Source organism: Paenibacillus sp. JNUCC 35 (assembly GCF_058269095.1).
Map to the genome: position 1 here is coordinate 3,850,420 of NZ_CM177771.1, position 57,492 is coordinate 3,907,911.

A 57,492-nucleotide genomic window follows, 5' to 3' on the forward strand; every position below is an offset into this window, starting at 1 on the left:
CAGCTTCGCCCACGCTGCCGCCTCCGGATGTGCCGGGGCCGGCGCTGCGGGAGCGGCAGGCTCGCGGGCCGGGCCGGCAGCCGGGCCGGCCACTGCGCCGGCGGCGGACTTGCTCAGCGGACAGGCGGCCAGTCCGCCGCCTTCCGCCGCTCCCTGCTGCGCCCGTTCCGGCGTCAGCTCAGCCTGCCGCTGTTCCGCTCCCGCCTCCGGTGCGGCTGCGGCCTTGTCCGTCGGCTTGCCCGGCTTCAGATGCCGGGCAAGCCGGTCGCGCAGCCCGCTCATCGGGCTGCTCCCGGCGCTGCCCCGCCAAGGCCGTGCACCTGCTGTGCAGCGGGCGTGAAGAACCGTGCGAGTCCTCGTGCCTCGCGGGATTCACGGATCTCTTGTGAACCGCCGGACTCACAAGTTTCGATCGCCAAAGCTTCTTCTGCACCCACAGGCTTTTTAGTTTGGTGTTCAGTCTTTCTGTTTCGGTACCGGTACATGATGGGCATCCATCCTTACATGGGCATTTTCGGGTAACGCGTATTTAGCGTTCATCCGCTGATAACCTTGGACATACGTATATTGGTCGCTTCGAAACCGGCAGATCTATAGAGGTTCAGGGCGATTTCATTGTCTCCGAAGACGTGCAGGGAAATTTTTAGAGGAAAGCCCCTCTCTTTTATGAAAGTTTCCAGAGCCTGCAGCGTTTGCTTGCCAAACCCTTTCCCGCGAAAATCTTCACTCATGCGAATTCCGTAAATAAATACCTCCTGCTGTTCACTTCGGATTTTGATCCACAGCGTGCCGACATTTGGTTGCTCTCCTCGTCTGTCGCATTAAAAATATAACTGTCCGCCGTGTTTAATCCGTCCGGCAGCAGCTCTTTAAATTCACGGGCCGAACCCTCCAACGCTTTCTCAGCCGCCACGTTGCCGGCTTTTGTTTTACTTTCGGCGTATTCCTTTACGGAAAGCTGCAGCCACTCATTAAACTGCTCGGGTGACATCGGTACTAACGCGACCATACGGACACCTCCGTTTATTTCATAAATTTACCGCTTAGAAAACTCGCGGAGATTAAAACTGATCCAACAGCTGAAGGCTCGTTCGCTTCGCATGGATTCCTTCAATCTCGGACCCGATGCATGACGGGCAGCCGTCTTCACACGGGCATTTCTGAATGAGATTTTTCGCGGCCTTTCTGACTTCGTTGAAACGCGTATAGACTTCTTCGGCAAGGCCGATGCCGCCGGGATAATGATCGTAGAGGAAAATCGTCGGCAGTCCGGTATGGTTCGCTTTAATTTGGGAAACGACATGAACGTCGTTCCGGTCGCACATTACCAAAACAGGCACAATGTGCTTCATCACGTTTGCGATACCCCACAAAATTTGTTCCAGGGCTTTCGTGCCTACCTCCAAATTCGGTTCTTTCAGTTCTACCCATGCAGCGCTTGTGTGCAGTTCTTCTTCCGGCAGGTGAATAGGCCCCGATCCGATATTTTCTCCAGTCGTGAGTTTGATTTTCTTAAAAATAGTCGGAATGGCATTAATCGTGACATCCCCGAAGTTCAGGGAAGAGCGGTCCCGGTCCGACGTTTTGTCGATTTCCAATACTTTCAGCTGGATAGCCAGATTCGCATCGGTATAGTACTCCACATCGACTTCTCGCACGTAAGCTTTTTTGTGCTCCCAATCCAGCTTCTCGACCTGATATTGCACGCCTTCGTGCAAATAAATCGCTTCGTCGTGCAAAAGCGTCATGGCGCTGAACCGGTCCATCTCCCCGATAATCCGTACGTTCGCCACATCGGATTGATCGACGATGACGACGTTTTCCTGGGAAGCCGAGCGCAGGCTGATTTCATTGGCCGGAAACGACTGACTGGCCCAATAAAACGTATCCCCGTTATGATGCAAGACGCGTTCTTCCACTAAAAATTCCATAATCTCGGCAACTTCCAGGGGGCCGAATTCTTCCGTCTCTTTGAATGGCAGCTCGTATGCCGCACATTTTAGATGATCGACCAAAATAATTAAATTTTCCGGATTGATCCGGGCGGCTTCCGGCGTCCTGTCGAAAAAATAGTCCGGGTTCTGGACTACATATTGATCGATAGGGGCAGAACTGGCTACCATCACGATAAGCGCCTCTCCATGCCGGCGTCCGGCACGTCCCGCCTGCTGCCAAGTGCTCGCGATGCTTCCCGGATAACCGGTCATGATGCAAACCTGCAGCTGTCCGATGTCTACGCCAAGCTCCAGCGCGTTGGTGCTGACAACGCCCAAAATCTCCCCGGCCCGCAATCCTCTCTCGATTTCACGCCGCTGTTTCGGCAGATAACCGCCCCGGTACCCCCGGATTGATTTGGTCCCAAGCTCATTCTTAACGAGCTCCTGGATTCGGCTCAGAATAATTTCCACCCTGACCCGGCTTCTCGCGAAAACGATCGTCTGAATTTTATTTTTCAGAAATTGCTTGGCCAGGTTATTCACTTCTGCTGCGGCGCTTCTGCGGATATTAAGCGGCTTGTTCACAACGGGCGGGTTGTAAAACACGAAATGCTTCCGTCCTCTGGGCGCGCCGTTATCGTCGATGAGCCTCATCGGAGAGCCGGTCAGCTGCTCCGCAAGCTCTTTCGGGTTGGCAATGGTGGCGGAGGTGCAGATAAATACCGGATCGCTGCCGTAAAACTTGCAGATCCGTTTCAGGCGCCGGATAACGTTCGCGACATGGCTGCCGAATACGCCCCTGTACGTGTGCAGTTCGTCGATGACGATATATTTCAAATTCTCGAAAAGGCTGACCCATTTGGTATGATGCGGCAAAATGGCGGAATGAAGCATATCCGGATTCGTAATGACGATATGCCCCGCTTTCCGTACGATCTGCCGGATGGCCGGCGAAGTATCCCCGTCGTACGTGTAGCTTTTGATATCGATGCCCATTTCACCGATGATTTCGTTCAACTCGCTCTTCTGGTCCTGCGCCAGAGCTTTCGTCGGAAACAGATACAGCGCGCGGCTCGTATCGTCATCCGCAATGGCCTGAAGCACAGGCAGATTGTAGCAGAGCGTTTTGCCGGAAGCCGTCGGCGTTACCGCCACGATGTTCTGTCCGGTGTGCACCGCCTCATAAGCGGTGTGCTGATGGGTGTACAGCTCCGTGATCCCCCGCTTTGCCAAAGCGGACTTGATCCGGGTATCCACGCTCCCGGGAATGGCTTTCGTTTTCGCTTCCTGGGGTTCGATCTCGTGCCAGTTCACTATATTTTCATCGGTCCGGAGTTCCTGAATTAATTCGGTAAGTTGTTTCTTCCTCATGGTTCGCGTCCCTTCTTAACCTCAACTGCTTAGAACGGCTGTTCTCATTTATTATACGCTCCCCGGGCAAAAGAAAAAAAGCCCCAGTTTTTATACGGGGCTTTCGTTAAGCACAACACCGGCGCCGGATGCGGGGGCAAGATCGTCTCTGCCCATCGCCTCGTCAAGCAGCTTCGCTCCCTTCATCACGATCGGGATTCCCCCGCCGGGATGCACCCAGGCTCCGACGGCGTACAACCCGCGGATCGGATAAGGCCTGACCTGAGGCCGGAATACGCCGCTCTGAAGCAGGGTCGCAGGAACGACTTTTCCAGGAACGCGTCTTCTGTCCATGATGAACCGCTATGCGGCCTACGTCGGCTCCTCTCCTTACCCGACTCCGGCGACGCTGACGATGATCACTTACCTGCTGCTGTTAAAAGGGGTGTGCTGCGTTCAGGGCGGCAGCTACAAGCCCATCGAAGCGCCGGAAAGGCAGGCACGCAAAAAAGGAGTGGACATCAAGACGTCCATTCCGGTCGGCACATTTCTATACTCTTAGAGAGACAGCAGGGTCTGCGGGGCATGTCCGTGGACACGGAAGTGGAACGGATATTGCATCCGGGAGACATGGCCGAATTGAGCGGTTCCATGTACGGAGCCCTATACGGGCGGGCGTCCCACGGACTGAAACCGGCCTTCTTCCGGCCATCCATCGCGGACCGCCGGATTCAAGGCCTTTATTATGCGGGCGGAACCACACATCCCGGAGGAGGGACACCGATGGTCGCGCTCAGCGGTATGCAGGCGGCAGAAGCCGATCCCGCAGCTATCCGGTCCGTGACGTTTACACGAGATCCGACGAATCGTCATAATCATAGCGGATGCCATCCTGAACGGCGGTTGTGACGGCGCTCTGCTCCTGCAAAGCCTGCATCGAACTCAGCTGAAGCTTGTAAAGCACCTCGCGGTATTCCTCGGCTTTCGTCTCCTTCGTCTCGCTGCGGATGGCAAGCTGAAGGGCTCTTTCGATCACAATAATATCCTGGCTCGTAAAATTCATGTTCAGCACCCCCATTTTGTTAAAATGAAGCTGTACTAGCATGCCCTGTTTTTTCCTGGCACATACACTAGCTTGTTTAGGATTCGCCCCGGCAACTGCTCGCAGTGCCCGACGATTACGATATCCATGCCGTCGTCGCCATCGGGTATCACGGAGATGCGGAGTCGCTCTCCGAGCAGCACCTGCAGCGCGAACAGCCGTCGGGACGCCGCGAGCTCCAAGAGACTTTGTTCGCGGGAAGATTCGGGAACTCTTTCGAATAATCCGAACCGGTATAGCCGGGCCGGGAAGCCTAGGGTCCTCTCTTTTACACATAGGGAGGTTCCCAGGCTTTTTTTGTCCATCCCAACTGTTCGGACAGGACTTTCATTTCCCTATCCAGCGTCACATCGATGCCGAACGGCAGCTTGTGCCCGTGCCAGAATCTGACTTCGCGCCATTTCACCACATAGCCTTCCCCATGCGAATCCCAGCTTACATGACTGCTCTGCGCAAAATCCAGAAATGCCCGGACACCTTCGGCAGCCATCGCCGCCTCGACGACCGGATGCGGCCGGTCCTTGATGTAGGTATCTTTCAACACAATCTGCGCCCCCCTTATCGTTCCGCTGTGAAAGCTGACTTCCGTTTCCGCCGCAAACTGCCAGCTCCTCCAGGTCAAACCCGGAACCAGCTGCAGCGGACCGATTGCTCCGAACAAGTCTTTCGCATAACCGGTCAACCTGCGGAGAAGGATGCGCATATGAAGCCATCGCGCCATTACGTAAATAAAGCTGGCCGCATATACGGCAGCCATCCATATGCCCGGGTTTGCGGCTCCCGCCACCCACAGCAGAGCCCCGCATCCGTGCAGCGCCAAGAGAAAAGGATCGGTAAGAGGCAGAATATCGAGGTGGAGCCAGCGGGAGGAAAAGGGTCTTAAGCACTGCACGCCGTATGCATTCAGCAAATCCAGCCCGACGTGAAGCGTAACGGCCGCAGCCGTCCAGCCGAAGAGGAGAACGTAATGTTCCCATGCGCCGAAGACCGCTGCGGCCAAAGCGCTCAGCAAAGCGGGCCAAACCAGAAGGGCTGGCAGCGAATGCGTGATACCCCGGTGGTGCCTGAGATAGACGGCATACCCTTTCAGACGCGCGATCGTATCCAGATCCGGCGCATGCGAGCCCGCTACGGTTGCCGCCAGCACCGCTTGCAGAAGAAGCGGATCGTGCGCAACCTCCGGCTGCAGTGTGGCCAATCCCGCTAACGTGACTCCGAAAAGCAGATGACTACCCGTATCCATGCTTATTCCCTCCCTGGACTGCTGTTCCTTCGGGGCATTCCCGACTCCCCTGGGATCAGCCTAGCAAGCCTGCATCATTGGAGCGTTAGCAGAAGATGAAGATTTTATGAATACGGCGTGCGCCAAAAGCGAATCGTAGGAGAAGGAAAGGAGGGATACCGATGGCCAAGAAAGATAACCGCGGGGATAACGCCGTTCATTTGAAAAACAGCATCCGGAACACGGAAGCCCGCCTTCATGAATCTCAGGAATACCTGGACGAGCATGCGGACGAAATTTCCGCAACGGAACAAGCAACGCTGGAAGCCAAAAACGAACGCCGCCGTCAAAGCGTCCGCGGCTTCAAAAACGAGCTGCAGGATGAAGCCAAATTCGATACGACCGAGTGATTCCGGTATTCACCGGTGGAGCGGAAGTATACAGCGGCTCTTGAGCGGTTGTAACAGAAAAAAGTCCCGGCTGGATTTCGGCCGGGACTTTCTATATGCGTTTGTGCATTGCCGGTATCCGTCCTCCAGCGATTTCCGCAAACCGCTGCCGCAAGCTTCCGCTCACACCGGCTGACAGACAGGGGACTTCCCCGCGTCTGTCAGCCTTTCCGGCCTGCAACGCGCGGATTCCTCCGTTATTGCCGGGGAGCCGCCGCTGCCGCTGGCGGAAACTTTCACCGTCAGCAGAGGCTCCGCGCAGTGAATCCGCCTTAAAGGACCGAGACCAACCGGTCTGAACGGCCCTGCTCAGCTCTGCTTGCGCGGGACAGCGTGGCTGTAGAAGTCTTCGGCCAGCCACGAATCCGGGTGGACCGCTCTCGCTTCCTCGAGAAGGCGCTCGGCTCCCTCTCCTTGATAGCGCGAGGAGATGTGCGTCATGATCAGCGCGCCCACGCCGCCTTCCGCGGCTGTACGCGCCGCCTGTTCCGTCGTCGAATGATCGTACGCCGCGGCAAGATCTTCCCGTTCGGCTCCGAACGTCGCCTCGTGAACGAGCACGTCGGCGCCTTCCGCAAGCAGCGCCGAATTGCCGCACGGCTTCGTGTCGCCGAGGATCGCGACCGTCCGGCCCTTGATCGAAGGGCCGACGAAATCGCTTCCGCGCAGCTCTCGCCCGTCCTCCAGCTTAACCGTCTGGCCCTGCTTCAGACGGCCGTAAAGCGGTCCGGCGGTAATGCCCAGCTCGTGCAGCTTCTCCTGCTGGAGCTTCCCCGGAAGGTCTTTCTCGACGATCCGGTAGCCGAAACATTCGATCCGGTGCTCCAGCGGCGCGGCTTCGACCCGGAACGTTTCGTCATCGAAGACGACTCCGCCTTCGGACGGAATTTCCCGGATAACCAGCTCATAGTCGAGATGAACCTGGCTAAGCTGCAGGGACATGTCCACATACGCTTTAATGCCCTTGGGTCCGTAAATCGTAAAGGGCGTATCCCCGCCCTGATAAGAACGGCTGCTCAGAAGTCCCGGCAGGCCGAATATATGATCGCCGTGAAGATGCGTAACGAACAGCTTCTCTGACTTGCTCAGCTTGACCGGCGATCTCAAGATCTGATGCTGCGTCCCTTCCCCGCAGTCAAAAAACCAGATGCTCCCCCGCTCCGGCAGCAAATTCAGCACAATGGATGTCACATTACGGTGCCTGGCAGGCATGCCCGCTCCCGTTCCGAGAAAATACAATTCCACGACCCTGTTCCTCGTTTCTGCAGATGTCAGTTCCCCTGCTTTTTAACATGCTATAAAAATTCGTTCCGGAAGTCAAACCGCTCCGCATCCCGAGGGATGTTCCCGCAAAGTCCTGCGCAGCCCCGATCCTTCCCCCTCCGGAAGAGGGCAAAAAAGACGGCTCTCGGAAGAACCGTCCTGCCTTTCGCAGCCTGACGGCCGAACCTTGCTTCAGCCGTCTATTTACTCATACTCCTCTGCGGACGAGACGAAACGTTAAACTTTATCGACGTTGAAATATCTCGCCTGAGGATGGGCGAACACGATAGCCGATACGGACGCTTCCGGCTCCATCATGCAGCCTTCGGTCAGCTCGATCCCGATATCCTCCGGCTTCATCAGCTCGAACAACGGCTCCTGATCCTCCAGGTTCGGACAAGCCGGGTACCCGAACGAGAACCGCTGGCCGGTGTACTTCGCCCCGAAACGCTCCTGCATCGTCATTTCCGCAAAATCCGGAATGCCCCACACGTCGCGCATAATATGATGCACGCGCTCCGCAAAAGCTTCCGCGACTTCGAGAGCCGTCGACTGAAGCGCATGGGAGCGCAGATAATCGCCCTGCTCGCGCCATTCGCGCGCCAGCTCGCTGACGCCTTGCCCCGCCGTCACGACGAGGAAGCCGATGTAATCCATGACGCCGCTGTCTACCGGCTTCAGATAATCGGCCAGGCACAGGAACGGCTCGGTTCCCTGGCGCGGGAAGGTGAAGCGTTTGAGCACCTTCGACGTGTCTTCGGGATCGTACACGACGACATCGTTTCCGTCCCCTTGGGCCGGGAAGAACCGGTACATCCCCTGTGTACGGATGATGCCGTTCTTCTGCGCTTCGTACAGGATGGTATCCACAGTGTCCTTCAGCTGCAAGGCTTTCGGGTCCTGCTCGGCGATGAGCTTGTCGACCTTGCCCTTCAGGCCCAGGTGATGCCCGAGAAGCATCTGCATGTTCACGTACGGCATAAGATGGCCGATCGGGTAATCCCGCAGGACGTGGCGGTCCAGATCCGGCGGTACCGCCACCGGCAGGGTGCGGTCGACCGTGGACGAGAATACGCGCGTAAGGACCGGCATTTCGGTCCCTTCCTTGCGACCGGCTTCCATCACATCGGAATCCTTCGATTCCCGAAGCTCCTGGATAAGACGCTCCCGCTGCACAGGGTCGCTCAGCTTGTTCGCGATGTCCAGACCGTCCATCGCGTCTTTGGCGTACAGCACGAGGCCGTCATACTCCGGCGAGATGCGCGTCTTGGTGAATTTCCGCGTCAGAGCGGCTCCGCCCACCATGATCGGAACGTCGATTCCGGCGTTGCGCAAATCCTGCGCCGTGATGATCATCTGCTGCGCGGACTTCACGAGCAGACCCGACAGCCCGATCGCGTCCGGTTTTTCTTTGCGGAAGGCCTCGATCAGTTGTTCCGGCGGAACCTTGATGCCGAGGTTCACGATCTGGTAGCCGTTGTTCGATAATATAATCTCCACGAGGTTTTTGCCGATATCGTGGACGTCACCTTTTACAGTGGCCAGAATGATTTTCCCTTTCACCGCAGACTCGTTCTTCTCCATGAACTGCTCCAGATAAGCGACGGACGCCTTCATTACTTCGGCGCTTTGAAGCACTTCCGCTACGATCAGTTCGTTGTTGTTGAACAGGCGTCCGACTTCCGCCATCCCTTTCATCAGAGGACCGTTGATCACTTCCAGCGGCGAATATTTTTGAAGCGCCTGCTCCAGATCGGGAAGAAGCCCTTCCTTCGTTCCCTCGACCACGTAAGAGGCCAGCCGCTCTTCTAGCGTAAGGGTTGATATCTTTTCCTTCTTCTCAACCTTCTTTACCCGGAAATGAGCCACAAATTCGGCCAGAGTCTCGTCGTTCGTCTCGTAAATGAGCTTCTCGGCAAGCGTTCTTTCCTCTTCGGGAATGGACGCGTACCGCTCCAGCTTCTCCGTGTTCACGATGGCGTAATCGAGACCCGCTTTCGTGCAGTGGTACAAATAAACGGCATTCAGCACCTCGCGTCCGGCTTCGGGAAGACCGAACGAAACGTTGCTGAGACCGAGAATGGTTTTGGTTGCGGGCATCGCTTCTTTAATGAGACGGATGCCTTCGATCGTTTCCTTGGCGGAACCGATATACTGCTGGTCCCCGGTGCCGACCGGGAATACAAGCGGGTCGAAAATGATATCTTCGGCATTCATCCCGTACTTGTGGACGAGCAGATCGTGCGAACGTTGAGCGACCTCCAGCTTATCTTCGCGGGTAATCGCCTGGCCGCGCTCGTCGATCGTACCGACTACCGCCGCGGCTCCGTAACGGTGAATAAGCGGAAGCACCTTCTCGAACTTTTCTTCCCCGTCCTCGAGGTTAATGGAGTTGATGATCGCTTTGCCCTGCGAATGCTTCAGCCCCAGCTCAATGACACGCGTATCCGTCGAGTCGATCATGAGCGGAACTTTGATCTTTTTGACGACAAGCTCCAGGAACTTGATCATGTCTTCCGTTTCGTCGCGGTCCGGGTCCTGCAGACAGACGTCGATGACGTGAGCCCCGCCCTTAACCTGGGCACGGGCGACCTCGGATGCCTCTTCATACTTGCCTTCGGCAATCAGACGCTTGAACTTCCGGGAACCGAGCACGTTCGTCCGCTCGCCCACCATGTAGGGACGGTTCTCCGGCTCGATGTATACCGTCTCGATACCGGATACGGCCGACGGGTGCGTACCCAGTTCGGTACGCGGTTTGTAAGCGCTCAGCGTTTCGGCCAGCGCGCGGATATGAGCGGGAGTCGTGCCGCAGCAGCCGCCCGCGATGTTCAGCCAGCCCTGCTCGGCAAATGCGGCCATTTTCTTGGCCAGGGATTCGGGCGACTCATGATAATGTCCGTTCTCGTCAGGAAGACCCGCATTCGGATAACACGAAATATAAGTGCCTGCAAGCCCAGACAAGGTCCGGATATGATCCCGCATGAATTCGGGTCCCGTCGCGCAGTTCAGTCCGACCGAAATCGGATTGAGATGCTCCAGGGAGATATAGAAGGATTCGATATTTTGCCCGGCAAGCGTCGTGCCCATCGGTTCGATCGTGCCGGAAATCATAATCGGCAGCTCGATGCCCGTCGTCTTAAAAGCCCGCTGGATCGCGATCCCGCCCGCTTTTACGTTGAGCGTATCCTGGGAAGTCTCCAGCAGAATGGCATCGACGCCCGATTCGATCAAGGCGATCGTCTGCTCGTAGTAGCTCTCTTCAAGGTCCTCGAACGTAACGCCTCCGGTTACCGAAAGCGTCTTCGTCGTCGGCCCGAGTGCGCCGGCGACATAACGCGGCCATTCGGGAGTTGAATATTTCCGGGCGGCTTCGACGGCCAGTTTGGCTGCGACAAGGTTAATTTCGCGCGCTTTCTCCGGGATATCGTATTCGGCCAGTACGACGCTCGTTGCCCCGAACGTATTTGTTTCGACGATATCCGAACCGGCTTCGAAATATTTCTCATGGATGCGCTGAATGACATCCGGACGTGTAAGAACGAGCATTTCATTACAGCCGTCGAGTTCTTCTCCTCCGAAATCTTCGGCCGACAAATCTTCCTGCTGGATCATCGTGCCCATGGCACCGTCTAGAATGAGAATTTTTTTCTGTAGTTGTTCTTTCAAACTAGGTTTCATCGTCCACCCTACCCTTTCCACGAACCTCCTGCTAGAACGCGCCCTTTAACGTAAAAAAGCGCACAAGTTAAGAAATAGTTTAGCAGATACGTGGGGCGAAGAAAAGAAATTTGTCGTTTTTTCGCCATAAAACGCAACGGATTGCAAAAGCCTTCGAAACCGCAATTCGCGAACAAGAATATCTCCGGGACACGGACGCCAAACTATAGTCGGGAAACTTTTACTGAATCGAATCGAACGGAGGTGATTTGCATGAACAAACGGATGACAGTCTTGGTCGGCATCCTGCTCGTAACCGCTTCGCTGGCGGCCTGCGGCCAAAAGCAAACCGCGCCTACGCCTCAGCCGACGACTCCGGCATCAACGGCACCGCCCGCGGCGTCGCCGACCGCTTCCCCCGGAGCCGCTGCAAGCGGTAACGCGCCCGAAAGCCCAGGCAGCGGAAGCCAGACGGCCCAGGCCGAATCTCTTTACAAGGCCCAGTGTATCGCCTGCCATGGTGTCGATATGGGCGGCGGCGTAGGCCCGAACCTTCAAAAAGCGGGCAGCCGCCTCAGCGAGGCGGACGTCAAGAACATTCTTCTGAACGGAAGAGGCGGAATGCCTGCTTTCAAGGGCAACCTGAGCGATACGGATATTCAGGCGCTGGCCGCATGGCTCGCCGCCAAGAAATAACCGTTTCGACTCGCTGTAAAGCTTCAACAAATCATCTTAAACAAGCGCGAAACAAGCGCGCGAAACAGCTTTAGAAAACGGAATCTTCCGAAAGATTCCGTTTTTTCTTTTTTCTTACATACATATCGGCGAAAAGGTGATACTTGGATATAACCACCTATCTCGAATACCCCACTTCCCTTACAGGAGGAACACCATGTCAGAAAATCAGCAGACCAAACAGCCCCGGGACGAATCCCGGCGGAAGTTTCTGAAACTGTCCGGCGTAGCGCTCGGCGGAATTGTGGCAGGCGGAGTCGTCGGCGGTATTGTCGGCAATTCCATGGCCAAGAACAAGCAGGCCACTCCGGGCACCCCCCAGGGTCAAGGGCAGGCACAGGCAGGCAACACCAAGGACTACAACCAGGCTCCCATGTTTTTCAATCAGGAGCAGCTGCGTATAACCGAAGCGGCGACGGAGCGCATTTTTCCGAAAGACGAACTCGGCCCTGGAGCCAAGGAGCTTGGTGCCGCTTACTATATCGACCATCAGCTTGCCGGCCAGTGGGGGATGAACGCCCGCGATTATATGATGGGTCCCTTTTATAAAGCCGAGGCGACTCAGGGCTATCAGGCAAGCTACAAGCGGCATGAGCTGTTTGTTATGGGCCTTACGGTCATGAACGACCACAGCAGGCAAAAGTATCAGAAAGGCTTCGCGGACCTGGCCGAGAACGAGCAGGACGAAGTGCTGAAAGCGTTCGAAAGCGGCAAAGACGTGCAGCTGAACGGCATACCGAGCCAGACTTTTTTCGAAATGCTGCGCAGTTTGACCATCGAAGGCGCGTATGCGGACCCGCTTTACGGCGGCAACAAAAACATGGCGGGCTGGAGGATGCGCAAATACCCCGGTGACCAGATGAGCTATACGGCGATCATTGACAAAAAAGAGTTTGCCGTCATGGAACCGCTCAGCTTGCACGACCACACGAATCATTCCTGACAAGGAGGAGCAACGAAGAATGGCAACCAAACTTCCCAAAGTACCTATCCTGATCGTCGGAATGGGCTGGTCCGGCGGTATTCTGGCCGCGGAGTTAACGAAGGCCGGGCATAAAGTCGTCGCGCTTGAACGCGGCAAAAGCCGCAAAACCGAAGACTATTTCATGGCCCACGACGAACTCCGCTATTCCCAGCGCTACGAGCTGATGCAGGACTTGTCTAAGGAGACGGTGACGTTCCGCAGCAGCGAGAAAGTACGCGCCCTTCCGATGCGTTCCTTCGGTTCCTTCCTGATGGGAGACGGTGTCGGCGGAGCCGGCGTGCACTGGAACGGGCAGAACTACCGTTTTCTGCCCTACGATTTCGAAATCCGCACCAAAACGATCGAACGCTACGGCAAAAACAAAATTCCGCAGGGCATGATGCTGCAGGACTGGGGCATCACCTACGACCAGTTGGAACCGTACTTCGACAAGTACGAGAAAATGGCCGGAATCTCCGGCGAAAAGGAGCAAAACGAAATGGTCGGCAAGCGTTCCGCCGCCTTTCCGACCGGCCCGATGAAAAAAACGCCGGGGATGGTCCTTTTCGAGGACGCCGCCAAAAAGCTCGGCTATCACCCCTATGTCATCCCGTCCGCCAACTTGTCGGAGAACTACACGAATCCCGACGGAATCGCCCGGGCGGCCTGCCAGTACTGCGCGTTCTGCGAACGGTACGGGTGCGAGTACGGGGCGAAAGCCGATCCTGTCGTCACTGTTATCCCCGTTGCCGAGAAGAGCGGTAATCTCGAAATCCGCACCAACTCGAACGTCATCAAGCTTTTGCACACCGGCGGCAAAGTGTCGGGCGTCGTGTATGTCAATACGCCTACCGGCGAAGAATTCGAGCAGCCTGCGGACCTTGTCATTCTGGCTAGTTATGTGTTCAACAACGTCCGGCTTCTGCTCACGTCCAATCTGGGCAAGCCTTACGATCCGAAAAACGGCACGGGCGTCATCGGCAAAAACTACGCCTATCAGATTACGGGCGGGGGCGCAGCCGGTTTTTACGACGACCAGGAGTTTAACATCTTCGCGGGGGCGGGGGCGCTGGGGAGCTGCTTCGACGATTTTAACGGCGACAACTTCGACCACAGCTCCCTTAATTTTCTGCACGGGGCGAACATCCGCTTTACCCAGGCCGGACTGCGTCCGATCGCCCACAACCCGGCGCCCCAAGGCACCCCGAGGTGGGGCAAAGATTTTAAGCAGACCACGATCAAATACGCCAACCGGTTCCTGAACGTCAGCACGCAGGGCGCCAACATGCCTTGGCAGCATCACTATCTGGATCTCGATCCGACCTACAAGGATATTTACGGGCTTCCCTTGCTCCGTCTGACCTACGATTTCGAAGACCAGGACAAGGAAATGGTCAAATACCTCGCCGAGAAAACGACGGCCGTGATGAAGGAAATGAAACCGACCAAGGTCGAGACGTCCAACACGATCAGCACCTATAACATCGTGCCCTATCAGTCCACCCATAACACGGGAGGCGTCATCATGGGGACCGACCCTTCAACCTCCGCCGTCAACAGCTACATGCAGATGTGGGATGTCGAAAATCTGTTTGTCGTCGGCGCTTCCGCTTTCCCTCACAACAGCGGGTATAATCCGACCGGAACACTGGGGGCACTCGCTTACCGCGCCGCCGAGGGAATTTTGACTTATTTGAAAAAAAGCGGCCCGCTGGTCTGAACCGTCAGGGCCCCGGGCATGGAAATGAGGTGACTGCTTATGGACCGTCCATCCGAAATGATCGGTCATCTGGAGGAGCTGCGCAAACGGCTGATTCTGGTGGCGGCCTGGTTTTTGCTGGCTCTGATCGGAGGGCTTTACGTCTCCCCCGTTATTCTGAACGCGGTAAAAGATTCTCCGGCGGCGCTTTCGTTTCACTGGAACGTGTTCGCCCTTCCGGACGGCTTGGCCATTTACATGAAATGCGCCGTTTTGTTCGCCGTCCTGCTCACGCTGCCGTTGCTCTTATACCAGCTGTGGGCGTTTGTCAGGCCGGGCCTGAGCGAGCAGGAGGCCAAAGGGACACTGATCTATGTCCCCGCTTCCTTCGCGCTTTTCCTGTCGGGCGCCGCTTTCGGCTACACGGTCGTGCTTCCGATGATGATCCGGTTTATGCAGGCCATCAACCGCAGCATCGGGGCCGCCGAGACCTACGGCATCGACCGTTTTTTCGGCCTCGTCTTCAACGTCGTGTTCCCGCTCGGGATCGCGTTCGAGCTGCCGCTTCTCGTGCTGTTTCTGACAAGGCTCGGTCTGCTGACGCCCGAAAACTTGCGTAAAACGCGCAAATATACCTACATCGGACTGGCCATCGTCGGGGCTTCGATCTCGCCTCCCGACTTCTTCTCCCACATTGCCGTCACGATTCCGCTGATCGCGCTGTTTGAATGCAGCATTCTTCTGTCCGCCCGCTATGTCCGCAGGATGAACCTGTCCGCCGGAACAAGTTAAGTCCAATTCGGACACCTGAATCAACCGTGAAAGGAGGCATACCCATGCTCAACAATATCGGCATATCGGGACTGCTCATCATCTTGATGCTGGCCCTCATTTTGTTCGGCCCGTCCAAGCTGCCGCAGCTTGGCCGCGCTTTCGGGGATACGCTGCGCGAATTCCGTACATCGACCAAAGAAATGGTGGACGATGTGGAAAAAAGCATCGAAACGACAGACCGGGATAAACAATCCTGACAGCTTAGAGGATACAACGGGAAACGGCGCACCCACCCGTCACACCAAGAAAGCGTATTACATCCCCCTTCGCCAACTCGGCTTGTCCTTGATCGGACCTCTATATCGGCAAAAAAAGCGAGCGTCTCTCCATCCGGAGGGACGTTCTTTTCAAATCCCATCGGAAAAGTTGTATTTTTTACCGGGAATGATCGACAGCCGGGAGTTTATCCTCTATAATCAGGTATAAACCTATTCCGACCTACGGGCGGCTATTATTTCCGAGAAAGAAAGAGGGATGAGAAATGGCTGAAATTCATATTCGCAACACGGGTGAACGCATTTCCGGAGAGGAGAATGTCCGGGCGTTTCTGGACCGCCAGGAAGTTTTGTACGAGCACTGGAACCCGGCTAAGCTACCTGCCGACATTCAGGAGAAATTTATTTTGTCCGACGAGGAGAAAGCTCAAATTCTGAGCACCTACGACGAGGAAATCCGCGATCTCGCCAAACGCCGCGGTTACCAGACTTGGGACATCATCGCACTTTCCGACGCGACTCCGAACCTGGACGAGCTTCTTAAAAAATTCGAACAAGTGCATACGCACACCGAGGACGAGGTCCGTGCCATCACGGCCGGTAAAGGAATCTTTATCATCAAAGGTTCCGACGATGTCGGTTATTTCAACGTAGAGCTGGAAGCGGGCGATGTCATTTCCGTACCCGAGCACAAGCCGCACTTCTTCACTCTGATGGACAATCGTCAAATCGTTGCCGTCCGCCTCTTTATCGAAACCGAAGGCTGGATTGCCCATCCGTTCGAGGATCCGACTTTTCAAAAAGCATAAGACGCCTCAAGCCGGATAACGGCGCTTACTCATTTGTACTTATAAAAGAAAAAACCCGCCGCTCGTTTTTAAACGAGCGGCGGGTTTTTTCTTTTATCCCGATATTTGAACTTCCCGCTCCGCTTCCAGAATGCCCTGGATGTCGCGAAGAGAGGTAATTTCAAACGTTGGCTTGGCTTCTCCGTTAAAGAGCATGCCATGCCGGTTAATCCACATGTTCTTCATCCCGCAGCGGAAGGACCCGAGAATATCGGTCGTCAACTTGTCGCCTACCATCACACATTCCCCGGCCTGTAGACCGAGAAGCTCCATGGCGTGATTGAAAATCGTGACGGCCGGCTTACCGTCGCCGAAATCGCCGGAGATCACGATGTGATCGAAGTAAGGAGCCAGCTCCGGGACTCCCGCCAGTTTTTCGCGCTGCAGATCAGGGGATCCGTTCGTCAGCAGGAGCAATTGGTAAGACTTCTTAAGCTCGGCGAGCACTTCGAACGTCTCTTCGTAAACGATGGGACGAGATCTCCGTTCGGCAGGAAACTGCTCGGCGAGCCGCGCTCCCAGCTCCGGATCGTTAACGCCGAGAGCAGCGAGTCCGCGGGTCCACGCTTCTTTGCGGTAACCGGGTGCCAGAGCCTGCAGCTTGCGGAACTCTTCTTGCTTTCCTTCCGTAAAGTTGGCCCACAGCCCTTCAAACGGGTTGATTCCGATGTGCTGGGTGAAAGGAAACGTTTCGTAGGCTTCATACAAAGCGCGTGCTTCCTTGCGCACGGAAGCTTCCAACTCCGCGGGATTCACATCCGCATGGCGGGCCGCTTCCTCACAGGTAGCCTGAAACGCCTCCTTCACACTCCGGTCATCCCAGAGCAGAGTGTCGTCCAAGTCGAACAAAATTGCTTTTACCGTCATCTTATAGATCCCCTTTACTGCCTCAGGCGGCCGATGATTTATTGTTCATCCGTATAATGGATGGAATCCAGCTGACCTCTTAGCTGTGTTTTCATAGCTGCAATATATTCTTTACGCAGTTCGTTGCGCTCCTCAAGCTCAGCCTCCGATAATCCGACGCTTTTTGCTTTCCGGGCCAACTCATTAATGCGCTGTACTTTAAGTTGGAAACTGTCACTCATACGTAAACCTCCTATTCAGCCGTTCAATATCTTATACTTTGCCATTCGCTATGGGGATTGTCAAGAAGCCGCCTGACTTAAACAGACACGATAAACGATAAAAAGACATATCCTGTCAGGACATGTCTTTCGATTATCCGGTATTTTCATTTCGGTCCGTTAACGGCCTGCGAACAGGGCATGCAGATACTTGCAGATAAACCTTCTAATAGAAGAAAGACTTACGGCAGCTTGATGACATCCCCTGCTTTAAGGACGTCTCCCGTGGATAACTGATTGACCTTGCGCAGCTTGTAAATATACGCCCGCACATCAGAACCTTCCGGAGCTTGAGTCGCAGCGATACTCCACAGCGTGTCCCCTCTTTGTACGATGACGGATGGCTCTGCGCTCTCCTGCTTGTTAAAAGCCACAGCCTGACGTTGTCCGTCGGCCGGGCTGTTCTCGCCGCTCGCGAACGCTTGAACCATAATGCCGCAGCTGAAGGCGATCAGCAGCACAATCGCGATTACGGCCGTGCGGAAGATATTGCGATTAGAGTTTTTCACACATCGAACATTCGTTCTCTCCCCTGCTTTAAGGGCACCCTGTTCGTCCTTGAAATCGGAAACACGCGACGTAAAACGGCTGCTGTTCTCCCGATGATCGTTCGATTTATTAACCGCCGTTGGATGCGGTGAAGCCTTGTCAGTCGCGGGTTGATCCCCGCTTCTTGTATGTAAGGAAAGTTCCGGATTGGCAAAGTATGCATTCATCAATAACGCCCCCAAACATTTGTTCTGTTTTGAATTTAACACGAACGAATGTTTGTGTCAACGCATTTTTTCGAACTTATGTTTGTACGAACTCCGGTTCTGTGCTATACTTTAGGTAATTTATACATACTGGAGTGATACGTAATGGGCAAGGTCTCGCAGCGCCAACTGGCCATCCTTGAATTTATCAAGAATGAAGTGAAAGATAAAGGCTATCCGCCATCCGTCAGAGAAATCGGGGAAGCCGTAGGTCTGGCATCCAGCTCGACGGTGCACGGGCATCTCGAACGTCTGGAGAAGAAGGGGCTGATCCGCCGGGATCCGACGAAACCGAGAGCCATCGAGATTACGGACGGGGATTCCGATTTCGCGCTTTCCGTCGCACAAGTCCCTCTCATCGGCAAAGTAACCGCAGGTATGCCGATTACGGCTACCGAGAACATCGAAGACTACTTCCCTCTTCCGATGCACCTCGTAAGCGATTATAACGTCTTTATGCTTAATGTCGTGGGCGAGAGCATGATCGAAGCCGGCATTCACAACGGAGACATGGTGATCGTCCGTCAGCAGCAAACGGCGAACAACGGAGACATCGTCGTCGCCATGACCGATGAAGACGAAGCGACGGTGAAGCGTTTCTACAAAGAACGCGATCATATCCGTCTGCAGCCCGAGAATTCCACCATGGATCCGATTTTGCTCAATAATGTGACGATTCTGGGCAAAGTGATTGGTCTGTTCCGAAATATCCATTAATCCGGCCTTGGCAATGGAGCTGCCTATTACGCTAATAACATAGAAGAACCCGCAGAAATTGCTTTCTGCGGGTTCTTTTTTATGAGGCAGCCCGGGAGCTGATCTTATGATCTTGGATATCGACCTTCGATCGTCCTTACCCGGCTATCTTAGTAAAGCGTCATGTACTGCTCGCGTTCCCAAGCGTGAACTTGAGTGCGGTACATGTCGTACTCGATTTCTTTCAGTTCCACGAAATGCGCAAGCGCGTGTTCGCCCAGCGCGTCGCTGATTACTTCGCTTTTGATCAGCTCGTCAAGCGCTTCTCTAAGGTTGCCCGGCAGGCTAGGGATCCCCTGCTCGATACGCTCTTCTTCGGTCATCACATAGATGTTGCGGTCAGTCGGAGGCGGCAGCTGAGTTTTTTTCTTGATGCCGTCCAGACCCGCTCTCAGCAGAACCGCCAGAGCCAGGTACGGGTTAGCCGCCGGATCCGGGTTACGAACTTCAACACGCGTGCTGAGGCCGCGGGAAGCCGGAATACGGATCATCGGGCTGCGGTTGCTCGCAGACCAGGCTACGTAACAAGGTGCTTCGTATCCAGGCACGAGACGCTTGTATGAGTTGACGGTCGGGTTTGTAATCGCTGCGAATGCACGGGCATGTTGCAGGACACCGGCCATGAAGTGACGAGCGTCTGCGCTGAGACCCAGCGGATCTTTCTCGTCTACGAATGCGTTCTCTTCGCCTTTGAACAAAGACTGGTTGCAGTGCATACCGGAACCGTTTACGCCGAAGAGCGGCTTCGGCATGAACGTTGCGTGCAGGCCATGCTGTCTGGCAATCGTTTTAACGACAAGTTTAAACGTCTGAATCTGGTCGGAAGCTTTAATCGCGTCCGCATATTTAAAGTCGATTTCGTGCTGTCCCGGAGCCACTTCGTGGTGGGAAGCCTCGATCTCGAAGCCCATTTCTTCAAGCTTAAGTACAATTTCACGACGGCAGTTCTCGCCAAGATCCGTAGGAGCCAGGTCAAAGTATCCGCCTTGGTCGTTCAGTTCGAGGGTCGGATTGCCTTTCTCGTCGGTTTTGAACAGGAAGAATTCCGGCTCGGGACCTACGTTCATCGACGTGTAGCCCATTTCCTCGGCTTCCTTCAGAGCACGTTTCAGAATTCCGCGCGGATCGCCAGGGAAAGGAGTACCGTCAGGCAGATAAACATCGCAGATCAGACGGGCAACTTTGCTTTCCGTCACCCAAGGGAAGATGACCCACGTATTCAGATCCGGGTACAGATACATATCGGATTCCTCGATACGCACGTAACCTTCGATGGACGAACCGTCGAACATCATTTTGTTATCAAGCGCTTTTTGAAGCTGACTGACCGGGATTTCCACGTTTTTGATCGTTCCAAGGAGATCGGTGAATTGAAGACGGATAAAACGGACGTTCTCTTCTTTGGCGATTCTTAGAATATCCTCTTTTGTGTAGGAAACTGTCATAAACTTCTCCTCCTCTTACCCCATGCTTTTTATTTTGGAAAAAATCGGGATAACTCACCTTGAATCAGCGATACCTGACCCGGACGCTTGCCTCCGCCGAGCAGCTGCTGCTTCAACATTTTGTGCAGCTGGGTGTCTGTCAGTTCTTTGCGTTTCACTTCGGTTTGTGCGGTAATAACGGTAGCTTCCTCGGAGTCTTTGGAGATCGGCAGCAGCACTTGTTTAATGCCCGCAATGTTAACGCCTTTCTCAATCAGATCCTTGATCTCAAGCAGTCTCTCCACATCGTTGAACGAATACAACCGCTGGTTGCCGGAGGTTCTTGCCGGGATCACGAGTTCGTGCTGCTCATAGTAACGAATTTGTCTGGCTGTCAAATCGGTCAGTTTCATCACAATACCGATTGGAAAAAGAGCCATATTTCTGCGGATATCATCACTCATGATCGATTCACTCCTGAACGTTAAGTTCTGCTCTTATTGTAAAGGAAAGTACCGAAACATGTCAAGTCATGTTAGATTAATTTACAAGAGAAAATAAAACAGACATTCCGGCCCCATAAAAAGCCGAAATGTCTGTTTGTTTTCCGCTTTTCGCGGATTTTCCTCCTGCTTTTGCCCGAACCTCACATGACGTTTATAGCAGGCCCCGCTCCTTCATATGCTGCAAAGCCGTCAGCACACCCAGTTTACAGTGGGAATAGGTCAAGCCGCCCTGCATGTAGGCGATATACGGCTCCCGGATCGGCGCGTCGGCGGACAATTCCAGGCTTCCCCCTTGGATGAAGGTGCCCGCCGCCATAATGACCGGATGTTCGTACCCCGGCATATCCCACGGCTCCGGCGTCACATGCGCGTCTACCGCCGATGCCCGCTGAACTCCCTGCACGAACGTGATCAGATGCTCGGCGCTCGTGAACTCGATCGCCTGAATCAGATCCGTGCGGGGATCTTCCGGTCTCGGCCGGGTTTTGAAGCCGAGCTGCTCGAAAACGGCCGCGGCGACCACCGATCCTTTCACGGCTTGTCCGACGAGATGGGGGGCCAGGAACAGCCCCTGATACAGGGAGCGGGTCGTTCCCAGCATGGCCCCGACTTCGCCGCCGATTCCCGGCGCCGTCAGCCGGTAGGCCGCCATCTCGACAAGCTCTTTGCGGCCGGCGATATAACCGCCCGAGGCCGCAAGCCCGCCTCCAGGGTTCTTGATCAAAGACCCGGCGATGAGATCAGCTCCGACTTGGTTCGGCTCCAGCCGTTCGGTAAATTCGCCGTAGCAGTTGTCGACGAATACGATCAGATCCGAACGGATGCTTTTCACAAGCTCCACCATCTCCCCGATGGCCGCAACGGTAAACGACGCCCGCCAGTCGTATCCTCTCGAACGCTGGATGCCGATGACCTTCGTTTTCGGCGTAATCGCCGCACGGATGCCGGCTTCGTCGAGGGAGCCGTCAGCCAGGAGGGGAACCTCCCGGTAGCCGATCCCGAAGTCCTGGAGAGAACCGGTGCCGTCTCCCGGCTTCCCGATTACTTTATGCAGCGTATCGTAAGGCTTACCCGTGATGTAAACCAGCTCGTCCCCCGGCCGTAACACGCCGAAAAGCGCCGTGCCGATCGTATGGGTCCCCGATACGAAATGAGGACGCACGAGCGCGGCCTCCGCGCCGAACACTTCCGCGTACACGAGATCAAGCAGCTCGCGTCCTCTGTCGTTGTAGCCGTAACCCGTAGAAGAAGCGAAATGATAATCGCTTATGCCCTGGTTCTGAAAAGCGGCGATAACCTTCCACTGGTTGTGGTCGATCGTCCGTTCAATCTCACGAAAGCGCGGCTGTACGCCTTCCTCCGCCTGTTCCATAATGGCCATGATGTCTGAATCAAATTGCATATCGTCCGTTCCCTCTCCCTTATTCTCCCTGCTTATCCTGCTTGTCCTTCTCTTCCTTAACTTCGTATGGAGCAAGCAGATACTGCACTTTATCGTAATCTTCCTTGTTGATGTTCACCCGGAACGTCAGTACATCTTCCTCCGCCCCGCTTTCCGCCACGTCGCCTACTCGGTACACAAGAGCGATGATATCTCCCTTATCCGCAGGAATACGGAACGTGCGGCTGTCTCCCATCAGCGTTTCCTGAATCAGGAGTCTTACTCTTTCCTGGTCTTCCTCGTCATAGGCGGAGATCCGCAAGTGCGGCAGGTTCGTCGTCAGCATTTGAAGCTCCTGCTCCGTGCACAAGTCGATCTTGTTAAAAAGAACCGCCTGAGGCTTGCCGCTAGCGCCCAGATCGCCGAGCACTTCGTTCACCACCCGCATCTGCTCCTCGCGCATCGGGCTGGAGCTGTCCACGACGTGAAGCAGAAAATCGGCTTCGCAGGCTTCTTCCAGGGTGGCCCGGAATGCCGCTACTACATCGTGGGGCAGATTCTGGATAAATCCTACCGTATCGGTCAGCACGACCTCCTTGCCGCTCGGAAGCTCCAGCGTACGGGAAGTCGGATCGAGCGTGGCGAACAGCTCGTTCTGCACGTACACATCCGCGTTGGTCAATTGGCGCAGCAAGGTCGATTTCCCCGAGTTCGTGTACCCCACAAGAGCCACCTGGTAGACACCGGTTTTGCGCCGGCGTTCGCGGTGCAGCGTGCGGTGGCGGACCATCTCCTGAAGGTGCGCCTTCAGCTCGCCGATGCGCCCGCGGATGTGACGGCGGTCCGTCTCCAGCTTGGACTCGCCGGGACCTCTTGTCCCGATGCCCCCGCCGAGACGGGACAAGTTCTTCCCGTGTCCCGACAGCCGCGGAAGCAGGTAGCTCAGCTGCGCCAGCTCCACCTGCACGATTCCTTCGCGAGTGCGGGCGCGTCCGGCAAAAATATCGAGGATCAGCTGCGTCCGGTCGATAATTTTGACGTCCAGCGATTCCTCCAGGTTGCGGACCTGCGCGCCCGACAGCTCCTGGTCGAAGATCGCCGTCGTCGCCTGGTGCTCATCGATCAGGGCCTTCAGCTCTTCGACCTTGCCTTTGCCGATAAACCATTTCGTATCGGCGCTTTCCCTGTTCTGCGTCAACGTTTCCAGCACTTCGACGCCGGCCGTTTCCGCCAGCTGGATCAGTTCCTGCAGAGAGTAAGCCACGAGTTCTTCGTGCTTTTTCATTTTATCCGTGACCAGACTCACAAGAATAGCGCGGTCTTTCATTCCGGTTCTGACTTCATGACCTGTTTGTTTCATGCAGTGTCTCCTTCTGGGTATATGTATCGCCATATTAGTGGGAATTATAGGCTCGTTAGGGGATCTAAATCATCATTATCTCTCATTATTACCTTTTTTACAAAGGTATTCACCAATTTCTTTTGCGTCCGGCGAGGTCTCATCCTTTCATCGCCTATACGGGGTCTTTTCCCGCAGCGTTCAGGCGGATTTAAGGCGGAAAAGAACAAACGGCTGCCAAATAAAAAAATTATCTTTCTGCAGATAAGTTTTTTCGCCCTTCGCGGGACGGATCGTGCTTCCTAGCTTTAGCCGGCGGTTTTCACGCCATTCTGCTGCGCTGCTTTAGCTCTACATTTCCCATTCAGGTGAGTCAGGAAACGCCGTACTCCATTTTAAGCTTATTTTCCGCCGCCGTCACATCTTGAGGCAGGATCTCCATCAGGTCCTGCTTGGACGGCTTTTTGTACCGGCTTAATAACCGGACCGCCTGATTTCTTATCGATTTCTCAATCACATTGCGTACGAACCGCGCATTATTGAAGTTAAGGCTCGTTTCCTTCTCCATAATAATGATGTCCCTCAGTTTATTGACCGATTCGAGGCGCATCGTGTAGTCACGCTCGTTAATCATCAATTCCGCGATTTGAATAAGCTGATCCACATTGTAATCCGTAAAATCAACCTGAATGGGAAAACGCGAAGGCAGCCCCGGATTCGTCGATAAAAAATAATCGATTTCGTCGGGATACCCGGCGAGAATCAATATAAAATCATTCTTGTGATCCTCCAGGCTTTTTACGAGACAGTCGATAGCCTCCTTGCCGAAATCCTTTTCCCCGCCTCTTGCCAGACTATAGGCTTCATCGATAAAAAGAATGCCGCCGAGCGCTTTTTTAATCAAATCCCTCGTTTTGATGGCCGTATGCCCGATATATTCTCCGACGAGATCGGCACGCTCCACCTCGATCAAATGACCTTTGCTAAGAACCCCCAGGCTTTTAAACAACTTGGCCAGTATTCTCGCCACGGTCGTTTTTCCCGTCCCCGGATTGCCTTTAAAAATCATATGGTAAACCTGCGAATTATCTTTAAGTCCGGCTGCGCTTCTCAACTTGTTGATATGCAGGGTAGCGTACATTTGATAAATAAGATCTTTCACTTCCTGCAGGCCGATCATCGTGTTCAGTTCCTTAAGCGTTTCGTTGAACGTTTCGGATTGGATGTCCAAAGTCGTACTTTCCGGTTCCTGTATAAGTGGCGCAGCCTCTTGACTGTTGAACACAATATTGATCTGTGAATTGCTTCTGACCGTTATTCGTCTTGAAGTTGCGTCCATTCTCCTCACCTCTTTCGTAATTATATGCAGGGAAGGAACGCGGTCATGCAACAAACTTGGCGGCGGAACGGACGCGTATTTGAGGGAGGCTGCAACCCGGGTGCCGGGCGCCCAAACCAACCGCCTGATTGTCATATGTTGGAATACATGTTAAAGTCGCCTTGTATCTTCATCTTTTTTTGGGGAAGTGAGTCCGTGAACAAATTAGTTTCGGCATTACTTGCGGCAGCTGCTTCGGCAGTCTCTCCGCTCACTACGGCTTATGCAGCAGCTATAGAATCCGAATATACGGATGCCGCGATCGGTATCCGGTTCAGCACATTCAGCATTCTCTCAGAGCACCAGGGAATTACAGATGCGGCCGTTCAGTATACGGATCCCAAGCGTAAACAAAAGAGCCCTATCCTGCAAAGTAAGCCCTCTCTCCCGCCGACGGAACAAATTTCCGAAGTTTATGATCACTCCGTCTATTCCAACGCGGGAACGAGCATAACCGGTTTGAAACCTAGCCCGAGGGAAAATGACGTATTTCTAGTGTCCACCGCTCGCGGCAGCAGCAATACCATAACTGAGCCTAAGCAAATAAGCGCTTCTCTGCAAATTAGCGGAGTATCCAACAGCGGTATCGCCAGTCTTGTAAAGCTCGCCGTAATCGGAAACGCTTCGGAAAAACTCATCTATGTGTGGCCGGATTCCAAGGTGTACAGGGCGCCGGAAACAGTGCCTTTTCATCGTGATTATTATGGAGCCGTCCAATACGTCCCCTATTCAACACAGGTTCGTCAGACCGATATTTATAAACAATATTACAAATCCATTTATATAAGAGAGGTTCAACATGACCGAGGGATTGTTGAAACTGTTTCTTCAGAAGCCCCGCAAAGTATAGAATACTCTATTGATTTTTAGAAAACCCCTTAAACGGGTTTAACTCGGGTTTAAACTTTCGTTTTCCTTATCGCAAAGTTTCATAAAAAAGCCGGACCATTGTCGGTTTAACCATAAAAAAGAGGGGCTCCTCCGCCCCTCTTTCCTCTATATATTCACTTCAAAAACAGGCTCGCATTAGATTTTGACCGGCTTAACGAAATCATCAATCGCGCTCTTCCGTGCCTTCAGCTTGCTCCAACCGACCGGATTCATCCTCTGCCGAAGCATCACGATTTTCGTCATCCTCCGGCGCCGCGGATATTTGCTCCGAAGCTCGGCCGCCTGCCGCGTCCAAATAAAGCGAATCCAGATCGGCACGCCAATCCGCCACAAAGTAGAGAATATACTCCGAAGGCACGCCTGCCATGTCCGCCTGATCCCAATCCCCGGCCAAATCGGTGAGCCTCAGATCTTCTCCCTTATAGGGTCCCGAGGCAAAAAAATCATTCGCCCAGTTCAGCTGGAAAAGATGGCCGTCATGCGCCTGAACCGCAGTAGGCGCGTAGCCCATCCGGATCTCCTGCGCCCGGGACGTGGCCAGCCGGACATCGGCCGGAAGCGTATAAGGAGACGGCTCCACGCTTGCGACCTCGTCGCAAAAACGGATACGGCGGCCGTCCTGCCACAAATCAATCGGGGGCCGGCTTTGAAAGCTGACGTACGCCATGTCGAACGTTTCGCCGCGCACGGTCGTCACCCGGCAGGGGACTTCGGCGGAAGTCCGGCCGCCGGCGATACTGCCTTGAGCCGTGGCCCCGATTTTCCCCAGCTCGTCCCAAATTTCATCGGATACCTCGTAGGTACCCGCATTCCAATGCTCCACCAGCCCGGCTTTGGAAGGGTGAATATACGACATCATAATGCCGTCCCTGCCCAGGTACCATCTGCTGCCGCAATTTTCACACGCGTATTCCCAGCCGTGCTTCAGTTGTCTCTCGATCTTGAGCGCCCGCTGCACCTGCTTCGACTCGGCATCGTGGCCGTGCTGGAACCGGGCCCAGTTAAAAGAAATATACTTTTTGCCGCTGCACTGGGGACATGCCGCCGGAGGCGATGATTTGCGGGAGAGACGAGGCATTACGCCTCCTCTCCTTTCAAAGTCAGCAGCCCGATAAATTCTTCCTTGCCGACTGCGCCGAAATAGGCGGTAATATCCGTCCCCTCGAGAGCCTGTTCCAGCGACTGGGTATCGTACTTCACACCGGTAAGCAGGCGTTCGATTTCCTCGACATCTTTGACCCCGAAGAAGTCCCCGTAAATTTTCATTTTACCGATGCGGCCTTCCTCCAGATTCATCCGTACATCAATCGTTCCCGCCGGAAAACGCTTGGAATTGACGAGTTCGCTTTTCGGCGATTTGCCGTAATTCCAATCCCAATTGCCGTAGCGCTCCGCCGAAAGCTCGTGGATCGCCTTCCAGTCCTTCTCCGTTAAAACATACTGAGGCACTTCCGATGCACTCATACCGAAAATAGTTTCCAGAAGCTCTTGTCTGAATTCTTCGATCGTCATGGGCTTCTTAAGGAATTCCATAATGTTGGCGACACGGCTGCGGATGGATTTGATGCCTTTGGATTGAATTTTGTCCGCTTTGACCCGGAGCGCCGAAACGACATGCTCGATATCCGACTGAAAAAGCAGCGTTCCGTGGCTGAACAAGCGCCCTTTCGTCGCGAACATGGCGTTGCCCGAAATTTTGCGTTCTCCCACCTGAATATCGTTGCGTCCGCTCAGCTCGGCATCCACCCCCAGCTTGCGCAGGGCTTGTACAACGGGCTCCGTGAATTTACGGAAGTTATGGAACGATTCGCCGTCATCCTTGGTGATGAAGCTGAAATTCAGATTGCCGTGATCGTGATAAACGGCTCCGCCTCCCGACAAACGTCGGACGACGTGAATCCCGTTCTGTTCCACATACTCCGTGTTGATTTCCTCCACCGTGTTCTGATTTTTCCCTATAATAATCGAAGGCTCGTTTATGTAAAAAAGCAGATAGGTTTCGTCTGCAGGCAAATTTTTGAGTGCATATTCCTCTATCGCCAAATTGATTTGCGGTTTTGTAATGGATTGATTGTCGATAAACAGCATAGGGACCTCCACAGCGTTTTTCTTTTATTTTAAATCATTTTTGTCGAAAAAGATATTTTCATGCCGGGGGCGGATCTGATCATGAAAATGCTTGAATAAAAATGAAGAACAATGTATTTTTATACATAACTATGCATGTTTATAAGATGCCGGCTCGTTTAATTGATTCCCCTGTGTGGTAAAGACGAGTTAGGTCAAGGAGATGACCCGATGAGAACGAAGATGGATTGGCTCGCTTTGGAAAAATGGGCTGCAAACCAGTGGCCGCCGGAGGAAAGTGAAGTGCTTGGCCATTGGCGCCTGAGAGCGTCGGGCGGGTTTACGAAGCGCGCGAACAGCGTGCTTGCCGTCGGAGACCTGCCGGACGATCCAGACTGGTTTGAGCGGATATGCCGCTTCTATTCGGACCGCGGACTCCCAGCCGTGTTTCATATCAGCGATTCGTCGCCGCCGGAGCTGGATCTCATGCTGGAAGACAAAGGCGGCATCGTAACGGCCCCCTGCTTCGGCATGATGGCTCCGGCAGCGGAAATGAACGCGAGGCTGCGTCCGCATCAAGACCGTGCCGACGTCGCCGCCGAGCTGCTTGCGGCCCCCGACCCGGCATGGATGGAAGATTACATGCTGCTGGAGGGTCATGTCGCGGAAGCTCGTCCCTTCTACGAAGGTCTGCTGGAACGCATGCCCGCTCCAAAGGTCTTCGTTCGTCTGATGTCGGACGATGGAGAGACCGTCGCACTGGGTACGGCCCATGCCTCCGGCGGATGGGCGATTTTGTCCAATATCATTGTCCGGGAAGACCGCCGGGGACAAGGCTTCGCGAAAGCGCTGCTGGCTCATTTGGCTGCCTGGTGTGCCGACAACGGCGCCCGGTCCGTCTTTCTGCAGGTGCTGCAGGACAACGCGGCCGCTCTTCATTTGTATGAAAGCGCAGGATTTCAACCCGAGTTCAGGTACCATTACAGGGTTTTGCAGCAAGATTGATTTTTTCCAAGGAAGGTCAGCTAGAATAGAAAGGAAACAGTTTTCATGACGACGAACAATGAGCAGAAGCAGACATTCCCGCCGCAGCATCAGAACAATCAACCCGGGACCGATCTGGACCCCGCTTATTCCTTCCACCTTTACGGAGGACAAGGTAGCTGCTTTCGGTTCGGATACACCTACGCAAAGAGCCGGACAGCCCGAGGAGCTCGCTCCGAGCTACGTCTTCCTTGCTTCGGACGACTCTTCCTATATGTCGGGGCAAATTCTTCACGTCAACGGCGGAACTGTCGTTAATGGTTGAGCCGATACCAGCAGCGGTTTAACGATAAAAACTGACGCAGAGACATGCTCTCGTCAGTTTTTTGCTGTCCGGGTCCGGATATCTTGACAATTCTGTTAAAATCCAAAAAAAGACAGGAATGTTTCTGTCGAATTGTCCTATATGGCTTGTCTTTTATTGGAAAATGGGGTATCTTACTAGAGTAGTAAAAATTTGATAGCGAAAGGAGGCGACAAAGATGGAAAAAATGTGCATGCAAATGATGATGACCATGTGTATGGATGAAATGATGTGCAAAATGAACACCATGAAATCCATGATGGACAGCATGATGCAAATGAACATGATGTCTGAAATGAACATGGATATGGATATGATGATGGGCAAAATGCAAGAGTGCGACGAGAAAATGACGATGATGATGAAGATGATGAGCGAAATGAAACAAATGTCTATGTAATCCGGACTTTCTAACTGAATCCCCTGTTCATCCCACAATGAGTAGGAGCATCATCTCGGCAGAGCGGACGACCGCATGTCTTTTTTTTTTCCTTTTTAAGGCTTTCCGCCGTAAGAAGCCGAATGAACTTCAAAACATGCCAGTCTTACTTGACCGCTAATATTTTCTTCGATATTTCAATCCTCTGCGATTTAAGAACCCATACTTGCTCCCGGATCGTTTCAATCTGAGTGCTGTCCTTGCTCTGCCTCAGCTGTTCGAACAGCTCCAGCATTTTCAGATTGATCGAATCATACATCTTCCAAAGATCTTGCCTCAACCTCGCCCGAATTTCCTGCTGGACGTAAATGTCTCTGAGCTTGAGCGATTCCATTATCGCTTGCTGCCACTCTGTATCTCCAAGGGAGCCGGCGTAATTATACAAATCCAGATGATCATCTACCCATTTACGGGACCATTCTTGTACAGAGGGGGTTCGCATGACCATCAGCTCCTTCAGCACCTTATACCTAGTATTATACTGGGATTAATAAGAAATACAAGAGGCGAATTGAAATAATTGACAACTATTTTCAGCTCATAAAAAAACACCCCTCACTTGTTAAGTAAGGGATGTTGAATGTACGGCTGCTAGCCGTTATTTTGCTGCCGGTCATCGTCTCTGGAACCCGAGGTTCCCGATCCTGCCGGTTCAGACGGCGATGGGGGCGGTGTCGGAGAAGCAGTCCCGCCGGAACTGCCGCCGTTTCCTGTGCCGCTGCCCGTATTGCCCGGATTTTTATCTTTGTCCTTGTCTTTATCTTTACCGGGGTTGCCGTTTCCATTGCCATTTCCGTTTCCATTTCCATTGTTATTGCCGTTGTTATTCCCGTTGCCATTGCCGTTGCCGTTGCCGTTGTTATTCCCGTTTCCATTGCCATTGTTATGGCCGTTTCCGTTCCCGTTGCCGTTATTGTTTCCATTGCCGTTTTCTCCGTTGTTGTTGCCGTCCGGATTAGAAGGCGTCGGAGTCGGCTCCGTTCCCGGAATGGTAACGGACGCAACGTTGGATTGAACCCCTGCGGCATCTCCGTTGGCCGGAACGACATAGTACTCGTAAGTGCCGCCGGGCTGGACGGTTTGATCCATGTATTCCGTTGAGTTGGAAGGCGTAAGCTGACTGAAGTCGGTTTCCCCCGGTCCCTTGCGGAAGACCTGGTAGGCGCTTGTTCCTTCAGTAGCCGTCCAGCTCAAGCGCACGCCGCTGTTTTGCCAGCCTGCTCTCAAATCCGTCACGCTCTTCTTCTCTTGGACCGGAGGCTTCTCCTGCTCGATTTGTTTGCCTCCGCTCGGACGCTCGAAATCTTTTACAGGAATGCCCTTCATCGCTTCGGCCATGACGGCGCTAAAGACCATGTTGGCGCGGTCCGAATAATTTTTGCGGATATAGTGCTTCGAATCCGTCTTGTCGAAACCGGCCCAGACGGCACCGGTCCACTGAGGCGTATAACCGACGAACCAGATATCGCGGTAGTGGGATTCCAGCCCCTTCAAATCGAGCTGGGTCGAACCTGTTTTACCGGCAAGAGGACGACCGAAATCCGCTTTCACACCCGTTCCGCCGCTGGTTACGACTTCCCTCATCATTTGAGTCATATACCAGGATGTTTTCTCGCTCATCACTTTCTTCGGCTCGGCTTTATAATCGATTGCGGTTCCGTCGCTTTTCTCGATTTTCAAGATCGCGTGTCCCTGATTATAAACGCCGTTGTTCGCAAAGGCCGCATAGGCTTGCGCCATCTGCAGCGGAGACTCCCCTTTGGTCATACCGCCCAGGGCCATGGCCAGGTTATTGTCGTTTTCGTCGAACGTAATGCCGAGCTGCTTGGCGAAATCTTTACCGGTGTTGATGCCGATTTTGCTTAACGTCCAAACGGCCGGAATGTTTTTGGATTTCTTGATCGCATAGGTCATATCGACTTGACCCAGATACTGCCCGTCATAGTTTCTCGGGGCGTATTTCCCGAATTCCTGCTTGGTGTCGTCCAGCATGGATGTAGGCACGTAGCCCTTCTTCTCGATCGCCGGCGCGTAAACAACCAGCGGTTTAAACGAGGAGCCCGGCTGCCGCGGCTTATACGCACGGTTCCACGTTCCCGATTTATAGTCCCGGCCGCCTGTCATCGCGACGATCCCGCCGCTGGCGTTATCGATAATGACCATCGAACTCTGCATCGGCTGCTCCGGTCCGTCCGGCTGGAACAGCTTCGCGTTCGTGTACGCCTTATCCATCGCCTTCTGAGCCGTGCTGTTCAGTGTCGTATAAATTTTATATCCGCCGTTCGAGATCTGCTCATCCGTAACCCCGTATAAATCGTAAGCTTCTTTGATGACGTAGTCACGGAAGCTCGGGAACAGGTTGCTTTGCGCAACCGGTGTCTGGGTTTTAGGATCGTAATCGACGGCCGCCGCCTGAGCGCGTTCCTCTTCGGTGATCAACCCCTGATCCGCCATAAGTTTGAGAACGACGCCTCTGCGGTCTTTGGACGCCTCGGGATCCGAGATCGGCGAATACTTCGAAGGTGCTTTCGGAAGACCGGCCAATGTTGCGATTTGCCACAATTGAAGCTTGTTGAGGTCGGACACGCCGAAATACCGTATCGCCGCCGCTTTCACCCCGTAAGCCTGGCTGCCGAAATAAATCCGGTTGAGATATTTCTCCAGAATTTCATTTTTGGTGTACTTGTTGTCGATAGCGAGTGCAATGGACATTTCTGTCCCTTTACGGAAGAACGTTTTATCCGAGTTCAGGAATACGTTCTTCGCCAGCTGCTGAGTGATCGTACTCCCACCCTCAACAGCGCTGCGTGCAATAACGTCTTTGACTACCGCACGGCCGAGCGACCAGAAGTCAACCCCGGCATGCTCGAAAAAGCGGCGGTCTTCCGTCGCCACGAAAGCATCTACAAGCTGCTTCGGAAACTGGTCGAACTTGACATTCTCGCGATTCTCCTTAATGACCTTGGCGATTTCCTGTTTGTCGGCATCATAAATAACCGATGCTCCCAGGGCATCGTCCAATTTGTCTATGTTCGCGGTAAGAATTTTAAGACCATTCAAATAAACGACTAAATAAATGCTCATCGCGCATATGAGCGCGAGAAGGGCGGCAATAATCACACCCAATATAACCTTCGCCGCATTCCCCTTTTTTTTCGGTTTCTTGCCTTTCGAAGGCGTTTTACTGCTTGCTGCCATCAACGCTCCCTCTCTTTCTGTGCATGGCTCTCTCTGGGGCAGGCTGCCTTTCAAAAGTGTCATACTAGTAAAAGAACAACCCTATAAAATAAGGTTGTTCCGGACGGTTCTTTAGTTTAGACGAAGCAGGTAAACAAAAAGTTGCCGGCTGCTTATTCGGCAGCAGACTGCTCAGGCGCCGGCATCAAAGATACGGAACGCTGAGGCGTAAATGTGGAGATCGCGTGCTTGTACACCATTTGCTGTCTGCCGTCGCTGTCGATAATGATCGTAAAGTTGTCAAAAGCGCGGATCAACCCTCTGATTTGAAACCCGTTGGTCAAGTATACGGTAACGGGAATGCTTTCTTTACGGAGCTGGTTCAGAAAATTGTCCTGAATATTGATCGATTGTTTCATCAGAAGGTCCCCCTTAACATAATCAAACTAAGCCAAGTCTAAAAGCAAGCGTTTGCTTATGCATTATATTCGTTATCGTGTACAAACTTTCCTGTTATTATAGCATGGAAATGTTCGAGATGCCCAGAAAAGTTTGCGGTATCCGTGACGTCTATCCACTGGATATCCTTCATGTGACGGAACCAGGAAAGCTGCCTTTTGGCAAAATGTCTCGTGTCCCGTTTCAAGAGTTCGACCGCTCTCTCCAAGGAGATCTCCCCGTCCAGGTAAGAGACCATTTCCTTGTAGCCGAGGCCCTGCATCGCAACCGATTGGCGGGGTACTCCGCTTTCGAGCAGTCTTTTCACTTCATCAACCAGCCCTTCGGCCATCATGATGTCGATTCTCTCTTCGATGCGCCCGTACAGAAGCTGACGGTCCATGGTCAGTCCGACTATACATAGTTCGTAAGGGGATTCTTTTTTCTGGGCGGCGTTATGGGCCGATAACGGTTTTCCCGTCAGATGATACACTTCCAGCGCGCGAATAACGCGCCGCCGGTCGTTGGGATGCAGCTTAAGCGCGGAATCCGGGTCCACCTCGGCAAGCGTCCGGTGGAGAGCTTCATCTCCATGCTCCTCCGCGAACCGATTCTTCTGGTGGCGGAATTCTTCATCCGCCCCGGCTTCCAGAAACTGATACTCGTAGCAGACGGATTCCACGTAGAGTCCCGTCCCGCCGACGAGGAAAGGAAGCTTCCCCCGCTCCGTAATCTCAGGCACAAGCTGCCTGACGCGCTGCTGAAACTCGGCGACGGAGTAAGGGTAACCGGGATCGTGAATATCGATCATATGATGAGGGATTGCGGCCCTCTCTTCGGGCGTCGCTTTCGCGGTCCCGATATCCATTCCTCTGTAGACCTGCATGGAATCCCCGGAAAGGATCTCGCAGTTCCACCTCTCCGCTATTTCTAGGCTCAGCTTTGTTTTGCCGACCGCGGTGGGGCCGATCAGAACAAGCAGCTTCGGTTTCACGCCTTGGCTGTTCAGCATCGGATCACCCCGTATGCCAGCTTGCTGCCCGTAGGAACAGTCTCCCGGAAACCGAGCCTCTCGAATTCTCCGCTTTGCCGGCCTTCCTTGAGGATGACGCAGCGCCGGGCGACACGCCGGGCTTCCTCCACGGCGGCCGCTTCCAGAGGGCGGTCGTCCGCCGCACTGCGCAGAGGCGACAAACCCGAAGACTCCTGGATCGGCGCTCGGAACATCGGGTCGAAATACACGATGTCGCAGCTGTTGTCCTCCATGGCGCGCAGCCCGTCAAGATGATCTCCCTGCCGGATGGCGACGCGCCTCATGGCGGCGTCGAATTCGGCTTCTCCCGTCCGGTAGGACTCCAGGCCTTGCTCGAGCAAATAGGCCAGAACCCGGCCGTGTTCCCAAGCCGTTACGGAACCTTCTTCCCCCACTGCGAAGGAAAAAAGGATCGAATCGGAAGCGAGTCCGGCCGTGCAGTCTACAACGGCATCGCCTCGGTCCGCTCCCGACAATTGAAGAAGCGGATCGGAAGAACCCTGCCGAAGCCGTTTGTAGCGGACCAAGGCCATGCTCGGATGAAAAAAGAGCGTGTGAGGACCGCCGAAGTCATATTTTAAGCCTTCCTTCGTAATCAGAAGGATTTCGTTTTCTCCGAAACGCGAACGCAATCCGGAAAGCGTCAGCCGTTTTCGCGGTACAAAGCGGCCGCCCAGCGTCCGGGCTGCGGCGATCGCTTTGTCCACGTCTTCGGAGGCTGGGTCGTAAGATGTGGTTACAAGCACAGCATTCCCTCATTATCCGTTAGCGAGTTTTAAGTCGATGACAGGACGGTCGCCCGTTCCGCCAAGGACATGTACACCATATCACAAAGTCTTTCCGCACGTCAAAACGCGTGTTCGTATCGTTTCAAACAGGCGGCAGGCCGGAAAAGCGCGCTGTATCAGGGCATTTGCCGCTTTAATCAAGCGAATGGATGCCAACTTTTACATGACGCGTTTGAACATTTTCTCCAGCTCGTAGGTCGAAAACGAAATGACGATCGGTCTGCCGTGAGGACACGTATAAGGATTGCCGCATCCGCCCAAGCGGTCAAGCAGCGCTTCCATTTCCACGGTACTCAGACTCTGATTGGCTTTGATCGAAGCTTTGCAGGAACATAGAGTGGATGATTTTTCACGCAGCTTGGACAGATCCACTCCCTTGCGCTCCGTTAAAATCCATTCGCACATTTCCTCTACGATTGCCTGCTCGTCTCCTGCCGGAAACCAGTGCGGATAGGCTCTCACCAGGTACGTATTACCCCCAAAAGCTTCCAGATAAACGCCTACCTGCTCCAAAAGCGACAGCTTGTCCCGAAGGGCTTGAAAATCCGCCGAAGTAAACTCCAGCGGGATCGGAACAAGGAGTTCCTGGCTGGCTTCCTGGGGTTCTCCGAACTTGGTGTAGTAGTATTCGTAATTAATCCGCTCGTGAGCGGCATGCTGGTCGATCATATAAAAGCCCGCTTCGTTCTGGGCAAGCAAATACGTGCCGTGCAGCTGGCCGATCGGCGAAAGCGACGGGAAATCCGGCCGCTTGAGCGCTTCCTTGTCGCTGCGCGTCGGCAGCGCGGCGAGCAGGCTCCCCGCCGCTTCGCGGGAGTATGGCCGGTCGTCCTGAGCGGGTGTGCGTCCGGTCCGGCCTCCCCCGGCGGCTGCCCCGCCGCGCGGCTGGCCGCCGTAAGCCGCCCCGGAGCCGTACGGAGCGCCGTAGGGCTCCGCTGCGGACGGCCGGGATTGCGGCTCGCGCAGGCGGGAAGTCCCCGCTTCCTGCGCGGCAGACGCGGGCACGCTGCCCGGACCGCCCGGGACGGCCGCGTCCGAGGCGGAGCCTGAGCGCCGGTCGTCCGCTGCGCCCGGCGCGGACGAGCCCGCGGCTTCGCCGCCGGCAGCATCGGGCGGAGCAAGCGAGTCGAGCGAAGCCAGGCTGCGCCGGCGCTCATCCGCCTCTTGGGCAGTGTCACGCCCTTCCCCGGCCCCTTCGCGGTTGTCCGCGGAAGCCGGAGCTTGTCCATCTGCGGGGACGGACAGCTGTTCTCTCCACTGCGCCGGGGTAATTCCCTGCTTCAGCAAGGGATCCGCCTCCGGGCGGTACAGCGTCATCGTCTCCTGAACGAACGATTCCTTGATCCGTGCGGAAGCCTGAACGCCTTTCGGAATAAGGACCTGACGCCCCAAAGCTTCCTTGATCATGTCCTCGATCATTTTTACCAGCTCCGGCTCTTTGCTGAAACGAACCTCAAGCTTGGACGGATGCACGTTCACATCCACGAGAGAAGGGTCCATCTCAATATGCAAAACGACTACCGGAAAACGGTTGATCGGAAGAAGCGTATGGAATCCGTTCATGATGGCATGCTGAACGGCAAAGCTCCGCACGTACCGGCCGTTTACCATAATGGACATGGCGCTGCGGTTCGCCCGGTTCAGCTCGGGACGAGAGATATAGCCGGAAATTTTGTAATCCAGGCTCTCTCCTCCGACCGCGATCATCTGCTTGCCGACAGCCGACCCGTACACGCCCGCGATAACTTGAAGCAGGTCGCCGCCGCCGAGAGTTTGCAGCAGGCTGTTGCCGTTATGCTTCAAGGTAAAAGCGATTTCCGGGTGCGCCAGCGCGAGCCGGTACATATAGTCGGAAATATGACCCAGCTCCGTCTGGATGGTTTTCATATATTTCAGCCGGGCAGGTGTGTTGTAAAACAGCTCTTTGACCGAAATATCCGTCCCTTTGCGGGCAGACGTTTCTTCCTGCGTAACGACGTCCCCGCCTTCCACGGCAAGCTTGCGCCCGAGACCGCTGCCGTCCGTCGACGTCACGAATTCCGTCTTGGAAACGGCCGCGATACTAGGCAGCGCCTCACCGCGAAATCCCAAGGTACGGATGGAAAAGAGATCTTTGCCCGACTGAATTTTGCTCGTCGCATGGCGGTAGAAAGCCAGCTCGCAATCCTCGCTCTCGATTCCGGAGCCGTTATCGGTTACGCGGATGAGCTGCAATCCGCCTTCTTCCGCCACGACATCGATGCGGCTGCTTCCGGCGTCAATGGAGTTCTCCACCAGTTCCTTCACGACCGATGCCGGACGCTCTACTACTTCGCCAGCTGCGATTTGGTTGGCGATATGCTCGTCAAGAAGCCGAATTTTGCCCATCTTAACCTACTCCTTCTCCGTTTCCAACTGCAAAAGATTATCGGCATCTTCCCAGTGCAGCTGCGGATAGATATCGTCGAATTTATCCAGATTAATGTAGCTCGTCCCGTTCTTAAGCAGAAGGGTGTCGGGCGACATCGCGAATGTGTGGATTCCTTTACCGGTGCTTATGTTAACGGCTTGTGCGGTCTGATTCCACTTGATATCGGCGCCGATCAGGGCAGCCAGCGTACGGGAAGCGACAAAGACGTTGCCTCCTTCGCGGATCGGTCTGTACGGCTCCGTCACTTCCACCTGATTGACGGTTACGTCATGCTTGGTTACCCGCACCTGGAAGGAATTCGTTCCCGCTTTGCGCAGGGCCGTAATGAGCTGGGCCGTATAGCCGTCCGCTTCGATGTCGGGCGCAATGCCGATTCCGTTGACCGGCTTCATTTTGGGCGTCAAATATTCTTCGAAGGTCACCTTCACGGCGCTTTCGTCGCTGAGACTGTGCAAAGTCTGCATGCTACCCTTGCCGTAGCTCTTCATGCCGATAACCTCGGCAACTCCATAGTCTCTCAGGGCACCGGCAAGCATTTCGGAAGCGCTGGCGCTGTTTTCGTTCAGCAGCATGAAGACCGGAAGGTTCTGAGTCGTCCCGCCTTTGATTTGCAGAGGCGTATCTTCGTTGTTACGGTTTTTCGTATGGGCGAAGACGCCTTCCTTGATGAACTTGGAGGCGATATTCTGCGCCGATTCCACGAGACCGCCCGGGTTATCGCGCAAATCGATGACCAGCGATTTCATGCCCATTTTTTGCAGGGCCGAAAACGTCGCGTCGAAGATTTCATCGGCATCGCTTGAGAAGCTGTCGATTTTAATGTAACCGGTGCTTGGCGTTATGAGGTAGCCCTCCACGTTCGGCAAATGTATTTTCGCCCGGGTTAAAGTCAGGTTCAGCTCTTTGCCGTCACGCTTGACCGTCAGTTCGATTTTGGTTCCTTCGGGACCGAGAACACCGCTTACCACTTCGCTCAGGTTCTTTCCTTGCGTGGAAACGCCGGCGACTTTCATAATGTAATCGCCTTTTTTTAGTCCGCCCTTCTCCGCAGGCGATCCTTCGAAAATCTTGTCCGCATACACGCCGATATCGTCATACCCCATCTGGGCGCCGATTCCGTAATAATTGTTTTCCAGGCTGTCCGTAAATTTTTCCAGCTGTTCTTTAGTGAAGTATGTGGTGTACGGGTCCTTGGCGTTAATTTTTTTCAGCATGTCGGCAATGCTCAGACCTTTAAGCTCATCGGCCGTAATCCCGCTTACATGGTATTGGCCGAGTACTTGCCTTACTTCATCCGTTGTCTGCGCGCTCTCCTGAGCCCATGCCGAAGCAGGGATTAGCGCACCGAACACTACTACGGCGGCTGCGGCCGTTTTTAATTTACGAATACCGGGAAAACCCATTCATAATCACCCTTTTATTAAGATACGATGCGACAGGAAAACGGAGGCGGACCCTAGGTATCGCTTAATCCCGGCTTCGTGCGTCATCTTGTTGAGAACCATTTAGTTGGAAAAAAGCGGTTTTCCGCTGTCAGTTCTGTAATTTTTTCTTCAGCTCGTAAATGACATTAATTGCCTGCAGCGGTGTTATGTTTAGCAGATCCAGCGCTTTAAGCTCCTCGATGACCGCTTGCGTCTGCGGGTCCGGCTTGGCGGAAGCCGCCTGTGCCCGGATTGGCTTCGCCTCCTCGAAAAAGCTCAGCTGCTCTACGGCGGAGCGCTGGGACGCCGCTTCCTCCGGCGCACCGTAAGGAGCGCTCGCCTCCCCGGCTCCTGACGCATTCGCGGACGTGCGGGATGCAGGCGCCCCCGTCAGAACGCCCTCGCCGGATGACCCGGCTCCCGGTTCCGGTCCTTCGGCTGCCGCACGCGCCTCGAAAGTCTGCAGAAGCTCGTATGAGCGGGATATAATCCCGTCAGGCAGACCCGCGATCTGGGCGCAGTAGATGCCGTAGCTCGTACTGGCCGCACCCCGGATCAGCTTGCGCAGGAACGTAACCTGCTGTCCGCTTTCCTTGACGGCCATGCAGTAATTCCGCAGCTGCGGAAGACTTTCTTCCAGATGGGCCAGCTCGTGAAAGTGTGTGGAGACGAGCGTTTTGCACCCGATCTCGTGATGGAGGAACTCGATGACCGCCTGGGCGATCGCCATGCCTTCTCCTGTCGAGGTTCCCCGGCCCAGCTCGTCGATAATGACGAGGCTGCGCTCGGTCGCCTTCTCCGTCATCACCTGAATGTCCATCATCTCCACCATGAACGTGCTCTGGCCGCCGATCAGGTCGTCGGCTGCACCGATTCGCGTGAAAATACGGTCGATGATCGGAATCTTCGCGCTGCTTGCCGGTACGAAACAGCCGATCTGCGCCATCAGGCAAATAACGGCAACCTGGCGCATATACGTGCTTTTACCCGCCATGTTCGGGCCGGTAATCAGCAGCATGCTTCCGTCGCCGGCGGTAAGCTTCGTTTCGTTCTCGATGAACGCCCCGCTTTCAAGCACCGCCTCGACGACCGGATGCCTGCCTTCTTCGATGTGCAGATCGTAGCCGTCGCCGATCTCCGGACGGATAAACCGGTTGGACGCGCTCACCGCAGCCAGCGACTGGTACACGTCCAGCTCCGCTATCGCCTCGGCCAGCTTCTGGAGGCGTCCGATCTGCGAGGAAATCCGTTCGCGAAGCTGCACGAACAGCTCGTACTCCAGATCGGTGCGTTTGTCCTCCGCTTCGAGGATAAGCGCTTCTTTCTCCTTCAATTCAGGAGTGACGAAGCGTTCGGCGTTCGCAAGTGTCTGCTTGCGCTCGTAGCGCCCTTCGGGAAGGGACCCCACGTTGGCCTTGGTTACCTCGATGTAGTAACCGAACACTTTGTTGTAGCCGACTTTGAGCGACCTGATGCCGGTCGCCTCGCGCTCGCTTCTTTCCAGCTCGGCGATCCACTTCTTCCCGTTGGTGCTCGCTTCGCGGAGCTGATCGAGGTAGTCGTGATAGCCTTCGCGGATCATGCCTCCGTCACGTACGGACACAGGCGGTTCGTCTTCGATGGCCCCAAGAATCATCTCCGAGATGTCGGAGCAGGGGTCCATTTCGTCCACAAGCCGTTCGAGAACCCGGGCGCCCGCACCGGCGCATACGTCCTTCAGACGGGGCACCTGCTCCAGCGAAACCCGGAGGGCGATCATGTCCCGCGCGTTGGCGCTTCCGTAAGCCATCCGGGCGACGAGCCGCTCCAGATCATACACTTCTTTCAAAACGGTGCGAAGATCGTCGCGCAAAATAAACTGTTTGTACAGCGTCTCCACCGCGTCATGCCGGCTGCGGATCGCATCGGCCTGCATCAGCGGTTTCTCGATCCAACGGCGCAGCATGCGGGCGCCCATGGCGGTGACCGTTTCGTCCAGCAGCCACAGGAGCGACCCCTTACGGCTGCGTTCCCGGACCGTTTCCACCAGCTCAAGATTGCGGCGTGTGAAAGGATCCATCGTCATATACTGCTGAGGCGAGTAGGCCCGGATTTCTTTGATATGGGTCAAGCTCTGCTTCTGCGTTTCATGCAAATAGGCCAAGAGAAGCGAAACGACGCGTCTTGCGGAGGCGTCCAGCTTCCCGGCTGCCCCTTCTCCGAACTGCGGAGCGAGCTTGTCGTCCGCCGCCCGCTCCCACGCCGTAAACACCGTGGACTTCGCCGTAAGCGGAATCTGGCTCCGGACCCGGTCAAGAAGCGGCCCGTCCCCGATAATCTCTGCCGGAGCGTACGCGTTCAGCTCGTCGATCAGCATTTGGAACGAGTCCGACAGGGAGGTCGCATACAATTCTCCGGTGGACACGTCGCAGGCGCTGAAGCCGTACCGGCCGCCGACCTGTGCGACGGCCGCTATGTAATTGTTGCTCGCGTCTCCAAGCGTCTTGCCGTCCATCACGGTGCCCGGCGTCACGATCCGGACAATTTCCCGGCGGACGACGCCTTTGGCTGCGGAAGGGTCTTCGACCTGCTCGCAGATGGCGGCCTTGTAGCCTTTCTCTATGAGACGGGAAATATAATTGTCCGCGGAATGATAGGGAACCCCGCACATGGGGATCCGTTCTTCCGTACCGCCGCCGCGCCCCGTCAAGGTTATCTCCAGCTCGCGGGAAGCGTTGATGGCGTCTTCGAAAAACAATTCATAGAAATCTCCCAAACGGAAAAACAAAAAAGCATCCGGCACCTGAGCCTTGATTGCCAGATACTGTTGGATCATGGGTGTGTATTGAGTCATTCTAAACCTCCGACGAAACGTTCAGCGGATAAGGCTGTCTATGATTCTTCTATTATAGCATGTTTTCCTGCGAGGCATCCTGTTTCCGTCCGTAGGGACCGATTTTCCAGCTCCTCCGGAAATCGGCGAGTTCCTGCCAGCCTTCCATTCGCCGCGACTGTTCCCTTATCGGACGCAGATACCTTGCGAATTCCCCGTACATGGGCTGTTTCTCGAGATCGGCCCATACGCTTTCCGCGGCATCCGCCAGGCCCGGCTTATTGCCGGCATAATAATTCTCCTGAGCCTCCATATCGTCCAGCGGCCTTAGGTCCAGCTCGAAATAACGGTCTGCGATAATCCGCGCAAGCGCGAACACGCCGAGGGCGATTTCGGGCGAAACCAGCCAGCTCGGAAGCGTCCGGTACTCAAACCCGCCGTGCCGCTGCCGGCGGTAATCCCCCAGCAGCCCGTAGCGCGGTCGGCGCAGCGCGGTCGTCTCTCCCTCGATCATCGTAAGAGGGAGCGCCAGGTAGTTATCCAGCGCGCGCAGCAGGTGCGAATTCAGCCAACAGCGGCTGAAATGTACATGCCCGCCAAGCGGAAAGCCCGGCAGCGGCATACCGCCGGCGATCCAGGCGAGGCTGTCGTCGCCGATCTTGCGCGCGGCCGTACGCATCGTCCGGCGCAGGTTGGCGGCCAGCTGCGCCGGTTCGCTGCTCGGCTGCGGCCGCAGCTCGGCCAGCGGCAGAATGACGCGGTGGCCGCTGAGCACGATCGCGTCGCAGCCGACCTGGCCTTCCCGCTCCAGATACTTGGAGGCGGACACGACTTTGCCGCGCGGATTAACCAGCAGAAACTCGGGATCGCTCCCGAGTACCGCCGGCTCCGTCCGCGCCAGCTCCTGCGAGAGCTGCACGGCGTATCGCCCGATGGCGTGCGCAAAGAGCGCCGCCAGCGGCTGATCCGGCCGCGGCGAAGGATCTACCCGCAGCACGAGCGTCCTGCCGGAAGGCTCGATCGCGATATGCACAAGGCCGTAGTCGAGGCCGAGCGCATACACCGCCTTGACCGATTCGCGGACGGCGCGCTGGGTGTGAAACGTCTGCTGCTCCAGGCTGACTTCCTGAAAACCGGACGGCTCTGTTCCGGCCGAGCCTGGAAGGAGCAGCAGGTTGTTTTTCTGCCGGTAAACGGCGAGGGCCTCCATATGGAAAACCGGTATGCGGTATTCGTAGGAATACGGGCCGCCCCCCCGGTGGATGCTACGATCGCGGCGGCCGGCCTCCGTTTCTCCCCGGGAGCCGTGGATCGTCCGGATGCCGTGTACGGCAAGCTGCATCCTCGCGTCCTCTTCCCTCACCGCTAGGGAGACCGCTTCCGGAGGCTGCAGCAGAGCGCGCCGCGGCATTGCGGCCAAATCCTGCGCCTGTTCCGCCGATAGTTTGCCCCAGGCTGCGATTCTCACAGGCGTCTTCTCCGGAAGCTTTTCCCCATGCGGAATGTTCAGGAGATCCAATTCCCGGCTCATAACGGAAACCGTCTGCTTATCCCGTCCGGAGTACAGCACGAAGAGCTGCATAGTCGTCCTCCTCCCGGCTGCCCATTTTTACCCGGAGAAACAAAAAAGAGGGCAAACGCCCTCTGCCCCAGCTTCTTCCGGTGCATAAGATGAAGTAACCTTTAACTTAAATCATCTTCCAGCAGATCGGGGTTTAAATCTTCGAAATCTCCTTCATCGCTGATGAGATCGAAGTCTACATGCTTCTCTTCGAAATCTCCGCCGCTCGGATCCACGATCACGTGCACCTTCGTTTCCGCCGTCAGCTCCACATGGAATTCGCGCTCTACGCGGATCAGCACGTTCCCGCCTCCGGAGATGCTCGCTTCCACACAGTTCGGTTCCTGCGTTGCGACCGCAGAAACTTCCGCTGTGACAGACTTGTGCCGCTTGTCGAGGTACGACAAGCCGACTACCTCCGCATAAGATACCGTTTCTTTCGCGACATCGGTTTTCGTATTCCGATCATACGAATACCAGATGTTGATATCGTAAGTACCGACGACCTCGACTCCCTCTCCAGACTTGACGGCTTCGTACTGATTGTTGATAATCCAGGCGCCTAAGATACTGGTTGGAGCATGAGGCGGAGTCACGGTATGACTTACGTGCGAAAATTTGCGTCCTTTGCCGCAGACAGCTTTCACGATGATCTCTCTGCTTTGCAAATTTCTATCTATTGACATCCTTTCAACCTCCTCCATGCAATCATTCATTACAAGTGTATGCAGGACAGTCGCCCGGGGTGACAACTTTTTCAGGAGCGCGCGGACGCGGGCTTCGGTTTTTTTTGCTTTTTGGCGATGTTCAAATAATAGCTCAGTTCCCGGGTCAACTGCTGGAGGGCCGCTCTTGCCTCGAACTCGGAAAGCGTCTGCGGCAGCGTCTCCATCTTGAAGTTCGCCTGCAGAGCGGCCAGCTTTTTCTCCGAACGTCCGGTGTAGTAGTCTACTTTGCAGTCTTTGCTAAGCTCTTCGAAAATAGAAGCGAGACTTTCCCCGAGAGGCAGCTCCCGACTGACTTGGGACACCAGCAGCGCCATCCGCTGAAGGGATTCGAACTGCTCGTTGCGCATGTAAAAATAGAGCTGCATGTCCGTATACGTATGAGTGCCGAAAAGCAGCGCGTTCTCAATCGACCGGCTGGCCGTTTCGGTTCCCGTTTTCAGCACTTCGTCCAGCTCGAGGAGTTCCTTGCCGTTCCAGACGACGGTCGTATCCCTTAGATGTTCGGCAATGTGCAGAAACACATCCGAGAAAAGTCCCTCGACTTTGGACCGGTAAAACTCGATTTCTTTGTCCGCTTTGGGCATATACGAAATGTTGATCAGCGTGGCGCTTCCCAGCCCGACGATAAGAAGGATGATTTCATTTAAAATAAGCGGGGCGCTGATCGACTGTGCATTATAAATGTGAAAAATGGTTACGGAAGCCGTGACCGCTCCGTCGCTCAGCTTTATCCGGTGCAAGACCGGGAAAACGATAAGTACGAACAAACTGAGCACCCAAACGTGGAAGCCAAGCAGGCTGAACAGGACGGATGCGAAAAGGACGGCCAGAATGGAAGCCGCGATCCGCTGAAAAGCGTTGTTGATGCCTCTGCGCTTCGTTACCTGAATGCCCAAAATAGCAAGAAGCCCTGCGGAATTGGGGCTGGTTAAGCCGATCCACCGGGCCAAAGTAATCGATACGATGACGGCCAGAGCCGTTTTTAAGACGCGAATGCCGATGAAAGGAATGTTCATAGATGTTTGCTCCGTCTAGTGGATTTTTTCTGTTTCGATTATTCCATGTTCGGCGATATTGTTCAAGTCTACCGGTCACAAGAGCCCGCAATTTATGCTTCTCTCAGACTTACCGGCGGGACATCAATTTATTCTCCAAATAGACGACGGCTTGATACATAAAGGTCGCGACGATCGCGATGACGACCAGACTTGCTATGACGAGAGTGAAGTTGAACACCTGGAATCCGTACACGATGAGGTAGCCGAGCCCCATTTTGGAAACCAGGAATTCGCCGACAATGACCCCGACCCAGGCAAGGCCGACGTTCGCTTTCAACGTTGCCACTATCGTGGGAAAAGAGGCGGGAAGGATCACTTTGCGGAAAACCTCGCCCCGGCTTCCTCCGAAGATCCGGACGACTTTCACGTAATTGTCGTCGACTTCCTTGAAGCTCCCGTACACCACCAGTGTCGTAATGATGACGGTAATCGAGAGCGTGGTCGCGATAATGGACAGCATCCCGGGACCGAAGCCGACGATAAACAGCGGACCCAGCGCCACTTTCGGCATGCTGTTCAGCACGACGATGTACGGATCGAGCACGCGCGAAAGAAAGGGCGACCACCAGAGCAGCATCGCCAGCGCCGTCCCGAAAAGCGTGCCGAGCACGAAGCCGACAACCGTCTCATAGACGGTATATCCCGTGTGGGGAAAAATGGAGCCGTCCGCGATTTTGGAAGCCAGGAGAACAAAAACTTTGCTCGGATAGCTGAACAGCAGCACATCGATCCATTTCAAGCGGCCCGCGGCTTCCCATACGCCCAGGCTGATCACAAGGATGAGCAGTTGGGTGACACGGACACGAACCGCGACTTTGCGATTGGCCTCCAGATGGGCCGCATGGATCGTATCCGCAAGCGTTCCGCCGTCTGTATGCGCCTGCCCGTGCGCCTGTGCGTGGATACCGGCTACTTGATTCTGTGCGGTTTCATCTGCCGGTTGATGGTTCACGTTTCCGCCTCCTTTCCGCCCATACGCTCGAATTCCTGCCATATCTCGTGGAAAAGCTCGTGAAATCCCGGCTTTTCTCTCGCTTCGAAAGGCAGCGTCCGCCGGATGTGCTCCGGAACGGCAATCTCCCGCCGGATCCGGCCCGGGTGCGGTTCAAGCAGGATAATCCGGTCGCTCATCGCGATGGCTTCCGTGATATCATGCGTGACGAGCAGCGCCGTTTTGCCCCGTGAACGGAGCGTCTGCACGACGAGATCCTCCAACTGCAGCTTAGTCTGGTAATCGAGCGCGGAGAACGGCTCATCCAGAAGCAGTAGCTCGGGCCTCGCGGCCAGCGTCCGGACGAGGGCGACGCGCTGCCTCATTCCGCCCGATAACTGGGCGGGCCGGTAATCGCGGAATGCGGCAAGCCCCATCTCCTCCAGGAGATGATCGACGTACGCCCCCGTTTCCTTGTTCAGCCTGCCCAGCAGCTCGAGTCCGATGACGGCATTGCCGTAAATCGTCCTCCACGGAAACAGATAATCCTGCTGAAGCATATACCCGACCCGGGAAGTAGGGGAATCCACTTCCCGGCCGTTAATCAGCACCTGCCCCCGGGTGGGCCGGATCAAACCGGCGATAATGGACAAAAGCGTCGTTTTACCGCAACCGCTCGGGCCAAGCAGGCTGACGAATTCACCCGGCCGGATGGTCAATTCGATATTTTCCAAAGCCGAGTTCGCCTGGGCGTCCGACACGTACACATGCGTCATGCCGCTAACTTGAACCGTGGCCGCTGTATCCATGGTCGCATCCCTCCTTATCCGCTTGCACGAGAAAGGCCCCCGCAGCCAGAGCCGGCAGCCGCGGCACTAAGCAGGCCGTGCCTGCTCACTTCACGTTCACCTTGGCTTTCTCGGCAAAACTGTTGTCCACCAGCGTGCTCCAATCGGCCTTCGCTTTCAGCTCACCCGCCTGAGTCATGACGTCCTGGAGGTTGTTCCATTCCGCTTCGTCGATGACGGGGTCGCCGGCGTAGGTGTTCTGGTCTTTATACCGTTTCACCACGCTTCTCACGATTTCCGGATCGGTATCCTTAAAATAAGGCAGAACCGCATCCGCGATTTCGTTGATGCTTTTCGTATGCATCCAGTTCTGGGCCCGCTGTACGGCATTCGTAAACTTCTGAACCGCGTTCGGGTTTTTCTTGATAAAGCTTTGTTTCGCCATGTAAACGGTGTACGGCAGTTTGCCGCTTTCGACTCCGAACGAGGCCAGGACGTAGCCTCTTCCCTCTTTCTCGAAAACGGACGCCTGGGGTTCGAAAAGCTGGACATATTCCCCGGTTCCGGAAGAAAAAGCGGAAGCGATGTTCGCAAAATCGACATTCTGGATCAGGTTTAAGTCCTTGCGGGGGTCAATGCCGTGCTTGCGCAGCGCAAACTCGCCGGCCATTTGCGGCATTCCGCCCTTGCGCTGGCCGAGGAAGGTTTTTCCTTTAAGTGCGCTCCAGTCGAAATTTCCGGCCGGTTTCGTGCGCGATACGAGAAAGGTACCGTCCGTCTGCGTAAGCTGGGCAAAGTTGATGACGGGATCGTCGCTTCCCTGCTGATACACGTAAATCGACGTTTCCGATCCGACCAGCGCCACGTCGATGCCGCCGGAGAGCAGCGTGGTCATCGTTTTGTCCCCTCCGGCCGTAGTCGTCAGGTCCACTTCCAATCCCTCATCCTTGAAAAAGCCTTGCGAAAGCGCGACATATTGAGGCGCGTAAAAGATCGATCTCGTGACTTCACCGATACGGATTTTGCTGACTTCTTCCTGTTTCGAGCAGCCCGGCAGAACCAATCCCGCCAACAGCACCGACAGCAGGAGGAAGACGATAGATCTTCGTAACACGGGCGTCTCCTCCATTCCTCTTGATTGCTTTCAGCATATGCACAGGCAGGCGGGCGGGTTAACGGACGGAAGGCCATCTGGGCAAAAAAAAACGCCCCGAAAGGCGGTGGCCGAAGCAGCCAACGTCATCCGGGGCGTTTTTTTACAACTTCTATTAGCTTAAGCCGTAGAGCGGCTTATATTTGTCCTTGAGGTAATCCACCAGATACTGCGGATTGAGATCCTCGCCCGTCACGCGGCGGATGATCTCGTTAGGCGTCTGGGATTTTCCGTAGCGGTAAATGTGCTCGACCAGGAACTGTTTGATCGGAGCGAAATCGCCTTTGGCCAGCAGCTCGTCAAACGCCGGAATCTCTTTGCGCAGCGTGTTGGTGAACTGGGCGGCGTACATGTTTCCGAGCGCGTAAGACGGGAAGTACCCGAAGGAGCCGCCGGCCCAGTGCACATCCTGAAGCACGCCTTCCGCGTTCGTGTCCGCCTCGATACCCAGGTACTCGCGGTATTTCGCGTTCCAGGCTTCGGGCAGGTCGGCGACTTTAAGCTCGCCGCTGAACAGCGCTTTTTCAAGCTCGTAGCGGATCATGATGTGGAGATTGTAGGTCAGTTCGTCCGCTTCGATCCGGATCAGCGAAGGCTCGGTATGGTTAATCGCCCGGTAAAACGCCTCTTCGCTCACGTTATCGAACTGTCCGGGGAAGGTCCGCTGCAGGTCGGCGTAGTAGCGGGACCAGAACTCGCGGCTTCTTCCTACCATATTTTCCCAGAAACGGGATTGTGACTCGTGAATACCCATCGACGTTCCCGTGCAGAGATTCGTTCCGATCAAGTCTTCCGAAATGTTCTGCTCGTAGAGCGCATGCCCGCACTCGTGAATCGTACCGAAGAGCGCGCTTGTCGCGTCTTCAGGCAGGTAACGGGTCGTAATCCGGACATCGCCCGGATTCAGGCCGGTCGCGAACGGATGAACGGTTTCGTCCAGACGTCCCGCTTCGAAGTCGTACCCCAGTTCCTTTAAGATGAACAGCGAGAAATGCTTCTGCTTCTCCTTGTCGAACGTCTGGCGCAGGAACGAACGGTCCGGCTGCGGCGTTTTCTTGATTTCGGCCAGGAGAGGCACCACTTCGCTGCGGAGAGCCCCGAACACTTCGTCCAGCTTCTCAACGGTCATGCCGGGCTCGTACATATCGAGAAGGGTATTGTATTTATGCCCTTTGTAGCCCCAGAGGTCGACGAATTCCAGGTTCGTTTCCACGATTTTTTCCAGGTAAGGCTGGAACATGGCGAAATCGTTCTTTTCCTTCGCCTCTTCCCAGACGCTTTCCGCTTTGGAAGTCAGTACGACGTATTCTTGATACTTTTCAGGCGGAATCTTTTTGCTGCGGTCAAATTCCTTCTTCGCTTCGTGAACGATGCGGCGGTTCGTTTCGTCCAGTTCCTCGATGCGTGCCGTATCGGAGAGGAAATCCAGGTATTCGCCCATTTGGTCGGATACCGATAACCGGAACGCTTCGGTGGACAGCTCGCCGATGACTTCGGAACGCTCGGATGCCCCCTTCTTGGGAGCGCCGGTGCGCAAGTCCCAATAAATGAGGCCGACTGCTTCTTCATAATGTTTGATTTTACGTATGTATTTGCGGAATTCATCCAGTTTGCCCTGATAGTCTGTCTGGCTCATGGTGGATTCTCCTTTCACTAAACAGGTATACTGTCATCATACTTTCTATGCGGGAGATAATCAAATTCTTCCGTTTGTGATACAATTGATAAAAAGGAGGGAGCTTACGCATGTACATTCACTTTAGCGAAGCGGCCGTCGAAGCCCTTACAAACCGCCTGCCGCAGGATGCGATCCTCAGGCTGTTCTACGATACGGAAGGCTGCGGATGCGCCCTGGCCGGGGTAGCCGCTCTTCAAATCCAGGCTGCCCATACCGAAGGCGACGTAGATGCGCGGAGCAATGCGTTCACCGTGCAGTACGATCCCCGCAAAGAAGTTTTCTTCGAGGAAAATCTGTCGGTCGACTACATGCCCCAGCGTGGAACCTACGTCCTGAAGAGCAGCCAGCAGACCTACAATCCGGCCATGAGACTGGTCAACTGCGTGAATTAGCACAAGGCGGCCCGCAGGCTGTCTTTGCCATAAAAAGAAACCATACAAAAGAAGCGGAGGATCTATATGAGTTTGATATCCGAAATTCTCACTTACAATGAATCGTTTGTGGAGTCCAAAGAGTACGAACAGTATTTGACAACCAAGTTTCCCGATAAACGGATGGTTATCCTGACCTGTATGGACACCCGTCTGGTGGAACTGCTTCCCAAGGCGATGAACCTGCGCAACGGCGATTCCAAGATTATTAAAAACGCCGGCGCTCTCGTCTCCCACCCTTTCGGAAGTATTATGCGGAGCATTATCGTGGCCGTATACGAACTGGACGCCGATGAAGTACTCGTAATCGGACACCGCGACTGCGGCATGACCGGCTTGAACTCGGAGAAGGTTCTGAGCAAGGCGCGGGAACGCGGCGTGCAAAATGAAGTGCTGGACACCCTGCATAACTCCGGCATCAACCTCGACAAGTGGCTGACGGGTTTCGAGCATATCGACGAAGCGGTCATCGGAAGCGTGAACATTATCCGCAATCACCCGCTCCTGCCGAAAAACCTTCCGGTACACGGCCTGGTCATGAACCCGCAGACGGGTAAACTCGACCTGCTTACGGAAGGATACGACGCCACCCCCGTAAAAACGAATCCGGAAGAGTATCCGTTCATTTAATTGCCCGGAACGTCACTCGTCCACCTGTCTACATACAAAAAAACCGCCTTTCGGCGGCAGGCGCTGCAAACGCGTTGCGCCCGCCCGAAGGCGGTTTTTTTATTGAAAATACCGGCGGTCGTTAGCGGCCGGACCCGCTGCTTTAGGAAGCTTGCGCGGAATGGTCCGAGCTACGCGTTTTTTTGTAGACCACCTCGATGACAGCAAGACCGAGTAGATAGAAAACGGCGAAGCCGACCGTCATCCAGAGCGCCCGGGAAGTGCCCGCCTGATCCATGACATATCCGATCAACGCCGGGAAAACGGCGCCCCCGAGACCCGCCAGTCCGGTAATCAGACTTGTCACAAGTCGGGCGAGACCCGGAAACGTATGGTTGGCATACACCATCGTAATCGAATACACGCCGGACAGCAGCAATCCGAGCGCGATAATCAGGACATACCCGGTCCAGATGTTTTGCAGCACGATGAAGGCGGCCAGCACGATCAGGCTGCTTGCCATACTAATGAACAGAAACCGGCTGTAGGTCACCTTCCGGATAATCCAGCCCGTGGCGAGACGTCCCAGTACCATCGCGCCCCAGAACAGACCGACGCTGAGTGCCGCAAGGAAAGGCGCCGCGTCCAGGTACGAGATAAAGATGGAAGACAGGAAATTGTTCATGCTTCCTTCGATGCCGCAGTACATAAAAATCATAAACCCGAAGAAAACGAGCAGCAGCCATTTCAGACGGGCCGAAATGTTTTCCGGCGGCGCCATGTTGCTCGCATCCTTCGCGGCGTTGTCGTCGAGATCCGTTTTGGAGTATGTAATAAAGACCCACACTCCCGTCATCGCAAGGGCCATGACTCCCGTAACCACGAACGAGTATCTCCACAAATCCATCGAGATCAGCAGGCTGGAGATGACGGGCATCAGCAGAGCACCCAGGCCGAACGAGACTTCAAGGTAGCTCATCACAACCGCCCTGCGCCCCACAAAAACCTCCATCATGAGCGTCGCCACAATCGTTTCGACGGCAGCCGTTCCGAGACAATTCATAAAATTGATAACCAGCATGGCCGAAAACGGCGGAAGCAACCACATCATAAACTGGGAACCGGCAATAATCAGACACGCCAGCGCCAAAATCTGCTTTTCGCTAAAACGGTTTAACAAAAGAGTCGCCACCGGCACTCCGACCAGAAATCCGATGGAGCCCCAGAAAACAAGCTGGCCTCCCATTGTGTAAGTAACTTCGTAATGCCGTAAAATTTGCGGCAGCACGGAACCGATCGTGGTGATAACCAGTCCCGCCAGAAAATACATGACATAGGATGCCTGCGCAAAACGTTTCAACTCCGACTCACTCCTCTATCGACAGGGCTGTTCTATCCCCTAAGCGCCCGATCGCATTCTGTATAAGCGCCCTCATCCCTACCTTCCGGATTAACGCGTCCTCTCTATGCTAGTAAAGGAAGCGGAATTTTACAACGAAATATTTTTCCCAAAATTATACAATAGGAAAAAATATTTATTATATCACTCTGTGAAGTTTTTTTCCTTGAAAAAACGCCGCTTGTCGGCGGCGTTTTATCGCGATTTCATTTATAGCGGTCAACCCTGAATCGTTTTGATCAGGCGTCTAACGGGACCGTTCGGAGTTTCAATCACTTCGTAGATATTAAAATGGGCGCCGGAGCTGAACTGCTCCGATTTAACATCATTGAAGAAAAACGTCTGCTTGCCGGATACGAGGCGGCCGGTGCCCAGGAACGGAACCGTCTGGCTAGCCAGAGAGCGGTTGTCGGGATCAAGCAATTCGATCTCCATTTTGGAGAAGTTCGAATCCACGATCACCTGCTCTTTACGCGTAATCGTCATGTCCAGAATCAGCTTATACGTGTACTGGGCATCGGTCTTCGTGCTGTAAGTCCAGCCGACCGTGGAATCGTTAAACGCAACCTCGAACGGATAGAACGAAACCGGCCCGCTCTCCGCCTCCGTCTGGAAGGCGACCTTGTAGGAACCGAGCGACATTTTGTTGACGTCCGTGATCGTCATGGCAAGGATTTCCGTCTTGTCCGACGGCGGGATCATGTAGGAGTAGCTCAACACCGCGGCGGTACCCGGAAGAATGCTTGCGGCTGCCGACGACTGGCGTGTGCCCGCATAGACGAGCCCGTCCGGCGTGGTCAGTTCCATGCCGAGCTGCGGCAGATCCAGCGTCTTGCCGGACGTGTTGGTGAACTTGTATTTGGCGACGGCTGTCTGATAGCCGATCTCTTCGTTCTCGTGCTTGTGGAATTCCACAAGCGAAACGCCGAGCCCCGCTTCCAATGCTCCGTTCGGAAGCGGCAGCTTCTCGCCAAGGGTATACGGCTGGGCGGCCGCATAATCGCCGCCTTTGCCGGAATCCGCCTTGGCGAGGGACAGCGCGGCCGCCGGCACGTAGCCGGTCGAGCCGGCGGCCGTGCTCTTGCCGGAGCCGGACGACGCTGCGGCTGCGGAGGAAGAGCCCGCCGAGGCGGTCGCTTTGGCCGCGGAAGAGGCCGCGCTGCCTGCGGCCGTCCCGGCGGACGAAGCGGACGCCTTCGCGCCCAAGGCGGACACGCCGGAGGTACCGGCCGCATCGGCCTGGCCGGTTGATCCGCCGCCGCTCTCGGCCGTAGTCTCCGCCGCCGACTCCTTCGCGAGCAGCAGAAGCTCGATCGCGTCTTTGGAGACGCCCGCCGGCAGAGACGCCGTGTAGCGGTACGACGCGGATTCGCCCGGGGCGAGAAAAGCCGAGGACGGCTTCGCGTCGATCACGCCGTCGACAGTTGCGCGGCTGCCGAACTGGTACACCGCGGACAAATTCGGCAGCCGGACGTGTTCCTTGGCCGTATTGCGGAATTCGACTACGGTCTGCACGGTCGTCCCGTCGGTTTTGGCGTTGACCACCGCGCTGCGGTACGTCAGTTCAAGCCCGTCCCCGTAAACGTATGGGATGGCTTCTCCCACGCCCACGGCAGTCGTTTCATCGGGAACCGGCACAGTCCCGACCGTGAAGGTGCCTCCGCTGTTTTTCGCGCTGAGTACGAGCTTCAAGGCCGTTCCGGGCGATGCGCTGCCCGCCGCGGACGTTTTCACCGTCAGGACGGCCGGCTCCTGCGGTTCCAGGAGGGTATCCGCTCCGCTGACGACCGCAGCCGTGTAGGTGCGGCCCTTGGCGTCCTGCACGGACAGCAGGACATTGTCGTTCCACTTGAGGGCTGTCGATCCCTGATTGACAACCGTCAAGTGGGTGTACAGCTCCTGGCCGCTGTCGCGGTTCCAGCGGATGGAGTCCTGCGCCCGAATCGTCAGCGCAGCGTCCTCAGGCAGCGACGCATCCGCTTCATTGAGCTGAACCCGGACCGGCTTATCCGGGGCGGGAGCCGCGTCGGCCGCAAGCGGCAGGCTGCCGATGCCCGCTCCCTTCGAGATCCCGTCCGAAGCCCAGCGGTTCAGCGAAAGCTTCAAGGTATCGAGCGAAGCCTGCGAGGAAACCTCGGCCGTGTATATGTAGCGTCCCGTCGAATCCGGCCACACCCGGGCGGAGGAAGTTCCGCTGAGCTTAGGGGTGTATCTGCTTCCGTCCGGCGCGTTCACGCTGACCGCAAACGCGTTCAGATCGACGGTTCCGCTTCCTTCATTGTGAAGCAGCAGCGTGAAGTGCAGAGAGCTTTTGCCGGTCCCTTTGGCCAAAGATACGTCTTCGACGGTAAAGTAAACTTTCGGCGATACGAAAATCCCTGCCGCTCCGGCGGAAGCCTTGCCGGTGAAAGGGCCGGACCAGCCGGCGGAAGAGATGGCGACAGCGGCTGTGAGTGTGACGAGCAGTTTAGGGAGCTTATTGCGTTTGTCTTTTTCCACTTCGTTACCTCCTGAGATGAATTCGGGCGGGTTTAATCGGAACGCAGCGCGTCGATCGGATGCAGCTTGGAAGCTTTGTTCGCCGGATAAAGGCCGAATACGACGCCGACCAGCACCGAGAACGCGAACGCGTACACACAAACGTCCAGCGACAGGCGCAAGGTCTGCTCTTTGGAAAAGAGCGGCCAGCCGTACACGATGCCGATGCCGAGCAGCAATCCGAACAGGCCGCCCAGCCCGCTGATGACGGTTGCCTCCACGAGAAACTGCAGCAGAATGCTCCGGCGCTTGGCTCCGATCGATTTGCGGATTCCGATTTCGCGGGTCCTTTCGCTTACGGTGACCAGCATGATGTTCATAATGCCGATGCCCCCTACAAGGAGAGAAATCGCGGCCACGCTGACAAGCTGTTTGGTAAGCGTATCGGTCGCTTTCGTGCTCGCGGCCAGCAGCTCATCCTGATTGATCAGGGTAAATCCCGTATCGGATTTAAATTTGTAAGTGAGATACGACTTCATCGTGTTTTGCGCTTTGTAAATATCGTCACGCGTCGGGGCTTCGATATAGGTCGTCCGGATCGTTCCGAGCTGGAACTGGCGACGCGCCGTCTCCAGCGGCACGAGAATGGAGCTGTCCACGGAGGTGCCGCCGATATTCGAGCCTTTTTCTTTCAGCTGCCCGATGACCGTAAAAGGAATGCCTTCAATGCGGATCGTCTCTCCTACCGGATCGAGCGTCCCGAAATACGTTTTGGCAACCTCGCTGCCGATTACCGCCACTTTGCTCCGGAACTCAAGATCCGACGGGCTTAAGAACCGGCCCGAAGCCACATCGGCTTTGACGATGCTCTGATAACGGTCGTTCGTCCCGATCACATTGGACGTATCCTGCGTGCGGTCCGCTTTGATATGGGCTCCGTTCTTGGTCATCGTCGGCGCGATGGCGCTAATTTCGGGGAAACCCTCGAACTGCATCAGCTCGTTGTAATCCAGCTGAGTGGCGCGGCCCATGCCGTTTACGTTCACGACGAGCAGATTCGTGCCCAGATTTTCGTACTGGGCCTTGATCTTGTCGGTTGTTCCGTTGCCCAGCGCCACGAGCGCGATGACGGAACAGACGCCGATGATCACGCCCAGCATCGTAAGAAACGTGCGGAGCGGGCTGCCGGTCACCGTCTTCATCGCCATCCGGATCAGCTCGGTGAATTTCATGAGGGCACCCCCTGTGCCGCTTGCGGCAGGCTGAGCCGATCTCCCACGATTTCCCCGTCCCGGATCGACACGATACGTTTCGCGCAGTCCGCGATATGCAGATCGTGCGTGATCAGCGCGATGGTATGCCCCTGCCCGTTCAGCTCGAGAATGAGCTCCAGCACTTCCTGCCCGGTCCGCGTGTCCAGCGCGCCCGTCGGTTCGTCGGCCAGCAGCAGGGGCGGCGACAAGGTAAGCGAGCGGGCAATGGCCACACGCTGCTGCTGGCCTCCCGACAGCTCGCTGGGCTTGTGGTGCTCCCGCCCTTTCATGCCGAGCTTCTCCAGCACGGCTCGCGCTTTCTCCGCCCGCTGCTTGGCGGGTATGCCCGCGTAGATCATCGGCAGCTCCACATTCTCGAAAGCCGACAAACGGGGAAGCAGGTTAAACTGCTGAAAAATAAATCCGATCTTGCGGTTGCGCAGTTCCGACAACTGATTGTCCGATAAGCGCTCGGTCTGGACACCGTCGAGAAAGTAGCTGCCGGTCGTCGGAACGTCCAGGAGACCCAGCGTATTCATCAACGTGGATTTTCCGGAACCGCTCGGACCTACGATGGCCACAAATTCACCGGCGGCGACCGATAAATCCAGCTTCTTCAGAATCGTCAGCTCTTGGGCGCCTTGGCGGTACACTTTCGTAATGCCCTGAAGTTCAATCATATTCATGCCAATCACCTCCTTGACCGACCTGCCTTATCTCGTCTGGTTCCCACGCTGACCTCCGCCGCCTTGACCGCTCTGGCCTCCCTGGGTTCCGCCTGGGAATCCACCGCCGCCCGGGAATCCGCCTCCGCCTTGGAAACCTCCTCCGCCCTGACCGCCTTGGCCTCCTTGATACTGCTGCCTGAGCCGGTCGATCTCCTGCTGGGTCATTTTCGTCTGCTGGGTTTTCTGAGGCACCACGACCTTGTCGCCTTCTTTCAGCCCTTCGGTGATTTCCACCTGAGTCGTACTGCGGATACCGATCTTCACCTCGTGCTGCGCCTCCGTCGTACCGTCCGCTTTCTTGAGGGTGACGTACCGCTTGCCCTGGCGTGACTGAAGGGCTTCTGGAGACAGGTACAGGACACCCGTTTTGTTTTCGATCAGAATATTCGCGGTCGCCGTCATGCCGTATTTCAGCTCGTTTGTATTTTTGACGGCCAAAATCACGTCGTAGAACGTCACCCCGTTGGTCGTCGTGCCCATGCTGGAGATTTGCGTCACTTCGCCTTCGAACTTTTTCCCCTGCAGGGAGTCGACCGACACTTCGGCTTTCATTCCGGTTTTAATCGCATTCAGGTCGAGCTCATCCACCTGGATCGGCAGCTGCATCAGATCCATATTCGCCACGGCGCCGAATTCGAACGCGTTTTTGACTTTGGCTCCGGGCGTCAGACTCGCGAGAATGTTTTCTTTCGTATTAACAAAGTCAGTCGAGAACACACCGTCAAAAGGGGCCTTTACAACCAGATCGGCAACTTTGTCCCGGGCCTCCTGCACGGCCAGCTTTTGCTGCTCCAGCGCCGCTTCCTTATCGGAAATGTCGCTCTGGATCGTATCGTTCTCCAGCACCGCCACGCTGGCCCCCGCCTTGACCAGAGTTCCCGACTTGTTCGGAAGTGAAGAAACGGTGCCCTGCACCCCCGCTACGA

The 57,492-nt window shown here is 55.2% G+C and carries 54 protein-coding genes and 2 pseudogenes (2 of these 56 cut by a window edge); 17 read left to right on the forward strand and 39 right to left on the reverse strand.

The features are described from left to right. From AC2TF6_RS17140 to AC2TF6_RS17160, 5 genes and pseudogenes are all read right to left on the reverse strand, one after another. Positions 1-282, reverse strand: partial view of a ribonuclease H-like domain-containing protein gene (locus tag AC2TF6_RS17140; protein ID WP_491307788.1) — the beginning only. 1,314 nt of this gene lie to the left of the window's left edge; the window shows 282 of its 1,596 coding nt (coding positions 1-282); its start codon is at positions 280-282; the stop codon falls past the left edge of the window. A 254-nt stretch (positions 283-536) separates the two neighbouring features. Continuing rightward, entirely contained in the window at positions 537-785 is a 249-nt protein-coding gene (locus AC2TF6_RS17145) for a GNAT family N-acetyltransferase (RefSeq protein ID WP_491311679.1), read from the reverse strand. Continuing rightward, complete coding sequence (locus AC2TF6_RS17150) at positions 728-1,009, reverse strand: hypothetical protein (protein WP_491307789.1); 282 nt, start codon at positions 1,007-1,009, stop codon at positions 728-730. Before AC2TF6_RS17150 ends, AC2TF6_RS17145 begins: the two co-directional genes overlap by 58 nt. A gap of 52 nt (positions 1,010-1,061) precedes the next feature. Continuing rightward, positions 1,062-3,308, reverse strand: coding sequence for a DEAD/DEAH box helicase (locus AC2TF6_RS17155; protein WP_491307790.1), 2,247 nt, complete (start codon positions 3,306-3,308; stop codon positions 1,062-1,064). Between the two features lie 90 nt (positions 3,309-3,398). Next, positions 3,399-3,602: pseudogene (locus tag AC2TF6_RS17160) on the reverse strand (hypothetical protein); the annotation flags it as partial. Positions 3,603-3,639: 37 nt separating this feature from the next. On the opposite strand from AC2TF6_RS17160, the gene AC2TF6_RS17165 reads away from it, so the two are divergent. Together AC2TF6_RS17165 and AC2TF6_RS17170 are read left to right on the forward strand one after the other, a co-directional pair. Further along, positions 3,640-3,849 (forward strand): hypothetical protein, encoded by a 210-nt coding sequence (locus tag AC2TF6_RS17165; RefSeq protein ID WP_491307791.1) that lies wholly within the window; start codon positions 3,640-3,642, stop codon positions 3,847-3,849. A 23-nt stretch (positions 3,850-3,872) separates the two neighbouring features. Then, on the forward strand, positions 3,873-4,196 hold the full coding sequence (locus AC2TF6_RS17170; RefSeq protein WP_491307792.1) for a hypothetical protein: 324 nt from the start codon (positions 3,873-3,875) through the stop codon (positions 4,194-4,196). Here AC2TF6_RS17170 and AC2TF6_RS17175 read toward each other — a convergent pair. Then, positions 4,135-4,392 (reverse strand): hypothetical protein, encoded by a 258-nt coding sequence (locus tag AC2TF6_RS17175; protein ID WP_491307793.1) that lies wholly within the window; start codon positions 4,390-4,392, stop codon positions 4,135-4,137. The two genes, AC2TF6_RS17170 and AC2TF6_RS17175, sit on opposite strands and share 62 nt — an antisense overlap. A 62-nt stretch (positions 4,393-4,454) precedes the next feature. Between AC2TF6_RS17175 and AC2TF6_RS17180 the strand changes: the two genes are divergently transcribed. Further along, complete coding sequence (locus AC2TF6_RS17180) at positions 4,455-4,613, forward strand: hypothetical protein (protein ID WP_491307794.1); 159 nt, start codon at positions 4,455-4,457, stop codon at positions 4,611-4,613. Between the two features lie 44 nt (positions 4,614-4,657). On the opposite strand, the gene AC2TF6_RS17185 is transcribed toward AC2TF6_RS17180, so the two are convergent. Then, positions 4,658-5,632, reverse strand: coding sequence for a metal-dependent hydrolase (locus AC2TF6_RS17185; RefSeq protein WP_491307795.1), 975 nt, complete (start codon positions 5,630-5,632; stop codon positions 4,658-4,660). A gap of 161 nt (positions 5,633-5,793) precedes the next feature. On the opposite strand from AC2TF6_RS17185, the gene AC2TF6_RS17190 reads away from it, so the two are divergent. Continuing rightward, positions 5,794-6,021 carry a small acid-soluble spore protein Tlp gene (locus AC2TF6_RS17190; RefSeq protein WP_491307796.1) on the forward strand — a complete coding sequence of 76 codons (228 nt, stop codon included), beginning with the start codon at positions 5,794-5,796 and terminating at the stop codon, positions 6,019-6,021. Between the two features lie 348 nt (positions 6,022-6,369). On the opposite strand, the gene rnz is transcribed toward AC2TF6_RS17190, so the two are convergent. Both rnz and metH read right to left on the reverse strand, forming a co-directional pair. Next, entirely contained in the window at positions 6,370-7,305 is a 936-nt protein-coding gene (gene rnz / locus AC2TF6_RS17195) for a ribonuclease Z (RefSeq protein WP_491307797.1), read from the reverse strand. A 255-nt stretch (positions 7,306-7,560) separates the two neighbouring features. Next, positions 7,561-11,004, reverse strand: a complete 3,444-nt coding sequence (gene metH, locus AC2TF6_RS17200; RefSeq protein WP_491307798.1) for a methionine synthase — start codon at positions 11,002-11,004, stop codon at positions 7,561-7,563. Between the two features lie 252 nt (positions 11,005-11,256). On the opposite strand from metH, the gene AC2TF6_RS17205 reads away from it, so the two are divergent. The 6 genes from AC2TF6_RS17205 (at position 11,257) to AC2TF6_RS17230 (ending at position 16,239) form a co-directional block, all read left to right on the forward strand. Beyond that, positions 11,257-11,679 (forward strand): c-type cytochrome, encoded by a 423-nt coding sequence (locus tag AC2TF6_RS17205; protein WP_491307799.1) that lies wholly within the window; start codon positions 11,257-11,259, stop codon positions 11,677-11,679. A gap of 196 nt (positions 11,680-11,875) precedes the next feature. After that, the gene (locus AC2TF6_RS17210; protein WP_491307800.1) at positions 11,876-12,661 is read left to right on the forward strand and encodes a gluconate 2-dehydrogenase subunit 3 family protein; all 786 of its coding nucleotides are present in this window, start codon (positions 11,876-11,878) and stop codon (positions 12,659-12,661) included. Between the two features lie 19 nt (positions 12,662-12,680). Continuing rightward, complete coding sequence (locus AC2TF6_RS17215; protein WP_491307801.1) at positions 12,681-14,402, forward strand: GMC family oxidoreductase; 1,722 nt, start codon at positions 12,681-12,683, stop codon at positions 14,400-14,402. 39 nt (positions 14,403-14,441) lie between these two features. Then, positions 14,442-15,173: a twin-arginine translocase subunit TatC gene (tatC, locus tag AC2TF6_RS17220; RefSeq protein WP_491307802.1), complete on the forward strand. Its 732-nt coding sequence runs from the start codon at positions 14,442-14,444 to the stop codon at positions 15,171-15,173. 44 nt (positions 15,174-15,217) lie between these two features. After that, complete coding sequence (tatA, locus tag AC2TF6_RS17225) at positions 15,218-15,412, forward strand: twin-arginine translocase TatA/TatE family subunit (RefSeq protein ID WP_009674378.1); 195 nt, start codon at positions 15,218-15,220, stop codon at positions 15,410-15,412. A gap of 284 nt (positions 15,413-15,696) precedes the next feature. Then, positions 15,697-16,239, forward strand: coding sequence for a 1,2-dihydroxy-3-keto-5-methylthiopentene dioxygenase (locus tag AC2TF6_RS17230; RefSeq protein WP_326055171.1), 543 nt, complete (start codon positions 15,697-15,699; stop codon positions 16,237-16,239). A 93-nt stretch (positions 16,240-16,332) separates the two neighbouring features. Here AC2TF6_RS17230 and AC2TF6_RS17235 read toward each other — a convergent pair whose 3' ends face one another. The 3 genes from AC2TF6_RS17235 to AC2TF6_RS17245 form a co-directional block, all read right to left on the reverse strand. Further along, on the reverse strand, positions 16,333-17,145 hold the full coding sequence (locus AC2TF6_RS17235) for an HAD family hydrolase (protein WP_491307803.1): 813 nt from the start codon (positions 17,143-17,145) through the stop codon (positions 16,333-16,335). A 38-nt stretch (positions 17,146-17,183) separates the two neighbouring features. Next, positions 17,184-17,366 carry a DUF896 domain-containing protein gene (locus tag AC2TF6_RS17240; RefSeq protein WP_009674341.1) on the reverse strand — a complete coding sequence of 61 codons (183 nt, stop codon included), beginning with the start codon at positions 17,364-17,366 and terminating at the stop codon, positions 17,184-17,186. A 221-nt stretch (positions 17,367-17,587) separates the two neighbouring features. Further along, positions 17,588-18,121 carry a LysM peptidoglycan-binding domain-containing protein gene (locus AC2TF6_RS17245; protein ID WP_491307804.1) on the reverse strand — a complete coding sequence of 178 codons (534 nt, stop codon included), beginning with the start codon at positions 18,119-18,121 and terminating at the stop codon, positions 17,588-17,590. 144 nt (positions 18,122-18,265) lie between these two features. Between AC2TF6_RS17245 and lexA the strand changes: the two genes are divergently transcribed. Continuing rightward, positions 18,266-18,877, forward strand: coding sequence for a transcriptional repressor LexA (lexA, locus tag AC2TF6_RS17250; RefSeq protein WP_491307805.1), 612 nt, complete (start codon positions 18,266-18,268; stop codon positions 18,875-18,877). A gap of 149 nt (positions 18,878-19,026) precedes the next feature. On the opposite strand, the gene glnA is transcribed toward lexA, so the two are convergent. From glnA to AC2TF6_RS17275, 5 genes are all read right to left on the reverse strand, one after another. Beyond that, positions 19,027-20,361 carry a type I glutamate--ammonia ligase gene (gene glnA, locus AC2TF6_RS17255; protein ID WP_491307806.1) on the reverse strand — a complete coding sequence of 445 codons (1,335 nt, stop codon included), beginning with the start codon at positions 20,359-20,361 and terminating at the stop codon, positions 19,027-19,029. A gap of 29 nt (positions 20,362-20,390) precedes the next feature. Then, a complete protein-coding gene (locus tag AC2TF6_RS17260; protein ID WP_491307807.1) occupies positions 20,391-20,804 on the reverse strand; it encodes a MerR family transcriptional regulator in 414 nt (137 codons plus the stop codon). A gap of 193 nt (positions 20,805-20,997) precedes the next feature. Beyond that, a complete protein-coding gene (locus AC2TF6_RS17265) occupies positions 20,998-22,248 on the reverse strand; it encodes a methionine gamma-lyase family protein (RefSeq protein WP_491307808.1) in 1,251 nt (416 codons plus the stop codon). 19 nt (positions 22,249-22,267) lie between these two features. Beyond that, a complete protein-coding gene (gene hflX, locus AC2TF6_RS17270) occupies positions 22,268-23,587 on the reverse strand; it encodes a GTPase HflX (RefSeq protein WP_218229990.1) in 1,320 nt (439 codons plus the stop codon). Between the two features lie 352 nt (positions 23,588-23,939). Continuing rightward, complete coding sequence (locus tag AC2TF6_RS17275; RefSeq protein WP_326055180.1) at positions 23,940-24,905, reverse strand: AAA family ATPase; 966 nt, start codon at positions 24,903-24,905, stop codon at positions 23,940-23,942. Between the two features lie 195 nt (positions 24,906-25,100). Here AC2TF6_RS17275 and AC2TF6_RS17280 point away from each other — a divergent pair, with 195 nt between their 5' ends. After that, positions 25,101-25,814, forward strand: a complete 714-nt coding sequence (locus AC2TF6_RS17280) for a hypothetical protein (RefSeq protein ID WP_491307809.1) — start codon at positions 25,101-25,103, stop codon at positions 25,812-25,814. Between the two features lie 184 nt (positions 25,815-25,998). Here the strand turns inward: AC2TF6_RS17280 and AC2TF6_RS17285 are convergent, their stop codons facing one another. After that, on the reverse strand, positions 25,999-26,913 hold the full coding sequence (locus AC2TF6_RS17285; protein ID WP_491307810.1) for a hypothetical protein: 915 nt from the start codon (positions 26,911-26,913) through the stop codon (positions 25,999-26,001). Beyond that, positions 26,913-27,923 (reverse strand): lipoate--protein ligase, encoded by a 1,011-nt coding sequence (gene lplA, locus AC2TF6_RS17290; RefSeq protein WP_491307811.1) that lies wholly within the window; start codon positions 27,921-27,923, stop codon positions 26,913-26,915. Before lplA ends, AC2TF6_RS17285 begins: the two co-directional genes overlap by 1 nt. A 210-nt stretch (positions 27,924-28,133) precedes the next feature. Here lplA and AC2TF6_RS17295 point away from each other — a divergent pair, with 210 nt between their 5' ends. The 3 genes and pseudogenes from AC2TF6_RS17295 (at position 28,134) to AC2TF6_RS17305 (ending at position 29,650) form a co-directional block, all read left to right on the forward strand. Next, on the forward strand, positions 28,134-28,907 hold the full coding sequence (locus AC2TF6_RS17295) for a GNAT family N-acetyltransferase (protein WP_491307812.1): 774 nt from the start codon (positions 28,134-28,136) through the stop codon (positions 28,905-28,907). Between the two features lie 100 nt (positions 28,908-29,007). After that, a pseudogene (locus AC2TF6_RS17300) lies at positions 29,008-29,211 on the forward strand (SDR family oxidoreductase); the annotation flags it as partial. Between the two features lie 217 nt (positions 29,212-29,428). After that, positions 29,429-29,650, forward strand: a complete 222-nt coding sequence (locus tag AC2TF6_RS17305; RefSeq protein ID WP_009674360.1) for a hypothetical protein — start codon at positions 29,429-29,431, stop codon at positions 29,648-29,650. A gap of 145 nt (positions 29,651-29,795) precedes the next feature. Here the strand turns inward: AC2TF6_RS17305 and AC2TF6_RS17310 are convergent, their stop codons facing one another. From AC2TF6_RS17310 to AC2TF6_RS17380, 15 genes are all read right to left on the reverse strand, one after another. Next, entirely contained in the window at positions 29,796-30,131 is a 336-nt protein-coding gene (locus AC2TF6_RS17310; protein ID WP_218229985.1) for a hypothetical protein, read from the reverse strand. 149 nt (positions 30,132-30,280) lie between these two features. Beyond that, positions 30,281-32,887, reverse strand: coding sequence for a transglycosylase domain-containing protein (locus AC2TF6_RS17315; RefSeq protein WP_491307813.1), 2,607 nt, complete (start codon positions 32,885-32,887; stop codon positions 30,281-30,283). 152 nt (positions 32,888-33,039) lie between these two features. Beyond that, on the reverse strand, positions 33,040-33,285 hold the full coding sequence (hfq, locus tag AC2TF6_RS17320; RefSeq protein ID WP_009674373.1) for an RNA chaperone Hfq: 246 nt from the start codon (positions 33,283-33,285) through the stop codon (positions 33,040-33,042). Between the two features lie 56 nt (positions 33,286-33,341). Beyond that, positions 33,342-34,316: a tRNA (adenosine(37)-N6)-dimethylallyltransferase MiaA gene (miaA, locus tag AC2TF6_RS17325; RefSeq protein WP_491307814.1), complete on the reverse strand. Its 975-nt coding sequence runs from the start codon at positions 34,314-34,316 to the stop codon at positions 33,342-33,344. After that, entirely contained in the window at positions 34,310-35,083 is a 774-nt protein-coding gene (locus tag AC2TF6_RS17330; RefSeq protein ID WP_491307815.1) for a class I SAM-dependent methyltransferase, read from the reverse strand. Before AC2TF6_RS17330 ends, miaA begins: the two co-directional genes overlap by 7 nt. A 201-nt stretch (positions 35,084-35,284) precedes the next feature. Further along, positions 35,285-37,492, reverse strand: coding sequence for a DNA mismatch repair endonuclease MutL (gene mutL / locus AC2TF6_RS17335; RefSeq protein WP_491307816.1), 2,208 nt, complete (start codon positions 37,490-37,492; stop codon positions 35,285-35,287). A 6-nt stretch (positions 37,493-37,498) separates the two neighbouring features. Then, a complete protein-coding gene (locus AC2TF6_RS17340) occupies positions 37,499-38,938 on the reverse strand; it encodes a S41 family peptidase (RefSeq protein WP_491307817.1) in 1,440 nt (479 codons plus the stop codon). 130 nt (positions 38,939-39,068) lie between these two features. Continuing rightward, entirely contained in the window at positions 39,069-41,792 is a 2,724-nt protein-coding gene (gene mutS / locus AC2TF6_RS17345) for a DNA mismatch repair protein MutS (RefSeq protein WP_491307818.1), read from the reverse strand. 52 nt (positions 41,793-41,844) lie between these two features. After that, positions 41,845-43,353, reverse strand: a complete 1,509-nt coding sequence (locus tag AC2TF6_RS17350; protein WP_491307819.1) for a putative amidoligase domain-containing protein — start codon at positions 43,351-43,353, stop codon at positions 41,845-41,847. Positions 43,354-43,454: 101 nt separating this feature from the next. Further along, complete coding sequence (locus tag AC2TF6_RS17355) at positions 43,455-44,018, reverse strand: outer spore coat protein CotE (RefSeq protein ID WP_491307820.1); 564 nt, start codon at positions 44,016-44,018, stop codon at positions 43,455-43,457. Positions 44,019-44,089: 71 nt separating this feature from the next. Beyond that, a complete protein-coding gene (locus tag AC2TF6_RS17360) occupies positions 44,090-45,076 on the reverse strand; it encodes an aromatic acid exporter family protein (protein WP_491307821.1) in 987 nt (328 codons plus the stop codon). A gap of 109 nt (positions 45,077-45,185) precedes the next feature. Further along, positions 45,186-46,070, reverse strand: coding sequence for an ABC transporter permease (locus tag AC2TF6_RS17365; RefSeq protein WP_491307822.1), 885 nt, complete (start codon positions 46,068-46,070; stop codon positions 45,186-45,188). After that, on the reverse strand, positions 46,067-46,858 hold the full coding sequence (locus AC2TF6_RS17370; RefSeq protein WP_491307823.1) for an ABC transporter ATP-binding protein: 792 nt from the start codon (positions 46,856-46,858) through the stop codon (positions 46,067-46,069). The genes AC2TF6_RS17365 and AC2TF6_RS17370 overlap by 4 nt, the downstream gene beginning before the upstream one ends. An 85-nt stretch (positions 46,859-46,943) precedes the next feature. Next, positions 46,944-47,951, reverse strand: a complete 1,008-nt coding sequence (locus AC2TF6_RS17375) for an ABC transporter substrate-binding protein (protein WP_491307824.1) — start codon at positions 47,949-47,951, stop codon at positions 46,944-46,946. 154 nt (positions 47,952-48,105) lie between these two features. Next, complete coding sequence (locus tag AC2TF6_RS17380; protein ID WP_491307825.1) at positions 48,106-49,626, reverse strand: carboxypeptidase M32; 1,521 nt, start codon at positions 49,624-49,626, stop codon at positions 48,106-48,108. Positions 49,627-49,736: 110 nt separating this feature from the next. Here AC2TF6_RS17380 and AC2TF6_RS17385 point away from each other — a divergent pair, with 110 nt between their 5' ends. After that, on the forward strand, positions 49,737-50,060 hold the full coding sequence (locus AC2TF6_RS17385) for an iron-sulfur cluster biosynthesis family protein (protein ID WP_009674353.1): 324 nt from the start codon (positions 49,737-49,739) through the stop codon (positions 50,058-50,060). Positions 50,061-50,126: 66 nt separating this feature from the next. Beyond that, entirely contained in the window at positions 50,127-50,729 is a 603-nt protein-coding gene (locus tag AC2TF6_RS17390; RefSeq protein WP_491307826.1) for a beta-class carbonic anhydrase, read from the forward strand. A gap of 142 nt (positions 50,730-50,871) precedes the next feature. Here AC2TF6_RS17390 and AC2TF6_RS17395 read toward each other — a convergent pair whose 3' ends face one another. The 5 genes from AC2TF6_RS17395 to AC2TF6_RS17415 all read right to left on the reverse strand — a co-directional run. Further along, positions 50,872-52,068 (reverse strand): MFS transporter, encoded by a 1,197-nt coding sequence (locus AC2TF6_RS17395; RefSeq protein WP_491307827.1) that lies wholly within the window; start codon positions 52,066-52,068, stop codon positions 50,872-50,874. 258 nt (positions 52,069-52,326) lie between these two features. Then, positions 52,327-54,606, reverse strand: a complete 2,280-nt coding sequence (locus tag AC2TF6_RS17400) for a COG1361 family protein (RefSeq protein ID WP_491307828.1) — start codon at positions 54,604-54,606, stop codon at positions 52,327-52,329. A 32-nt stretch (positions 54,607-54,638) separates the two neighbouring features. Further along, positions 54,639-55,817 (reverse strand): ABC transporter permease, encoded by a 1,179-nt coding sequence (locus AC2TF6_RS17405; protein ID WP_042228164.1) that lies wholly within the window; start codon positions 55,815-55,817, stop codon positions 54,639-54,641. Then, complete coding sequence (locus AC2TF6_RS17410; protein WP_302694946.1) at positions 55,814-56,524, reverse strand: ABC transporter ATP-binding protein; 711 nt, start codon at positions 56,522-56,524, stop codon at positions 55,814-55,816. Before AC2TF6_RS17410 ends, AC2TF6_RS17405 begins: the two co-directional genes overlap by 4 nt. 27 nt (positions 56,525-56,551) lie before the next feature. Next, positions 56,552-57,492: the 3' portion of a permuted SH3 domain-containing protein gene (locus tag AC2TF6_RS17415; protein WP_491307829.1), read on the reverse strand. The gene runs 787 nt beyond the window's last position; the window shows 941 of its 1,728 coding nt (coding positions 788-1,728); its start codon lies beyond the right edge, outside the window; its stop codon occupies positions 56,552-56,554.

Excerpts from the sequence above, each read along its gene's own strand:
- hfq (WP_009674373.1), bottom strand. The coding sequence starts at position 33,285 with ATGAAACAATCGATCAATATTCAGGACAATTTTCTGAACCAGCTCCGT.
- AC2TF6_RS17380 (WP_491307825.1), bottom strand. The coding sequence starts at position 49,626 with ATGAGCCAGACAGACTATCAGGGCAAACTGGATGAATTCCGCAAATAC.
- tatA (WP_009674378.1), top strand. The coding sequence starts at position 15,218 with ATGCTCAACAATATCGGCATATCGGGACTGCTCATCATCTTGATGCTG.
- AC2TF6_RS17210 (WP_491307800.1), top strand. The coding sequence starts at position 11,876 with ATGTCAGAAAATCAGCAGACCAAACAGCCCCGGGACGAATCCCGGCGG.
- mutL (WP_491307816.1), bottom strand. The coding sequence starts at position 37,492 with ATGGGCAAAATTCGGCTTCTTGACGAGCATATCGCCAACCAAATCGCA.
- AC2TF6_RS17385 (WP_009674353.1), top strand. The coding sequence starts at position 49,737 with ATGTACATTCACTTTAGCGAAGCGGCCGTCGAAGCCCTTACAAACCGC.
- AC2TF6_RS17390 (WP_491307826.1), top strand. The coding sequence starts at position 50,127 with ATGAGTTTGATATCCGAAATTCTCACTTACAATGAATCGTTTGTGGAG.
- glnA (WP_491307806.1), bottom strand. The coding sequence starts at position 20,361 with ATGACAGTTTCCTACACAAAAGAGGATATTCTAAGAATCGCCAAAGAA.
- lexA (WP_491307805.1), top strand. The coding sequence starts at position 18,266 with ATGGGCAAGGTCTCGCAGCGCCAACTGGCCATCCTTGAATTTATCAAG.
- AC2TF6_RS17155 (WP_491307790.1), bottom strand. The coding sequence starts at position 3,308 with ATGAGGAAGAAACAACTTACCGAATTAATTCAGGAACTCCGGACCGAT.
- AC2TF6_RS17355 (WP_491307820.1), bottom strand. The coding sequence starts at position 44,018 with ATGTCAATAGATAGAAATTTGCAAAGCAGAGAGATCATCGTGAAAGCT.
- AC2TF6_RS17405 (WP_042228164.1), bottom strand. The coding sequence starts at position 55,817 with ATGAAATTCACCGAGCTGATCCGGATGGCGATGAAGACGGTGACCGGC.
- AC2TF6_RS17170 (WP_491307792.1), top strand. The coding sequence starts at position 3,873 with ATGTCCGTGGACACGGAAGTGGAACGGATATTGCATCCGGGAGACATG.
- AC2TF6_RS17150 (WP_491307789.1), bottom strand. The coding sequence starts at position 1,009 with ATGGTCGCGTTAGTACCGATGTCACCCGAGCAGTTTAATGAGTGGCTG.
- AC2TF6_RS17245 (WP_491307804.1), bottom strand. The coding sequence starts at position 18,121 with ATGAATGCATACTTTGCCAATCCGGAACTTTCCTTACATACAAGAAGC.
- lplA (WP_491307811.1), bottom strand. The coding sequence starts at position 27,923 with ATGCTGTTTATCGACAATCAATCCATTACAAAACCGCAAATCAATTTG.
- hflX (WP_218229990.1), bottom strand. The coding sequence starts at position 23,587 with ATGAAACAAACAGGTCATGAAGTCAGAACCGGAATGAAAGACCGCGCT.
- AC2TF6_RS17205 (WP_491307799.1), top strand. The coding sequence starts at position 11,257 with ATGAACAAACGGATGACAGTCTTGGTCGGCATCCTGCTCGTAACCGCT.
- AC2TF6_RS17185 (WP_491307795.1), bottom strand. The coding sequence starts at position 5,632 with ATGGATACGGGTAGTCATCTGCTTTTCGGAGTCACGTTAGCGGGATTG.
- tatC (WP_491307802.1), top strand. The coding sequence starts at position 14,442 with ATGGACCGTCCATCCGAAATGATCGGTCATCTGGAGGAGCTGCGCAAA.
- AC2TF6_RS17215 (WP_491307801.1), top strand. The coding sequence starts at position 12,681 with ATGGCAACCAAACTTCCCAAAGTACCTATCCTGATCGTCGGAATGGGC.
- AC2TF6_RS17190 (WP_491307796.1), top strand. The coding sequence starts at position 5,794 with ATGGCCAAGAAAGATAACCGCGGGGATAACGCCGTTCATTTGAAAAAC.
- AC2TF6_RS17235 (WP_491307803.1), bottom strand. The coding sequence starts at position 17,145 with ATGACGGTAAAAGCAATTTTGTTCGACTTGGACGACACTCTGCTCTGG.
- AC2TF6_RS17360 (WP_491307821.1), bottom strand. The coding sequence starts at position 45,076 with ATGAACATTCCTTTCATCGGCATTCGCGTCTTAAAAACGGCTCTGGCC.
- AC2TF6_RS17410 (WP_302694946.1), bottom strand. The coding sequence starts at position 56,524 with ATGAATATGATTGAACTTCAGGGCATTACGAAAGTGTACCGCCAAGGC.
- AC2TF6_RS17370 (WP_491307823.1), bottom strand. The coding sequence starts at position 46,858 with ATGGATACAGCGGCCACGGTTCAAGTTAGCGGCATGACGCATGTGTAC.
- AC2TF6_RS17315 (WP_491307813.1), bottom strand. The coding sequence starts at position 32,887 with ATGGCAGCAAGCAGTAAAACGCCTTCGAAAGGCAAGAAACCGAAAAAA.
- AC2TF6_RS17350 (WP_491307819.1), bottom strand. The coding sequence starts at position 43,353 with ATGCAGCTCTTCGTGCTGTACTCCGGACGGGATAAGCAGACGGTTTCC.
- metH (WP_491307798.1), bottom strand. The coding sequence starts at position 11,004 with ATGAAACCTAGTTTGAAAGAACAACTACAGAAAAAAATTCTCATTCTA.
- AC2TF6_RS17265 (WP_491307808.1), bottom strand. The coding sequence starts at position 22,248 with ATGCAATTTGATTCAGACATCATGGCCATTATGGAACAGGCGGAGGAA.
- AC2TF6_RS17305 (WP_009674360.1), top strand. The coding sequence starts at position 29,429 with ATGGAAAAAATGTGCATGCAAATGATGATGACCATGTGTATGGATGAA.
- AC2TF6_RS17310 (WP_218229985.1), bottom strand. The coding sequence starts at position 30,131 with ATGCGAACCCCCTCTGTACAAGAATGGTCCCGTAAATGGGTAGATGAT.
- AC2TF6_RS17285 (WP_491307810.1), bottom strand. The coding sequence starts at position 26,913 with ATGCCTCGTCTCTCCCGCAAATCATCGCCTCCGGCGGCATGTCCCCAG.
- AC2TF6_RS17175 (WP_491307793.1), bottom strand. The coding sequence starts at position 4,392 with ATGCTAGTACAGCTTCATTTTAACAAAATGGGGGTGCTGAACATGAAT.
- mutS (WP_491307818.1), bottom strand. The coding sequence starts at position 41,792 with ATGACTCAATACACACCCATGATCCAACAGTATCTGGCAATCAAGGCT.
- AC2TF6_RS17260 (WP_491307807.1), bottom strand. The coding sequence starts at position 20,804 with ATGAGTGATGATATCCGCAGAAATATGGCTCTTTTTCCAATCGGTATT.
- AC2TF6_RS17295 (WP_491307812.1), top strand. The coding sequence starts at position 28,134 with ATGAGAACGAAGATGGATTGGCTCGCTTTGGAAAAATGGGCTGCAAAC.
- AC2TF6_RS17240 (WP_009674341.1), bottom strand. The coding sequence starts at position 17,366 with ATGAGTGACAGTTTCCAACTTAAAGTACAGCGCATTAATGAGTTGGCC.
- AC2TF6_RS17230 (WP_326055171.1), top strand. The coding sequence starts at position 15,697 with ATGGCTGAAATTCATATTCGCAACACGGGTGAACGCATTTCCGGAGAG.
- AC2TF6_RS17275 (WP_326055180.1), bottom strand. The coding sequence starts at position 24,905 with ATGGACGCAACTTCAAGACGAATAACGGTCAGAAGCAATTCACAGATC.
- AC2TF6_RS17340 (WP_491307817.1), bottom strand. The coding sequence starts at position 38,938 with ATGGGTTTTCCCGGTATTCGTAAATTAAAAACGGCCGCAGCCGCCGTA.
- miaA (WP_491307814.1), bottom strand. The coding sequence starts at position 34,316 with ATGCTGAACAGCCAAGGCGTGAAACCGAAGCTGCTTGTTCTGATCGGC.
- AC2TF6_RS17165 (WP_491307791.1), top strand. The coding sequence starts at position 3,640 with ATGATGAACCGCTATGCGGCCTACGTCGGCTCCTCTCCTTACCCGACT.